We start from the raw sequence: 42,967 nt of genomic DNA on the forward strand, positions 1-42,967 counted from the left end.
GGGCTGCCGGCACCCGGTGCCGGCAGCCCGCCGCCGGCCGCCCCCGGGGCCGCGGCCCCGCCGCCCGAGCCGCCGCCCGCTCCGTCGCCCGCGCCACCGGCCGGCCCGGCGGGCGACGGCGGCGTGTCCGGCCCGATGGACGCCGACGCCTTCGCCGCGGCGGCCGGACTCGACCCGGGCCAGCTCGCCGACTGCGTCCAGTACGGGCTGCTCGTGCCCGACGCCGACGGCCGCCACCCGGCGGCCGACCTGCCGGTCGCGCGCGCCGCCGCGGGCCTCGCCCGGCACGGCATCGAGGCCCGTCACCTGCGCTTCTTCCGCACCGCCGCGGAGCGCGAGGCGGACCTCGTCGAGCAGCTGCTCGCCCCCGTCCTGCGCTCCCGCGCGGAGGACGCCCGCGACCGCGCGGCGGCCAAGCTGGCCGAGCTCTCGGCGCTGTCCGTGCAGCTGCACCGGGGGCTGCTGGAGGCGCGCCTCCGGGGTCTCCTGCCCTCCTGAGTCCGGCGTACGGTGGACAGGCCCGGGAGGCCCGCCCGTCCGCGCCGCACCGGTGACCACCCGTACCGCCGCAGCTGAGGGAGCCCCACCGTGCAGGAACTCAGAGTCGTCGGGGTCCGGGTCGAGCTGCCCGGCAACCAGCCGATCCTGCTGCTCAAGGAGACGCAGGGCGAGCGCTACCTGCCCATCTGGATCGGCGCCGTCGAGGCCGCGGCCATCGCGTTCGAGCAGCAGGGTGTCCGGCCGGCGCGGCCGATGACGCACGACCTGCTCCGCGAGGTCGTCCGCACGCTGGGCGCCACCCTCGAGGCGGTCAACATCACCGAGATGCGTGACGGCATCTACATCGCCGAGCTCGTCTTCGGTGACGACCGCGTCGTCAGCGCCCGCCCGTCGGACGCCGTCGCCCTCGCCGTCCGCACCGGCGCGCCCATCTACGGGGCCGAGGACCTGCTCGACGAGGTGGGGATCGAGATCCCCGACGAGCAGGAGGACGAGGTCGAGAAGTTCCGCGAGTTCCTCGACCAGATCTCGCCCGAGGACTTCGGCGCCGGCTCCGGGTCGGCCTGAGCGCACGGGACGGGTGGGACCCCGGGCGCCTCGCCCGTCACACGGGTCCCACCCGCACCGCGCCGGCTACAGCAGCCGCACGCACCTGCCGATACCCCCCGACCGGGGTGGTTGCGGCGACACGCCGCCCGCGTCAGTTGACCGCCCTGGTGGCCCGGCTTACGGTCGCGGACGACACCGGTGTGATCCGAGGGGAAGCGGATCGGACCGGAGTGGCCGTCGCGCCCGCGACGGCACGCGAAGGAGGACCGCTGTCGTGAGCGACCAGAGCGAGGGCTCCCAGGGTCAGCTCTTCAGCGACGCCGCCGTGGGGGTGACGGACTACGACGAGGTCGACACCGACCTCGTCGGGTACCGCGGCCCGACGGCGTGTGCCGCCGCCGGGATCACCTACCGCCAGCTGGACTACTGGGCCCGTACCGGCCTGGTCGCCCCATCGGTCCGCAGTGCGACCGGCTCGGGGACGCAGCGGCTGTACTCGTTCCGGGACATCCTGGTGCTGAAGGTGGTCAAGCGGCTGCTCGACACCGGGGTGTCGCTGCAGAACATCCGCAAGGCCGTCGACCACCTGCGCAACCGCGGCATCAAGGACCTCGCCAACGTCACGCTGTTCAGCGACGGGGCCACGGTCTACGAGTGCACCTCCGCCGAGGAGGTCGTCGACCTGCTCGCCGGCGGGCAGGGCGTCTTCGGCATCGCCGTCTCCGGTGCGCTGCGCGAGCTGTCGGGGGAGCTCGCCGAGCTCCCGGCCGAGCGGCTCGACGGCGCCCCGCTGGTGGCCGCCGACGACGAGCTGGCGATGCGTCGCCGGCGCCGCGCCCAGCCCGCCTGACACATCGCGGTCCTCCGGACCGCACCGCGGCCCGGTGCCGTGCCCCACAGGCGCGGAGCCGTTCCTCGGCGTGCCTCGGGAGGCCTCCGGCCCCCGCTCGGCTCGCCGACCTCGCAGGGCGGCTCGCGTCCCGCGGTCCTCGTCCTGCGTCCCGTCCCGACTCGGGGGACCCTCCGGGCCCCCGCTCGTCCGGACCACCGCCGGAGGACGCCCCGGGGGCCTGGGCGGGAGACCCCGCCATGCGACAAGCGTCGCGGCCACGGCGGGACGGGTGTCCGAGAGCCGCTGGTAGCGTCGTGACAATGGCGGACGCAGTCGCTGGCCCTCTCCCGTCACTCCGGTCGCTGAGCCCCGCGGGCTCGTTCGCGGCCCGTCACATCGGCCCACGCGCCGACGAGACCGCCGCGATGCTCGAGGCGGTCGGGTACGACTCGCTGCAGTCGCTGGTCGACGCGACCGTCCCCGAGACCGTCCGCGACCGCGACGCGCTGAGCCTCCCCGCCGCCGCCGACGAGGCCGCCGTCCTCGCGGAGCTGCGCGAGCGGGCCGCGGCCAACCGGGTGACCGTCCCGATGATCGGCCTCGGCTACTCCGGCACCGTCACCCCGGCGGTCATCCAGCGGAACATCCTCGAGAACCCCGCCTGGTACACCGCCTACACGCCCTACCAGCCCGAGATCAGCCAGGGCCGGCTCGAGGCGCTGCTGAACTTCCAGACGATGGTCGCCGACCTCACCGGCCTGCCCGTCGCCGGCGCCTCGATGCTCGACGAGGCCACCGCCGCGGCCGAGGCGATGACGCTGGTCCGCCGCGCCGGGCGGGCCAAGGCGGGCGCGGTCTTCGTCGTCGACGCCGACACGCTGCCGCAGACCCTCGCCGTCCTCGAGACCCGCGCCGAGCCCCTGGGCATCGGCCTGCACGTCGCCGACCTCAGCCGGGGCTGGCCCACCGACCTGCCCGAGGCCGGCGCGTTCGGCGTCCTCGTGTCCTACCCCGGGGCCAGTGGCGCCGTCCGCGACCACCGCGCCCTCGCCGAGGCCGCGCACGCCGCCGGCGCCTCGGTCGTCGTCGCCGCCGACGTCCTCGCCCTCACCCTGCTGGAGGCGCCGGGCGAGTGGGGCGCCGACGTCGCCTGCGGCAGCACCCAGCGCTTCGGCGTCCCCCTCGGCTACGGCGGCCCGCACGCCGGCTACCTGTCGGTCCGCGAGGGCCTGGCCCGCCAGCTGCCCGGCCGGCTGGTCGGCGTCTCGGTCGACGCCGACGGCGACGTCGCCTACCGGCTGGCGCTGCAGACCCGCGAGCAGCACATCCGCCGCGAGAAGGCGACGAGCAACATCTGCACCGCGCAGGTGCTGCTGGCCGTGATGGCCGGCGCCTACGCCGTCTACCACGGGCCCGAGGGGCTCACCGCGATCGCCGCCCGCGTGCACCGCAGCGCCCTGGCGCTGGCCGCGTGGCTGCGCGCCGGCGGCGTCGAGGTCGTGCACGGGTCGTTCTTCGACACCGTGCAGGCCCGCGTCCCCGGCCGCGCCGCCGAGGTGGTCGCCGCGGCCGCCGAGCGCGACGTGGACCTGCGCCTGGTCGACGCCGACACCGTGGCCGTCGCCTGCGACGAGACGACGACGCCGGACGTGCTGCGCCTGGTCGCCGAGGCCTTCGGGGTGGCGGCGGACCTCGTGGACGTGGACGTGGCCCTGGACGACGACGGCCCCGACGCGCTGCCCGACGAGCTGCGCCGGCGCACCCCGTTCCTCACGCACCCGGTCTTCTCCGCGCACCGCTCGGAGACGGCGATGATGCGCTACCTGCGCTCGCTGTCGGACAAGGACCTCGCGCTGGACCGCACGATGATCCCGCTGGGCTCCTGCACGATGAAGCTCAACTCCGCCGTCGAGATGGCCGCGATCACGTGGCCGGAGTTCGCCGGGCTGCACCCCTTCGCCCCGGCCGACCGGGCCCGCGGCTACCGGCAGCTGATCGACGAGCTGTGCACCTGGCTCGCGGAGATCACCGGCTACGCCGCGGTCAGCGTGCAGCCCAACGCCGGCTCGCAGGGCGAGTTCGCCGGCCTGCTGGCGATCCGCGGCTACCACGCCTCCCGCGGCGAGTCCCACCGCGACGTCTGCCTCATCCCGAGCTCCGCGCACGGCACGAACGCCGCCAGCGCCGTCATGGCCGGGATGCGGGTGGTCGTGGTGGCCTGCGACGAGGCCGGCAACGTCGACGTCGCCGACCTGCGCGCGAAGATCGACCAGCACGCCGACCGGCTCGCGGCGATCATGATCACCTACCCGTCGACGCACGGGGTGTTCGAGACCGAGATCCGGGAGATCTGCGCCGCGGTGCACGACGCCGGCGGCCAGGTCTACGTCGACGGCGCCAACCTCAACGCGATGGTGGGGCTGGCGCGGCCGGGCCGGTTCGGCTCCGACGTCAGCCACCTCAACCTCCACAAGACGTTCTGCATCCCGCACGGCGGCGGCGGGCCCGGCGTCGGCCCGATCGGCGTCCGGGAGCACCTGGTGCCCTTCCTCCCCGGGCACCCGCTGGTGGAGACCGGCGGGCAGGGCCCGGCGGTCTCGGGGGCACCGTTCGGGTCGGCCGGGATCCTGCCGATCTCCTGGGCCTACCTGCGGCTGATGGGCCCCGACGGGCTCCAGCGCGCCACCGAGCACGCGGTGCTGGGCGCCAACTACCTCGCCGCCCGGCTGCGCGAGCACTTCCCCGTGCTCTACGCCGGGGAGAACGGGCTGGTCGCCCACGAGTGCATCCTCGACATCCGGCCGCTCACCCGGGCCACCGGGATCACCAACGACGACGTCGCCAAGCGGCTGGTCGACTTCGGCTTCCACGCCCCGACGATGAGCTTCCCGGTGGCCGGCACGCTGATGGTCGAGCCCACCGAGAGCGAGGACAAGGACGAGCTCGACCGGTTCGTCGCGGCGATGGTGGCCATCCGCGGCGAGATCGAGCGGGTGGCCAGCGGGGAGTACGACCGCGAGGACAACCCGCTGCGCAACGCCCCCCACACGCTGAAGATGCTCGCCGGGGAGTGGGAGCGGCCCTACCCGCGGTCGACGGCGGTGTTCCCGGTGTCCTCGCTGACCACCCGCGGCTACCTGGCGCCGGTGCGCCGGATCGACCAGGCCTTCGGCGACCGCAACCTGGTCTGTTCCTGCCCGCCGCCGGAGGCGTTCGCCGAGCCGGAGCCCGCCTCCGCGCCGCGGACGCAGGTGCCCGACCGCGGCGAGGGCGCCCCCGACGACCTCGGTACCGCCGCCGACGTGGTGGGAGCCCCGGCCTGACGCCGGCGAGATCCGCGGTGTGGTCGCCACCGGACTCCGGTGGCGACCACATCGCCGATCTGGTCGATCAGGGCGGCGGGGTCAGGGCAGGGCGACCCGTCCGGACGCCGAGGCGATGCCGAGCCAGGTGTGCCGGTTGCCCGCCCAGCACCAGCCGACCTTGGGCGCGTTGCGGCGCTCCCGGCCGTCGCGGCCGGTGCCGTTGCTGATCCACAGCGCCGGGGTGCGCGCGTCGAGCGACCCGTTCGCCCGCCGCAGCCGCGAGCCGACGGTCATCGTGCAGGCGTTGCGCTCGAGCACGTCGGGGCACTGCAGCAGCCAGGTGAGGCCCTCCGCCAGCGTGAGCGGCGAGCGCCCGGCCGCCCGGATCCGCGGCAGCGCCTCGTCCGGTGTCACGTCCAGGTACTCGTCGCCGCGGTCGGGCCCGCACAGCAGGTAGGCGGGGCCCGGCGGTGGCTCGGCGCCCGGGACCGGCGCGAAGTCGTCGAGGTCGGTCATGTCGACCACGACGAACGCCGGCCGGTCCCCCCACCGCACCCCGGGCACCAGCGCCGACGGAGGCACCGACGCGGGGTCGAGCACCAGCAGCGCGTCGTCCCTCGCGGCGGCGGTCAGGGCAGCGGCCTCGGCCGCCGACCGCAGCTCGGCGGCCGTGAGCCCGGCGCGCTCGTGCAGGCCGAGGGCGACCAGCCGGTCGGCCTGGGCGGGAACCGGGGGGAGGGAGAGCGAGGTGGTCGGCACGGGGACCTCCGGGGGAGGGAGCGGCGGCGGACCGTCCGGAAACGACCAGAGGCGCGGTCCGGTTCCGACCTGTGGCCGGTGACGCCGCCGTCGGCCGGGAGGACCATCGGCCCATGGGAGTGTCGCGGTCGAGCAGCAGGCGGCGGGTCCGGACGGCGGGGGCGGCGCTGGCCGCGGGTGCCCTGCTGACGGCGGGCTGCGCCGGCGTCGGCGCCCGGGACCCGGGGCCGCTCGCCCCGGCGGCGGCCACCGAGGAGTCGACGACGTCCGCGACGACGTCCGCGACGCCGTCCCCGACGCCGTCCGAGACCGCGCCCGCCCCCTCACCGACGCCGTCCCCGAGCCCGGCCGAGGAGCCGGCCGGCGGCGGCGAGCTGCGTGACCGGCTGCTCCCGGCGGAGGCGTTCGGCGCGGACGCCACCGTCGTCACCGTCACCACCGACCAGCTCGGCACCGCCGGCGGCGGCTGGGGAGGGTGGGGAGGCGGCTGGTACGGCGGCTGGTACGGCGGCTGGTACGGCCCCTGGCACGACGACACCGACGGCGACGGCGACCGGTGGGACGAGTGGTCCGACGCGGTGACCGTGGAGCCGCCGGAGTGCGCCGCCGCCCTGGACGCGCTGCCCGCGCTCGAGGGCCTCGAGGACTCGCTCAGCGTGGCCGCCCAGGTGGCCCGGACGCCGTCGACGCAGACGGTGGAGGCGATCGGGGAGTCCCCGGCCCTGGCGGACCTGCAGCTCCCGCTCGACCGGCTGCTGGCCGACTGCGCGTCGGTCACCACCAGCGGGCCGTGGGGCTGGAGCGCGACGGCCGAGGTGGCCGCCCTCGACGCGCCCGCGCTGGGGGAGCAGAGCGCCGCCGTCCGGGTGACGGTCGACGCGGAGGGCCGGGACCCGCGCAACGTGCTCGTCGGCGTCGTCCTCGACGGCACGCGGGGGCTGCTGCTGGCCCAGTCGGCGGCGCCGGACGCGGCCGACCCCGACCCGGCGGCGTTCACCGCCCTGCTGACCGACGCGGCCGGCGCGGCGTTCGACTGACCTCCCGCGCCGGCCCCGGGGGAGGGTCAGGCGCTGACGAGGCCCGCCGTCCGCCACTGGTGGTGGTCGGCGACCGCGCGGCCGTCGGGCAGCAGCTCGCCGTCGTCGTCGAAGAGGACGACGCCGTTGCACAGCAGGCTCCAGCCCTGCTCGGGGTGGCCGCTCACGACGGCCGCGAGGTCACGGGCGTCGCTGGTCGCGTCGGGGCAGGGGGTGGGGTGTACGCACATCGGAGGCTCCCGATCTGTCCGCCGCGGACGGCGGCGGTGTGACGGTTCGTGGTCGTCCGGTGACCGGACGTCTCCGAGTGTGCGCCCGCTCCCGCCGCCCGTCAGGTGACGGAACTCACGACGTCACCCGCCCGGGTCGTCACACCTCGCCATGCCTGCACGCCCCGCCGACGGCCCGCTCAGTCCGTTATCCCCAACTCATAGCCACAGCCGCCACGAGAACGGGACGGGCAACGAGGGAGAGGGGTCAGAGCTTGCGGAGCAGGATGCGCCGCACCGAGTGGTCGGCGGACTTCTGCAGCACCAGCCGGGCCCGCGAGCGCGTCGGCGCGATGTTCTGCCGCAGGTTCGGCCCGTTCACCGCCGCCCAGATCGACAGCGCGGTGGCGCGGGCGTCGTCGTCGCTGAGGTCGGCGTAGCGGTGGAAGTAGGCCGAGGTGTCGGCGAAGGCGGTGCGCCGCAGGGCGAGGAACCGCTCGACGTACCACTGCTGGATATCGGACTCGCCGGCGTCGACGTAGACGGAGAAGTCGAAGAAGTCCGACAGGAACACCTCCGGCACCCGGCCGTCGTCGCGGCGGCCGGCCTGCAGCACGTTGAGCCCCTCGAGCACGAGGATGTCGGGCCGGTCGACCAGCTGCCGCTGCCCGGGCAGCACGTCGTAGGACTGGTGGCTGTAGACCGGCGCGCTCACCTCGCCGCGGCCGGACTTGAGGTCGGCGAGGAAGCGGATCAGCGCCCGCCGGTCGTAGCTCTCCGGGAAGCCCTTGCGCGACATCAGCCCGCGCTGCTCGAGGACGGCGTTGGGCCAGAGGAACCCGTCGGTGGTCACCAGGTCGACGCGGGGGGAGTCCGGCCCGGCGGCGAGCAGGGTCTGCAGCAGCCGGGCGGTGGTGGACTTGCCGACGGCGACGCTGCCGGCGACGGCGATGACGTAGGGGACCTTGGCTGTGGTGTCGCCGAGGAACCGGCTCTGCGCGGCCCACAGGCGCTGGCTGGCGGTGACGTGCAGGCGCAGGAGCTCGGCCAGCGGCAGGTAGACGGTGGCGACCTCGTCGAGGTCGATGCGGTCGCCGAGGCTGCGCAGCGCGCGCAGCTCGGCCTCGTCGAGCGGGAGGGTGCCGGAGCCGGCGAGGGCGCGCCACGCCTCGCGGTCGAACGCCGCGTAGGGCGAGATCTGGGGCCGGGTCCCTGCCGTCACGCGGCCCATCGTGCCGCCCGTGGGCCGGTACCCCGACCGGCGGGTCACCCGCCCGGGCGCACCGGGGTGTGATCCCGGGTCCGCCGGGGGCCGGGACGGGCCGCCGCGTCTAGGGTTCCGGTGTGCCGACCCGCCGAGGGCTGCTCGACTGCGTCGAGCGGTACGCCGCCGCCGCGCCGCTGCCCGACACGCGCGTCGTCCCGGTCGGCGGGCTCGACGTGCCGGTGGGCTCGGCGGCCTGGCCCCACCCGGCCCGCCCGCGCCGCGGCGTCGGCCGGGTGACCGCCGCCGACGTCCGCGCCGCCGTCGAGCTGCAGGAGGAGGCCGGGCTGCCGGCCGCCGTCGAGTGGGTGACCCAGCGGACGCCGTCGCTCGGGGCTGCCGCCCGCGAGGCGGGCCTCGTGGTGTCGGAGTTCCCGCTGCTGGTGGTCGACGACCCGGTGGAGCTGCTGCTGCCCCCCGGGGTGCGGCTCTACCTCGTGGGCTCCGAGGACCCGGCCCTGCCGCACTACCAGCACCTGCTGGAGACCGGCTTCGCCCCGCACGCCGACGACGCCCACCCCGACGACCTCGAGGGCCCCTCGGCCGCGCGGGCCGAGGTGCTGCGCGAGCGGGTGGCCACCGGCCGCACCGTCGTGATGGTGGCCCTGGAGGACGGGCAGCCGGTGGGGGTGGGCTCGCACTCGCCGGTCGACGTCGACGGCACCGAGATCACCGAGATCGTCGGGGTGGCGAGCTCCCCGCGCCGCCGCGGCCGGGGCGTGGGCGCGGCGCTGGCCTCCGCGCTGGTCGCGCAGGCCCGGGAGACCGCCGAGCTGGTCTTCCTCACCGCCGGGGACGACGACGTCGCGCGGGTGTACGAGCGGGTCGGCTTCGCCTGGCTCGGCGCCACCGGCGTCGCGGCCCGCCCGCCGGGTCCCTGAGCCGCCGGGAGCTCAGGCGCGGGGCGGCGGCAGCGCGGCCGCGGCGGCCGACAGCGCCGCGCGGGCCTGGTCGTAGGACACCGACCGCGGCACCTCGCTGAGCAGCACCACCACCCGGTCGCCGCTCACCGCGACCGAGTGCAGGTGCCGGTTGCCGTCCACGCAGCACATCCAGCCCTGCTTGACCGCGGGCATCCCGGGCAGCGTGCCGAAGGCGCCGAAGCGCTGGTCGAAGCCGTCGGCGGCCAGCGGCGTGGCGGTGCGCATCCAGGCGAGCAGGGTGGCGGCGTCGGCGGGAGCGGCCACCCGGGGCAGCTCGGCGAGGAAGCGGGCGAGGTCCCGGGCGGTGGTCGTCGTCTCGCCCCACTGCGACGGGTCGGCCGGCGGAGCGGTGCCGGTCAGGCCGTAGCGGGCGGCGACGTCGCGCACCATCCGCGGGCCGTCGAAGCGCACCCACAGCTCCGAGGCGGCGGGGTCGTCGGAGCTGCGGATCATCTCCTGCAGCAGCCGCCAGTCGCGGCCGTCGAGGGCCACGGAGCCGGCCCGGGCGCGGTGCAGCAGGTCCTCGGCGAGGAACAGCTTGACCATCGAGGCGGTGGGGAACGGGCGGTCGGCGGCCGCGCCGTTGTCGGCGGTGCGCCGGCCCGTCCGGGCGTCCCCGGCGTCCAGGGCGCGCCGGGTCAGGCCCGCCGAGGGCTCGGCCTGGACGGTCAGCGCGACCGCCAGCGTGCCGGGCACCGTCCACGCTCCGGCGACCGCGGGGACGACCTCGGCCGCCGGCGGCCCGGCCGCCGCCCGCCCCGGGGCGCCCAGCAGGGACCCCAGGAGCAGCAGGACGGCGGCCGGGACCAGCAGCGCGCGCGCCGGCCGGCCGGCACGGGGTGGCGCCACTGCTTGAGCGCTCATGGACCCGGGGTACCCGGCACCGGGCCGCGCGCACCCGTCCGGGGCGGACGGTGTCGTTCCGGCTGGGCCGGGGCTACTCCTGCGTGTAGGTGACCACCAGCGTCGCCCGGGCCAGCGTGTGCCCGAAGAGGTTGAAGCCGTGGAAGGCCGGGGTGGCGTCGGCCGGCACGCCCATGTCCTCGGTGTCGAGCGCGTGCACCACGACGAGGTAGCGGTGCGGGCCGTGCCCGGCCGGGGGAGCGGCACCGACGTAGCCGGGGAAGCCGCCGTCGTTGCGCAGCTGGCGGGCGCCCCCGGGCAGGCCCGCCCCCTCCTGGTCGCCGGCACCCGAGGGCAGCTCGGTGACCGACCCGGGGATGCCGGTGACGACCCAGTGCCAGAAGCCGCTGGCGGTGGGGGCGTCGGGGTCGTAGACGGTGACGGCGTAGCCCCGCGTCCCCTCGGGCGCGCCCGACCACGACAGCTGGGGCGAGCGGTCCTCGCCGCCGGCGCCCATCACGCCGCTGACGTGCGGCATCGGCATGACCTCGCCGTCGGTCAGGTCGGCGCTCGTCACCGTGAACGACGGCACGGGCGGCAGGAAGTCGTACGGGTTCGGCGGGACGGGCCGGTCGGCCATGGCGGTCCTCTCCTCGGGCGCTCGGGCGGGCGGGGCGCACGGACGCGCCACCCCGCGCCGACCCTAGGCAGCCGCCGTCCCCGGCGCCCTGCGACCACCGCCTAGGTGATCGCGCGGGTGATCTCGACGCGCCGGTCCGCCGCCGCCGTGGGTAGCGTCGTCGCGTGCTCGGACTCCCGGACCGCATCCGCGCCTGCCTCTTCGACATGGACGGCGTCCTCACCCGGACGGCGACGGTCCACATGGCCGCCTGGAAGCGCACCTTCGACGAGTACCTGCGCTCCACCGACCCGCGGGCCGTCGAGTTCACCCAGCTCGACTACAACCGCTACGTCGACGGCAAGCCCCGCGCCGACGGCGTGCGCGACTTCCTCGCCAGCCGCGGCATCACCCTGCCCGAGGGCACGCCGGAGGACCCGCCCGACGCCGCCACGGTGCACGGCATCGGCAGCCGCAAGAACGAGCTGCTGCTCGCCGAGCTGGCGGAGAACGGCGTCGAGGTCTACCCGGCGTCGATGACCTACCTGCGCGCGGTGAAGGAGGCGGGCCTGGCCACCGCCGTCGTCACCGCCTCGGCCAACGGGGAGCAGGTGATCGCCGCCGGCGGGTTCGCCGACCTCATCGACGCCCGCGTCGACGGCGTGGTCACCGCCGTGCAGGGCCTGCGCGGCAAGCCCGCGCCCGACACCTTCCTCGCCGGCGCCCGCGCGCTCGGCGTGGAGCCCGGCGAGGCCGCCGTCTTCGAGGACGCGCTGGCCGGTGTGGCCGCCGGTCGGGCGGGCGACTTCGGCCTCGTCGTCGGCGTCGACCGGGTGGGCCAGGCCGACGCGCTGCGCGAGAACGGCGCCGACGTCGTCGTCACCGACCTCGACCAGCTGCTGGGGGACCGGGCATGACCGAGGGCCGCCCCAGCTTCCCGGTCGAGCCGTGGGCGCTCACCGAGATCGGCCTGGACCACGCCTCCCTCGGCGTGCACGAGTCGGTGTTCGCCCTCGCCAACGGGCACATCGGCATGCGCGGCTCGTTCGAGGAGGGCGAGCCGATCGTCGTCCCCGGCACCTACCTCAACGGCTTCTTCGAGGAGCGGCCGCTGCCCTACGCCGAGGCCGGCTACGGCTTCCCCGAGCAGGGGCAGACGGTCGTCAACGTCACCGACGGCAAGCTGGTGCGGCTGCTGGTCGGCGACACCCCGCTCGACCTCGACTACGGCGAGATCGTCGAGCACCGGCGCACCCTCGACCTGCGCCGCGGCGTGCTGCGCCGGGTCACCGAGTGGCGCTCGCCCAACGGGCGCACGGTCAAGGTCACCAGCACCCGGCTGGTGTCGCTGCGGCGCCGCTCGATCGCCGCCATCGAGTACTCCGTCGAGTGCACCGACAACCGCGGCGACCTGTACGTGGCGCTGCAGTCGGACCTGCTGGCCAACGAGCCGGTCGACAGCGGTAGCGAGAGCGACGACCCGCGCGCCGCCGCCGCGCTGCGCCGCCCGCTGGTCAACGAGCTCGCCGTCGGCCGCGGCCAGCGGGCGGTGCTGGTGCACCGCACCCGCCGCAGCAGGCTGCTCATGGCCGCCGGCATGGACCACGTCGTCGACGTGCCCGACAGCGCCACCGAGGACATGGAGGCCGGCGAGGACCTCGCCCGCTTCACCCTCGCCGCCCGCCTGCCCCAGGGCTCGTCGCTGAAGCTGGTCAAGTACCTCGCCTACGGCTGGAGCTCCCGCCGCTCGGCCGCCGCGCTGCGCGACCAGGTGGAGGGCGCCCTGGCGACGGCGAAGCTCGCCGGCTTCGAGCGGCTGCTGCGCGAGCAGAAGGAGGTCCTCGACTCGCACTGGGCGCTGGCCGACGTCGAGATCGAGGGCGACGACGAGCTGCAGCAGGCGGTCCGCGTCGGCGTCTTCCACGTGCTGCAGGCCTCGCTGCGCGCCGAGCGCCAGCCCGTCCCGGCCAAGGGGCTCACCGGCCCGGGCTACGACGGGCACACCTTCTGGGACACCGAGACCTACGTGCTCCCCGTGCTCACCTACATCGCCCCCGACGCGGTCCGCGACGCGCTGCGCTGGCGGCACTCCACCCTCGACCTGGCCCGGGCGCGGGCCAGCGAGCTCGGCCGGCAGGGCGCGGCGTTCCCGTGGCGGACCATCCGCGGCGAGGAGACCAGCGGCTACTGGCCCGCGGGGACGGCGGCCTTCCACATCAACGCCGACATCGCCGACGCCGTCGTCCGCTACTGGCACGCCACCGGCGACGACGAGTTCGACCGCGACTTCGGCACCGAGCTGCTCATCGAGACCGCCCGGCTGTGGGCCTCGCTCGGGCACTTCGACGCCGAGGACGGCTTCCGCATCGACGGGGTGACCGGCCCCGACGAGTACACCGCGGTGGTCGACAACAACGTCTACACGAACCTCATGGCGCAGCGGAACCTGCGCGAGGCGGCGCGGGCGGTCGAGCGGCAGCCCGACGTCGCCGGGCGGCTGCAGGTCACCGAGGAGGAGGTCGCCTACTGGCACCGGGCCGCGCGGCTCATGCGGGTGCCGTGGGACTCCCGGCTCGGGGTGCACATGCAGTCCGAGGCGTTCACCCACCACGAGGAGTGGGACTTCGCCGGGACGCCGGCCTCGCACTACCCGCTGCTGCTGCACTACCCCTACTTCGAGATCTACCGCAAGCAGGTGGTCAAGCAGGCCGACCTGGTGATGGCGCTGCACCTGCGCGGGGACGCCTTCACCCACGAGGAGAAGGTCGCCGACTTCGCCTACTACGAGGCCCGCACGGTGCGCGACTCGTCGCTGTCGGCGGCGCAGCAGGCCGTCGTCGCCGCCGAGACCGGGCACCTCGAGCTCGCCTACGACTACTGGGGCGAGGCCGCGCTCACCGACCTGCAGAACCTGCACGGCAACGCCGGCCACGGCCTGCACATCGCCTCGCTGGCCGGCGGCTGGACGGTCGCCGTCGCCGGGTTCGGCGGCATGCGCGACCACGACGGCCGGCTGCTGTTCGCGCCGCGGCTGCCCTCCCGGATCAGCCGGCTGCGGTTCCGGCTGGCCTACCAGGGGCGCACCGTGGAGGTGGCGATCGAGAAGGAGCGGACCACCTACCGGCTGCTCGACGGCGAGCCGCTCGACGTGCACCACCACGGCCGCCGGGTCACCGTCGACGAGGCCGAGCTGACGCTGGACAACCCGCCCGCGCCGGAGGTGGAGCCGGTGCGCCAGCCGCCGGGCGCGTCCCCCCGCCGCCGCGGCAACGGCCGGCGTGACTAGCGGTCAGCCGAGCACCCGGCCCAGGCGGGCGACCGCCTCCTGGAGCCGGCCGGGCGGGGACGCGGCGTAGCCGAGCACCAGCCCGGCCGGGCCGGGGCGCACCCGGTGCCAGGACAGCGGGTGCACCAGCACCCCGGCCTCCCGCGCCCGGCGGGCCAGCACGGTGTCGTCGAGCCCCGGCCGCCCGGTGAAGGTGAGCAGCAGGTGCAGGCCCGCCGCCACCCCCTCGACCCGCGCCCCGGGCAGGTGCGCCCGCACGGCGGCGACGACGGCGTCGCGGCGGGCCCGCTGGCGGGTGCGCACGCGGCGCAGGTGCCGGTCGTGCGCGCCGGAGGCCAGCAGCTCGGCCAGCACCAGCTGGGGCAGCACCGGGCCGCCGAGGTCGGCGGCGTGCCGGGCGGCGACCAGCTCGGCGTGCAGGTGCGGCGGCGGCACCGCCCAGCCCAGCCGCAGCCCCGGCGCCAGGCTCTTGGAGACGCTCCCGGTGTGCAGCACCGATCCCGGCGCGGCGGCCTGGAGCGCGGCCACCGGCGGCCGGTCGTAGCGGTGCTCGGCGTCGTAGTCGTCCTCCACCACCAGCCCGCCGGTGTCCCGCGCCCAGGCCAGGACGGCGCGGCGCCGCGCGGGGGACAGGACGACGCCGGTGGGGAACTGGTGCGCCGGGGTGAGCAGCACCGCGCCCGCGCCGCTGCCGGACAGCGCGGCGGCGACCAGGCCCTCGCCGTCGACCGGCACCGGGACGGTGGGCACGCCCCGGTGGGCCAGCGCCTCGCGGGCGCCGCGCGAGCCGGGGTCCTCGACGGCGACCGCCGTGCCGGCGCCGGACGCCGCGTCGAGCAGCGGGCCGAGCAGCGCCAGCGTCTGGGCCACCCCGGCCACCACCACGAGGGCGTCGGCGTCGGCGCGCAGCCCGCGGGTGCGGGCCAGCCACGCGGCGAGCACCGTCCGCAGCCGCGGGTGGCCGCGCGGGTCGCCGTAGCCGAGGTCGGCGTCGCTCGCGCCGGCCAGCACCGCCCGCTCGGCCCGCAGCCAGGCGGCCCGCGGGAACGCGGCGAGGTCGGGGACGCCGGGGGAGAGGTCGAGGTCGACGCCCTCCGGCACCGGCGCCGGCAGCCGGGGGACGTCGGCCGGCGGCAGCGGGCTCACCGCCACCATGGGCGCCGGGCGCGGCGCGGTAGGGAAGGCCGGCACCGTCCCGGCGACCACCGTGCCCGCACCGGTGCGGGCGACCACCAGCCCCTCGTCGGCCAGCCGCCGCCACGCCTCGACGACGACGCCCCGGGAGGCGCCGAGGTCGCGGGCGAGCACCCGGGTCGGGGGCAGCGCCGCGCCGGGCGCCAGGCGGCCCTCGGCGACCGCCGCGCGCACCCGCTCGACCAGCCACGCGGTCAGGCCGTGGGGCGGTGCCTCGTCGCGGCGCAGCTGCAGGAAGTCGGCCCCGGCGGATCGGTCCACTGGATCTGCTCCTCATCGGACCTGTCCACCGGTCCGCTCGGCCGTCAGGGTCGCACCGTGCCCGCCGGACCCGCCACCCCCGTCCCCCCGCCCGCCGTCCCCGGCGCTCCGCCCGCCGTCGTCCCCGCCGTCGCCCCCGGCGCGCTCCGGACCGCCCTGCCCGGCGCCCTGGCGATGGTGTTCGTCGGCGGCAGCGTCGCCGTCTCCGGCCTGCTCCCCGGCGGCGCGGACGCCACCGCGCAGGCCCTGCGCTACACCGCCGCCTGCGCCGTCCTGGTGCTGCTGGCGCGGGCCGGCGGGCGGCCGCTGCTGCGGCCCCGCGGCGCCGAGTGGGCGTGGCTCGCGGGCGTCGCCGGCGCCGGGCTGGTGCTGTTCAACGTGGCCCTCGTCGAGGGCGCCGCGCACGCCGAGCCCGCGGTGCTGGGGGTCGCCGTCGCGAGCGTCCCCCTGCTGCTGGCCACCGCCGGCCCGCTGCTGCAGGGGCAGCGCCCGGCGCCGCGGGTGCTGCTGGCCGCGGTCGTGGTCACCGCGGGCGCCGCGGCGGTGCAGGGGCTGGGGCGCACCGACGGCACCGGGCTGCTGTGGGCGCTCGTGGTGCTGCTCTGCGAGGCGGCCTTCACGCTGCTCGCCGTCCCCGTGCTCGCCCGGCACGGGGCGTGGGGCGTCTCGGTGCACACCACCTGGCTGGCCGCCGCCGGGTTCGCCGTCCTCGGCCTGACCACCGAGGGACCCGGCACCCTCCTGCGGCTGGACGCCGGCGACCTGCTCGCCGTCGCCTACCTCGCGCTGGCGGTCACCGCCGCCGCCTTCGTCCTCTGGTACGCCACCGTCGGCCGGATGGGGCCCGGGCGCGCGGGGCTGCTCACCGGCCTCGCCCCCGTGGCGGCGGCCGCGGCCGGCGTCGCGCTGGGCGGCCCGCCGCCGGCGCCGGGGGTCTGGGCGGGCATCGCCCTGGTGGCCGCCGGGCTGGCGTGCGGCATGACGGGCGGGACCGCCGGCGGGACGGGGGGTCCCGGGCTCAGGGGAGCAGCAGCCAGGACCCGGCGAGGGCCAGCGCGCCGGCGTCCAGCAGCAGGAACAGCCCGACCCAGCCGAGTGCCGGCAGGCCGGTGAGCCGGGCCAGCTGGTCGGCGTCGGAGTCCGGTGCCGACCGCCGCCGGCGGGCCCGCTGCAGCTCGAGCACCGTCCGCGGGGCGGCGAGCAGCAGGAACCAGGTGACGGCCGCGGCGAAGGCGGCCTGCCCGGCCGGGGGCAGCCAGGCGGTGACGCCCGCGACCACCGCGCCGGTGACCAGCACCGCCCAGAGTCCGTAGAAGTTGCGGATCTGCAGGAGCAGCAGCGCCAGCAGCGCGAGCACCGCCCACAGCACCCCGGCGGCGTGCCCGGTCGCCAGCAGCGCCGCGGCTCCGAGCCCGAACAGGGCCGGGCCGGGATAACCCGCCGCGCAGGTGAGGACCATGCCCGGCCCGGTGGGGCGGCCCCGGGAGACGGTCAGGCCGGAGGTGTCCGAGTGCAGCCGGATGCCCGACAACCGGCGTCCCGCGGCCAGCGCCGCGAGCCCGTGGGCGCCCTCGTGGGCGATCGTCACCACCGTGCGGGCCGGTCGCCACAGCGCGGGGGTGGCCACCACGAGCAGGGCGACGACGGCAGCTCCGGCGAGTACGCCCGGCGGCAGCGGGGCCTCGGCGGTGGCCCGGGTCCAGAGGCGCTCCACGACGTCCATGGCCGCGAGTCAACCGCACGCGTCTGGGAGCGGCCCGGATGCGGGAGGACCCCGTGTCGTCCGTTATCCCCAACTAATGTGCGTGATCACCGGGGGACGCGTCCCGGGGAAGGGGAGCAGCGAGAGCGGGGAGGATCACGCCGCCCGCGGCTGCGGAGGCCCGGGCCGCCCGCTCATCCTGGACGGCGTGACGACGACGCCAGCTGTCGACGCCCGGGAGCTGCCGGTCACGGTCTCCTTCACCCGGCGCGCCGACCCCGCGCATACCCGCGAGATGACCGCCTGGATCCGCGCCGGCCTGACGATGGCCGAGTCGTTCCCCGGCTTCCTCGGCGCGGGGTGGGTGCGCCCGCGCGGCGGTTCCGACGAGTGGCACATGCTCTGCCGGTTCACCGACCAGGCGGCGCTCGAGGCGTGGGAGGCGTCGGCGGAGCGGGCCTGGTGGCTGCGCTCGGCCGAGGGCCTGGCCGAGGTGACCCGCACCGAGCGGCGCACCGGTATCGAGGGCTGGTTCGACGAGCCGGCCGTGACCGAGGTGGTCACCCCGGCGGGGCCGGCGGCGCCGCCGCGGTGGAAGCAGGCGACGACGATCTGGCTGGTCTTCTACCCGCTCAACCTGCTGGCCACGGTGACGCTCGGGGTGTGGCTGGACGGCCTGCCCGTCGCCCTGCGGGTGGCGGTCGTGACGCTCACCCTCACGCCCCTCATGACGTACCTGCTGCTCCCGTGGATCACCCGGCGCCTGCAGTGGTGGCTCGCCGGCCGCTCCTGGCGGGACCGCTGACCTCCGCATCTCCGTTATCCCGAACGATCTTTCAATGTTGAAAGCGGACAGGTAAACAGCACCAGCAGGGGAGGGTGGGGCACGCGGGCACCCCGCCCCGCGTGCCCGGAGGAGGGGTGGTCGGACGTGGTGGCGGTGCGCTCGGCCGCCACGGCGACGGCGAGGGACCCGTCCGGCCGAGCCGCCGCGGGCGGAGCCGACCGGGAGCCCGGTGAGCAACTCGGGCGCCGTCTCGACGACCGACGTGAGCGCCCGCCCCGGCCGCCGGGCGCGCGCTCGTCGCGGTGATCGACCCGGTCCGCCGCCGGCTCGTGGCCGATGGGGGTGTCGGATGCCCCGGCGCGGCCGGCCCGACTCCGTCCGCGCACCGGGCTGCCACCTGGACGGCGTGGCGGCACTCGCCAGGTACGGCGGGCACGGTACGAACTGACGCCGGACGGCACGTCGTCGTCGTCGCTCCGGATCTCCTGTGTCCGTTATCCCCAACAAAAAAACAACAAGACGGTGGTCACCTCTCAAGGTGGAAAAGCAACAGCTACCGGGTGAAGATCAGGTTCACCGGGTTGCCGTCGGGGTCCTGGACGTGGGCCACCCGCTGCCCCCAGGGCATGTCGGTCGCCGGGCCGGTCACCGTGCCGCCCAGCTCCTCGACCCGGGGGAGGGCGGCGTCGACGTCGTCGACCTCGATGCTCACCAGGACCCGGCCGGGGGAGCCGGGCGCGATGCCGTCGTCGGCGACGATCCCGAGGTCGGAGTCGCCGATCCGCAGGCCCTGGAAGAAGACGGGACCGTCGTCGGGCACGCGCAGGGTGGGGACGGCGCCGGCGACGTCCGTGTAGAAGCGCACCAGGCGCGTGACGTCGCGGGTGGCCAGGATCGGCTGGACGGTGCTCGGCACGGGGGACCTCCGGGGTTCGGCGGCGACGTCCTCCTGACCGGCCGGGCGGCCGGGACTCATCGGGACCCGTCGTCGCGGCCGGCGGCGCGCAGGCCCTCGCCGAGGAGAACGAAGGCGGCCACCGCCACGACCAGCACGACGCTCGGCGCCACGAGCGCGTGCGGCGCCCGCGAGGCCGCGTCGCCGCCCTGCTCGAGCAGGATCCCCCAGGAGTCGGTGGGGCGCTGCAGGCCGACGCCGGCGAAGGTCAGGATGGCCTCGGCGGAGACCAGGAAGCCCGCGTAGGCGCTGGTGAACACGAGCAGTGGCCGCACCGCCGACGGCAGGACGTGGCGCCCGAGCAGCCGCACGGGGCCGGCGCCGAGCGCCCGGGCCGCCGTCACGTGGTCGAGGGCCAGCACCTGGCGGGTGCTCGCGCGCACGATCCGTACCATGGGCGGCCAGCTGAAGGCGGCCAGGACGACCACCACCTGCGCGACGCCGCGGCGGTCGGTGGCGCTGAGCAGGATGACGCCGCCCAGGACCAGCGGGATGCCCGACCAGACGTCGGTGACCCGGGTGACCAGCGCGTCCACCCAGCCGCCGGCGTAGGCCGCGAGGGTGCCGAGCAGCAGTGCGGCGGGCCCGGCGATCGCGACGACGGCCACGACGAGCAGCAGGGACGTCCGGGCGCCGTACACGACCTTGGCGGCCAGGTCGCAGCCGAAGAGGTCGAAACCCAGCGGGTGCGCCCACGACGGCGGCACGAGCGAGTCGGCCAGGTCGCAGGCGCGGGGGTCGGCCGGGGCGAGCGCGGCCGGCACCAGCGCCATCGCCGCGAACAGGGCGAGCAGCAGCGTGGCCACGATCAGCGGGGCGTTCCACCGGCGCCGCCCGGTCGGGGTGTCCGCGGACGGCAGGGGTGGCGGCACGGGCGGAGTGTGCCCGAGGCCGGCCGGCGCGGTCGACCGGGTGATCACCGTCCTGCCACGATGGGCCGCGTGCTCGCCTTCGCCGTCCGCCGGTCCGGGCAGGCACTGGTCAGCATCTGGGCGGCGGTGACCCTGGTCTTCGTCGCCGTGACGCAACTGCCGGGCGACCCGGTGCGGGCGCTGTTCGGCTTCCGCCCGCCGCCCCCCGAGCTCTACGCCCGCATCCGCAGCGACTACTCCCTCGACGAGCCGGTGGCCGTCCAGTACGGGCGGTACCTGCGCGACCTGCTCACCGGCGACTGGGGCCGCGGCCTGCCGAGCCTGCGCGGGGACGCGGTGGTGCCCGGGCCGGCCGTCCTGGACGTCGTCGCGGTCGCCGCCCCGGTGAGCGCGGTCCTGCTCGGCGGTGCGGTGCTGGTGCAGCTGGTCGTCGGCGTGGTGGCCGGCGCGCTCGCCACGGGCGGGCGGTGGACCGGGACGGGGGTCTACGCCGTCGCGACGCTGCTGGTGGGCACGCCGGTGGTGGTGGCGGCCTACCTGCTGCGGTTCGTCTTCGTCTCCGAGCTCGGGTGGGCGCCGGTCAACGGGCGCACCGGGGAGCCCGCGGCCTACCTGCTGCCGGTGCTGGCCCTGGCCGCCCTGTCGACCGGCTACGTCGCGCTGATCGCGCGGGTGGAGGTGGGGGAGACGCTGCGCTCGCCGTTCGTGCTGGCCGCCCGGGGCCGCGGCCTGCCGCCGTGGCGGGTGGTCGGGGTGCACGCGCTGCGGCCGGCGCTGACGCCGGTGGTGACCTACGTGGCGGCGAACCTGGGGCAGCTGTTCGTGGGGCTGATCGTCGTCGAGGGCGTCTTCGGCATGCCGGGCGTCGGCGGTGCGATCCTCGGGGCGATCCAGGGGCGGGACCGGGCGATGCTGGTCGGCCTGACGACGGTCGTCATCGCGGCGGTCATCGTGGCCAACGCGCTCGCCGACGTCGCGGCCGCGGCGGTGGACCCGAGGGTGCGGGTGCGGTCCTGAGGACGCGCTCACACGGGGTCCGTCGGTGGCGCGGGGAGCGGGTCCTCTCCGGACTAGTTGACATAATGTGCATTATCGGCGCACTGGATCCGGGCGCGAGAAGGGGTCGATCCGGCTCGCCACCGGGTCCCGCAGCTCGTTGCCTGACAGGCCTGGACCGCTCGACGCCGACGTCCGCTCCGACGTCACCTCGACGACGATGCATGTGCCGGACGCCGGCGACCCTCGGCGGGTCGTCGCCGGCGCTCGTCGAGGCCGTCCGCCGACCCAGGTTCGTGCACCGCGACGTTCCCGCGCGCCCGAGCCGTTCCGACGCCTCCTCGGTCCACTGGCGATCTCCCCGGCGGCCCGGCACCCGGTCGCCGGCCTCCGGCCACCCGGTTCCGGCCGCATCGCCGCCCGGCCCGTCCCGCCCGGCTGTCCCCCGAGTCCCGATGATCATCGACGGCGGCGACGAGCCGCTCCTGCCGCCGACCACCCGCCCCTCCCCGGTGCCCGCGACACCACCGTCTTTTCGTCACTGTGACGTTAGAACGGTGATGTCCGTGCTTCGACGGGCGGCCCGCCCGGTGCCTGCCTAGGGTCGACGCATGGAACTCCGACGTCCGATCGCAGCACTCATGACCGCGCTGGCGCTGTTCGGAGGCGGCGCCACGCTCACGGCCTGCAACGCGGCCGGCGACACCCAGAACGACGGCACGACCGACGACAGCGAGAACTCCAGCGGCAACGACCCGTCGGAGGAGTCGCAGGACAACCTGCCGGACAACAGCAACCCGGACCCGGGCGCGCCCGAGGACCAGGACGACGACACGCAGGACCCGGACTGACCTGCCGCCCGGGACCGGACAGCGCGAGCCGGACGCCGGGACCCGGGGACGGTGACCGGGCCCGGCGCACGCGTCAGCCGGCGCGCTCGGTGACCCAGAGCCGGTCGAGCCGCCCCGTCGAGCGCACCACGTCGGCCAGCATCTGCTCGAGCTCGGCCTTGGTGTGTCGTTCGCCGAGCAGCGTCTGCACGTCCTCGAGGGCACAACGCAGCTGGAACAGCCGGTCCTGCAGCCCGTCGAGCTCGGCGCGCTTGACGAGGACGACGTCGTCGGACAGGCCGGCCTTGGCCGTCGCCGAGCGTTGCTCGTAGGCGCGCTGCCGGCACGCCTGACCGCAGTACAGGCGCGGACGGCCGACGGACCCGGCCTGCGGGAGCACCCGCCGGCACCAGCCGCACCGGCGCTCGGTGCCGCTCCCCTGCTCGCCGGTGTCGCGCTTCCCCGACGTCCTGACCGCCCTCTCGACCGTTCCCGCGGCGGCGCCGCGGACCTGCTGCTCTGCCACGGCCGCGACGCTAGACGCCCCCACCGACAGTCCGGCGAGACACGCCCGGGAGGCGCCTCGTGACGGGGCCGGTCGGCGTGTCGGGGGCCCGCACTAGCGTGTCGCCCGTGCCCCCCGCCCGGTTCGCCTTCCTCGAGGGGCCGACCCCTCTCGCGATGGCCCACCGGGGCGGCGCGATCGAGCACCTGGAGAACACCATGCCGGCCTTCGCGGCCTGCGTGGCGATGGGTTACCGCTACCTGGAGACCGACGTGCGGGTGACCGCCGACGGCGTGCCGGTCGTCTTCCACGACCCCACCCTCGACCGGGTCACCGACCGCACCGGGCGGATCGAGCAGCTGCCGTGGGCGGAGGTCGCCGAGGCGTGCATCGGCGGGCGGGAGCCGGTCCTGCGGCTCGAGGAGCTGCTCGGCGCCTGGCCCGACGTCCGGTTCAACCTCGACATCAAGGCCGCCGGTGTCCTCGCGCCGCTGGTGCGGGTGCTGCGCCGCATGGACGTCCTGGACCGCGTCTGCCTCGGCTCGTTCTCCGACGCCCGGGTCGCCGCCGCCCGCCGGCTGCTCGGCCCCACGGTGTGCACCTCGCTCGGCCCGCGCGGGGTGGCGGCGCTGCGGTTGTCGTCGTACTCGCCGCGGGCGGCCGGGCTGGTGCGGATGCAGGCCGGCTGCGCGCAGGTGCCGCTGCAGCTGGGTGGCCGCGCGCTGGTCGACGAGCGGTTCGTCACCGCCGCGCACGCCCGCGGGCTGCAGGTGCACGTGTGGACCGTCGACACGGCCGAGGAGGCGACGGCGATGCTCGACCTCGGCGTGGACGGCATCATGACCGACCGCCCGGCGATGCTGAAGGAGATCCTCGAGGCCCGGGGCCAGTGGGCCGGCCGCTGAGCGACCGGGTGCGGCGGCTGCGCGAGTGGCGGCCGGCTCCCCCGCCGCTGCCCGACCACCTCGAGCCGGTGCTGCGCGACACCGACCCCGAGTGGTTCGCCCGCGAGCTGGCGATCGCCGCGGCGCCGCCGTGGGACGGCTGGCTGCTCGCGCTGCGGCGGCTGTCCTGGCTGGTCGACCTGTTCGGCCGGGTGGAGATCACCGGCGGGATCCCCGACGAGCTGCGCCGCGGCCCGCTGCTGCTGGCGGCCAACCACGTCGGCGACTTCGACCCGTTCCTGATCGCCGTCGCCCTGCACCGCCTCGGCGTCGTCCCGCGGATCATGGCGACCGGCGGGATCATGTCCGCGCCGGTCGTCGGGCCGGTGCTCGAGCGCGCCGGCGGCATCCGGGTGGAGCGGGGCACCGAGGTCGCCCGGCACGCGGTACGAGTGACCGAGGTGGCGCTGGTGCACGGCGGCCACGTCGTCGCCTATCCCGAGGGGCGGGTCGGGCTGTCACCGGACTGGTGGCCCGAGCGCGGCCGCACCGGGCTGGCCCGGCTGGCGCTCGGTGTCGGCGTGCCGGTGATCCCGGTCAGCCAGTGGGGCGCCCAGGACGTGCTGCAGTACGGCAACGACTGGGGCAAGCTGCGCACCCTCGCCCGCTCCCTGGTGCGGCGGCCGGTGCTGCGGGTGCACGTCGGCCCGCCGGTGTACCTGGAGGACCTGCGGCCGGGCCGGGTCGGCGACGCCAACCGGGCGCGGATGCGGATCGCCGCGGCGATCACCCGCGGGCTGGTGCCGCTGCGCGCGGCCGCCGCCCCGCTGCGTCCCGACCCCACCCGGCCGACGACGGGCGCCGCGGCGTTCCCCGGCGGCGTGGTGCCCGAGGACATCCCGTGACGGGCCGGTGCTGGAAGTGCCGACCCGCGGCTGGCACCCTGCGGCCGTGACTGCGCCCGACCTCCAGGCCGCTCCCGGCCCCGCCGACCGCGCGCTGCGCCGCGAGCGCTTCGGCTGGTACTCCTACGACTGGGCGATGTCGGTGTTCAACACCAGCGTCACCACGGTCTTCCTCGGGCCCTACCTGACCAGCGTCGCCCAGGACGCCGCCGGCGCCGACGGCCGGCTGCCGTTCCTCGGCCTGTCCATCCCGCCGGGCAGCTGGTTCTCCTACGTCCTGTCGTTCTCGGTGGTCGTGCAGGTCGTCGTGCTGCCGCTCACCGGCGCCGTGGCCGACCGCAGCGGGCGCAAGAAGCAGCTGCTCGGGGCGCTGGCGCTGCTCGGCGCGCTGGCCGCCACCTGCCTGTTCTTCGTCGCCGACGGCCGGTACCTGCTCGGCGCGGCGCTGTTCGTCGTCGCGAACGTGGCCTTCGGCGCGGCGACCGTCGTCTACTACTCGTGGCTGCCCGACCTCGCCGGCCCCGACGAGCGCGACGCCGTCTCCAGCCGCGGGTGGGCGTTCGGCTACGTCGGCGGCGCGCTGCTGCTCGCCGTCCACCTGGGGCTGTTCCTCGGGGCGGAGTCCCTGGGGCTCACCGAGGGCGAGGCGGTGCGCATCTGCCTGGCGACGGCGGGCCTGTGGTGGGGCCTGTTCACCCTGGTCACGGTCACGCTGCTGCGCGACCGGCCGCCGGTGGCCGCGCACGGCGCCGGCACGAGCGGGTTCCGGCAGCTGTGGTCGACGCTCAAGGGGATGCGGGCGTTCCCGCTGACGCTGTGGTTCCTCGGCGCCTACCTGCTGTTCAACGACGGCGTGCAGACCGTCATCTCGCTGTCGGCCACCTACGCCAGCGAGGAGCTGGGCCTGTCGCAGTCGGTGCTCACCGGCGCGATCCTCATGGTCCAGGTGGTCGCCGTCTTCGGCGCCCTGGGGCTGGGCCGGGTGGCCGCCCGCTACGGCGCCAAGCGCACCGTGCTCGGCTGCCTGGTGGCCTGGACGGCGGTGCTCGTGGCCGCCTACACGCTGCAGGAGGGCGCCGTCGCGCAGTTCTACGCGCTGGCCGCCGTCATCGGCCTGGTGCAGGGCGGCACCCAGGCGCTGTCGCGGTCGCTGTTCAGCCACCTCATCCCGGCCGGCCGGGAGGCGGAGTACTACAGCTTCTACGAGATCAGCGACCGCGGGACCAGCTGGCTCGGGCCGCTGGCCTTCGGCCTGACCTACCAGCTCACCGGGTCCTACCGGTACGCGATCATCAGCCTGGTCGTGTTCTTCGTCGCCGGGTTCCTGCTGCTGCTGCGCCTGCCCATGCGGCGGGCGGTGGTCGCGGCCGGCAACACCCCGCCGGAGCGGCTGTGAGCGACGCGGAGGGGCTGCCGGCGTCGGTGCCCGCGGCCGGCGACCGGCGCCGCGCCCCGGCACCGGCGCACCTGCGCTTCTTCCACGGCCCGATGGACTGCGGCAAGTCGACGCTGGCGCTGCAGGTCGACCACAACCAGAGCCGGCAGGGCCGCTCGGGGCTGCTGCTCACCCAGGGCGACCGGTCGGCCCGGCCGCGGATCACCTCCCGCGTCGGGCTGGCCCGCGAGGCGGTCGAGGTCGACGCCGGCACCGACCTGCTGCTGCTGGTGCGCACCCGGTGGGCCGACGGCACCCGGGTGGACTACCTGATCGTCGACGAGGCGCAGTTCCTCACCCCGGGCCAGGTCGACCAGCTCGCCGAGCTCGTCGACGCGTCGCACGTCGACGTCTACGCCTTCGGGCTGACCACCGACTTCCGCGCCCGCCTGTTCCCGGGCACCCAGCGGCTGCTGGAGGTCGCCGACGACGTGCAGCGCATCCAGGTGGAGGTGCTGTGCTGGTGCGGGGCGCCCGGGCTGCTCAACGCCCGCGTCGTCGACGGGCAGATGGTGCGCGAGGGCGCCACCGTCGTCGTCGCCGACACCGCCCCCACCCCCGCGCCGGACAGCGTCGCCCCCGACGCGTCGACGACGGTGCCGGAGACGCACTACCAGGTGCTGTGCCGGCGGCACCACGTCCTGGGCCTGCTCGGTCCCGGGGCGGCCGGTCCCGGGCAGCTCGCCCTGCCCTGACCTCCCCCGCCGGGGTGGCGTCGCTCACCCCTGGGAGGGGCGGCGGGCGCCCCGATACCACTCCATGCGATGATGGGGAACCGACTCAGCGGAATCTCTCCGCGAAATCCGCCGTTGGTCTCCTTGACTCCCTCCTGCAGTGGGTACCCCCTGCAGCGAGGAGTCCTGACCGACACCACCAGCACGAGAGGACGGTGTGCCATGGGCGAGCGTTCCCTGCGCGGCAGCCGACTGGGCAGCGTGAGCTACGAGACCGAGCGGAACACCGCGCCGATCGAGCGGCAGTACGTCGAGTACAAGTGCCCCTCGGGTCACCAGTTCACCGTGCCGTTCGCGGACGACGCCGAGGTGCCCGACACCTGGGAGTGCAAGTTCGACGGCGCGGCGGCGAAGCTGGTCGGCGGCGCCGAGCCGGCTCCCAAGAAGGTGAAGCCCCCGCGGACGCACTGGGACATGCTCCTGGAGCGCCGCTCCGTCGAGGACCTCGAGGAGGTCCTGGCCGAGCGCCTCGAGGTGCTCCGCGGCCGGCGCACCCGCGCCAGCTGACCCCAGCACGCAGCAGGACGGCCCCGGTGGGACTCCCCCACCGGGGCCGTTCCGCGTCCGGGGCCGGGGACGCCGGCCCCCGGGGTGCTCAGGACGGGCGCGGGCCGCTGTCGACCACGTCGCCGGCCACCTCGCCCTCGATGACCCGCACCGGGGCGCCGAAGGCTCCGGACGCGGAGGCACGGGACGCGGTGGCACCGGACGGGGCGCCGGGCACCCGGGTGCTGTGCACCCGCACCGGGCCGGCGGCCGAGAGCCCCAGCCGGGCGGCCAGCCCGCGGCCCACGGCGGCGCGCACCAGTGGCCGGGTGGGCGGCAGCAGGCACAGCAGCCCGACGGCGTCGGACACGAAGCCCGGCAGCACCATCAGCGCCCCGCCGACCGCGCCCAGGCCCGCGTCGGACGCGGCGCGCCCCGGCGGCCGGTGCGCCACGGCCCGCTCCCGCAGCGCCTCCAGCGCGCGCGTGCCCTGGCGCGCCATCAGCGCCCAGCCCAGCACGGTGGTGGCCAGCGCCGCCAGCACGGTGGCACCCACGCCGATCCAGCTCGCCACCAGCACGAACACGGCGATCTCGGCGAGGGCCCACAGCCCCGCCAGCACCCGGATGCGTCGACCCACAGCTCTCCCCGGTCCGGCCTCGCGGGCGGCCCGGGTCCGCCTACCGGACCTCGCTGGACCGCCCGCCGTCGCGGACCCGTCCTGGTACGGCGCGGGGGACCCGGCCCGGCAGGCGGTCGGCCAGCCGGTCCTGCAGGCCCCACCACGTGACCCGCACCAACGCCTCTTCAACGATCGAGGCGGTCATCTTGCTCCTGCCGAACTCGCGTTCGCTGAAGGTGATCGGCACCTCGGCCACCCGGGCGCCGGCGCGGACCGCCCGCCACGCCCAGTCGACCTGGAAGCAGTAGCCCTGGCTGGCCACCTCGTCGAAGGGCAGCCGGTCGACCAGCTCCCCGCGGACGGCCCGGAACCCGCCGGTGGCGTCGGCCAGGGGCAGCCGCAGCGCCCAGCGGGTGTACCGGTTGCCCAGGCGGGACAGCAGCAGCCGGCGCCGCGGCCAGTCCTCCACCCGGCCGCCGGGCACCCACCGCGACCCGAGCACCAGGTCGGCGTCCTCGAGCCCGGCCAGCAGCAGCGGCAGCTGCTCGGGGTGGTGCGAGCCGTCGGCGTCCATCTCGACCAGCACGTCGTAGCCGTGCGCGCGGCCCCAGCGGAACCCGGCGACGTACGCGGGGCCCAGACCGGACTTCTCCGTGCGCCGCAGCACGTGCACCCGCGGGTCCTGGGCGGCGATCTTCTCGGCCAGCTCGCCGGTGCCGTCCGGGGAGCCGTCGTCGACCACCAGGGCGTGCGCGTCGGGGACGGCGGCGTGCAGCCGGTCGAGGATCGGCTCGAGGTTCTCCACCTCGTCGTAGGTGGGGATGACGACGAGGACCCGCTGCCCCGCGCTCACCGCCGGCTCCGGCGGGCGCGCAGGGCGGGAACGGCGACGGCGAGCACGGCACCGGCGCCCAGGGCGGACAGCGCCCACTCGGGGCCGGCGCCCAGCCGCTGGGCGAGGGTGGCGCCGTCGCGCCGGGCGATGTCCTCGACGAACACCGCGGAGGTGAACAGCCCCGAGGAGCGCACCAGGGAGCCGTCGGGCGCGATGACGGCGGAGATGCCGCTGGTGGAGGCCAGCGCCACCGACCGGCCGAACTCGACCGCGCGCACCTGGGCGGCGGCCACCTGCTGGGCGCTCTCGTCGGTGTAACCGAAGGTGGCGTTGTTGGTCTGCACCACGAGCAGCTCCGCGCCGGCGTCGACGGTGTCGGCCACCAGGGAGTCGTAGACCACCTCGAAGCAGATGACGTCGCCGACCCGGGCGCCGCCCATGTCGAGCACGCCGACCTCGGTGCCGTGGGTGAAGTCGCGGCGGACGAGGTCGACCTTGTCGCTGAAGAACCGGAAGAAGGCGCGCGCCGGCACGTACTCGGCCAGCGGCACGGGGTGGCGCTTGACGTAGGTGTCGCCGGGGCCGCTGTCGGGGTCCCAGACGATGCCGGTGTTGCTCAGGTACTCCCCGGGCCCCTCGACCACGGCGCCCACCAGGATCGGCGCGCCGATCGCCCCGGCGGCCCGGCTGATCGCCCGGGCGGCGTCGTCATTGGTGTAGGGGTCGATGTCGGAGCTGTTCTCCGGCCACACCACCAGGTCCGGCTGCGCCTCGTCGCCGGCCGCCACCCGGGCGGCCAGGTCGAGGGTCTGCTGCACGTGGTTGTCCAGGACCGCGCGGCGGCGGGCGTTGAACTCCAGGCCCGCCTCGGGGACGTCGCCCTGCACGACGGCGACGGTGACGGCCGGCCCGCCGTCGGTGAGCGAGGACCCCGGCAGGGGCAGCCACGCGGCGGCGCCGGCCAGCGGGACGGCGAGCGCGCCGGCGACCAGCGCGGCCGCCGCCCTCGGGGACGGTCCCCCGGGGGACGCCGACCGTCGGGCCCGCACGAGCGCGAGGACGGCGGCCGCCAGCAGCGCGCCGGTGAGGGCGACGGCGAAGCCGACCAGCGGCACCCCGCCGTAGGCGGCCAGCGACAGGAACGGCCCGTCGGTCTGGCTGAACCCCAGCCGGCCCCACGGGAACCCGCCCAGCGGCAGCCGGCCGCGCAGCGCCTCGTCGAGCACCCACAGCGCCGCGGTCCACAGCGGCCACAGGCGCAGCCGGGAGACCGCCGCGGTGGCCGCGCCGAGGGCGGCGAGGAACAGCGCCTGGGAGACCGCCAGCGCCAGCCACGGGAACGCGCCGACGTAGGTGCCGCTCCACGACAGCAGCGGCACGAAGAACGCCAGGCCGAGCACCAGCCCCAGCCACGCCCCGGAGCGGGCGCGCTGCCCGTGGACGGCGAGGGCGAGGGCAGCGGGGCCGAGGACGGCCAGCCCGGTCAGCGACCACCCGGGGAAGGCGGACAACAGCGCGACCCCGCCCGCGGCGGCCAGCGCCGTCCGCCAGGGCAGCCGCCGGGACCACTGCCGGGACCGGCTCCCGGACGGCCGCCCGGCGGCGTCGGGGACCGCGTCGAGCGTGTCCGTCGCGGCTGCTGGTGGCACCGCCGGCCTCCCCGCGACGTCGCGCCGCGGACCGGGTCCGGGCTGCAGTGGGCGCCCGCGGCTGTGCGTGCGCGGACCACGACGTGGCCCGCCGGACAGTCTCCCACCCCCGGCGGCGGGACCGGCCGCCCCGCCCGCGGTGTCCCCCGCCGGTGCGGCGACCGCACCCGCGCGGGCGCCGGCCGGTTACAGCGGCAGCACCCGGCCGGCCACGACCAGGCCGGAGCAGCCGGGACGGACCCGGCCGGCCAGCACGGCCGAGAGCGTGTCCGCGGTGGCCCAGAGCGCGAGATCCGCGGGCGCGCCCGGCGCCAGCGGGCCGGCGGGGTGCTCGGCCCGCACGGCGTGCCAGCCGCCGTGGGTGGCCGCGTCGAAGGCGTCGAACGGGCGCAGCCCCGAGGCGCGCTCGTGGTGGTCGACGGCGGCGTGCACCCCGCCCCACGGGTCCATCGGCGTCACCGGGGCGTCGCTGCCCAACGCCAGGGCCACCCCGGCGTCGGCGAGGTCGGCGAACGGGTTGGCGCCCAGCGCCCGCTCCACGCCGAGGCGCTCGGCGTACATCCCGGCGTCCCCGCCCCAGGCGGCGTCGAAGGCCGGCTGCACGCTGGCCACCATCCCCCACGCGCGCATCCGCTCGACCGCCTCCGGCCCGGTCATCTCCACGTGCTCCAGGCGGTGCCGGCACGCCCGCACGGCGGCGACGCCGAGCTCGTCGACGACCGCGCCGACGGCGTCGAGCACCTGGTCGACGGCGGCGTCGCCGATGACGTGGAACCCGGCCTGGATCCCGGCGGCGGTGCAGGCGCGCACGTGCTCCACCAGCTGCGCGGTCTCGAAGCGCAGCGCCCCGGAGGTGTCGGGCCGGTCGCGGTAGGGCGCCGACAGCGCGGCGGTGTGCGAGCCGAGAGCGCCGTCGCAGAACAGGTCGCCGCCGGCCCCGGCCAGCCCGAGCTCCCGCACCAGGTCCAGCCCGCCGCGCTCGGCCAGCTCCCCCCAGTAGCCCAGCACGCGCGGGCCGGGCCGCCCGGCGGCCAGTGCGAGCAGGGCGCGCAGGTCCTCGGCACCGGACACCTCCGGCCCGGCCATCTCGTGCACCGTGCCGATGCCGAGGCGGGCGGCCGCGTCCAGGGTGGCGGCCTGCGCCGCCGCCCGCTGCGGGGCGCTCACCGCGCCGTAGGCGGCCTGCCGGGCGGCGTGGTGGGCGTCGAGGCGCAGCTGCCCGTCCGCGGCGAAGCCGGGCAGGTCCCGGACGCCGGGCACCCGGTCCAGCAGCGCGGTCGACACGGTGGCCGAGTGCACGTCGACCCGCGCCAGGTACACCGGGCGGTCCCCGACGACGGCGTCCAGGTCGGCGCGGGTCAGCCCCCGGCCCTCCGGCCAGCCGGTCTCGTCCCACCCGGTGCCGAGCAGCACCCCGGACGGGGCGGCGCGGTGCGCGGCCGCGACGGCCGCGACCGCCGCCGCGAGGCTCGACCTCGAGTGGAGGTCGAGACCGGTGAGCGCCAGGCCGGTCGCCGTCGCGTGCACGTGCGCGTCGACGAACGCCGGGGTCAGCAGGGCGCCGTCCCCGGCGAGCACCCGGTCGGCCCGCGGCGCGTCGCCGGTGTCGCCGAGCCAGGCGATCGCGCCGTCGGCGACGGCCACCGCGCGGCCGGGGCGGTCGCCGACGGTCACGTCGGTGATCAGCAGGTCCACGGCAGCAGCATGACGGCGCCCCCCGGCCCGCCCGTTCCCGGGTGGCCGCGCACCGGCCGCGGCGGTAGGCAGGACCGATGGCGGACGGGGAGCTGCTCACCCCCCGGCTGCGGCTGCGCGCCTGGACCACCCGCCGCGACGACCTGGCCCGGCTCACCGACATCTACGGCCGCCCCGAGGTGACCCGCTGGCTCGGCGGCAGCCCGTCGGTGGGGCCGGTGGAGCTGGTCGCCCGGTGGGCGGAGGTCAACCGCGCCGACCCGCGCTTCGGGTGCTGGGCGGTGGAGGTGCGCGCCGACCCGCCCGTCGTCGCCGGCACCGTGCTGCTCAAGCCGCTGCCCGACGGCGTGGGCGAGGTGGAGGTCGGCTGGCACCTGCACCCCGAGTGCTGGGGCCACGGGTACGCCACCGAGGCCGCGCGCGCCGTCGTCGAGCGGGCCTTCGGCGCCGGGCTGCCCGAGGTCTACGCCGTCGTCCGGCCCGGCAACGAGCCGTCCCTGGCGGTGTGCCGCCGGCTGGGCATGGCGCCGCTGGGCCGGATGCGCCGCTGGTACGACGTCGAGCTCGAGGCCTTCCGGCTCATGGCCCCGCCGGTGGTCGACTAGCCGCTCAGGCGGCCCGGTCCGGCCGCTCCGGCGACGGGCGCCCGGGTGCCGGAGACCCCGCGGCGCGCGGCCGGCGGCGCCCGGGCAGGCGGGCCAGCAGCCGGGCGCGGCGCGACGTGCGCGCCCGCACCCGGGCCCCGGCGGCGTCGGCGCTGTCGCGCTCGGCGGCCTCCTGCGGCGTGGGCGCGGTGCCGCCCAGGTGGGCCGGCACCCACCACGTGTCGTCGGGGCCGTCGGGCTGCTGCGGATAGGTGCGCTGCGCCTCGTCCAGCAGCGCCTCCATGGCCACCTTGGTGCGGGCCAGCAGCGCCGGGGGCGTCTCCCCGGGCTCGGGCACGACCGGCTCGCCGAACAGCACGGTGACCGCGCGGCCGCGGGTGAGGTCGACGGGGCGCTTCTTGGTGGCCACCCGGTGCCCGCCCCACACTGCGGCCGGGAGGATCGGCACCTGCGCGTCGAGGGCCATGCGGGCGGCGCCGGCCTTGAGCTCCTTCACGGTGAAGCTCTGGCTGATCGTGGCCTCCGGGAAGACGCCGACCACCTGTCCGTCCCGGAGCGACCGGACGGCGGCGTCGAAGGCCGCGGCGCCGGCCTTGCGGTCGACCGGGATGTGCCGCATGGCGCGCATGAACGGCCCGGCGAACCAGTGGCCGAACACCGACGCCTTGGCCATGAAGCGCACCAGCCGGTGCCGCGGCAGCGCGCCGAGGCCGAGGAAGGTGAAGTCGAGGTAGCTGACGTGGTTGCTGCAGATCACCGCGCCGCCGGAGGTGGGCACGTGCTCGGAGCCCCGGACGTCGAACCGCAGCCGCAGCAGCCGGAAGATGACCAGGGTGACGCGGACGACCAGGCGGTAGGGCCCGTCGCCGCGCTCCGGCCGGGGGCCGAACAGGTCGCGCCGGACGACGTCACGCCAGCTCGCGGTGTACATGGCGGGACGATAACCGGCGCCCCTGGGCGGTACCTGGGCGGTCAGCGGACGACGGTCAGGTCCGCCGCCGCCCGCACCACCGCGGCGAGGTCCCCGGTCTCGCGGTGGACGCGGCGCTGCAGGTCGGCGCCGGTCCCGCGCTCCAGCACCGCGTGCACGCCCTCCTCGACCCGCCGCCGGTCCCCGGAGGCATCGAGGGCCTCCCCGACGTGCGCCAGCAGCGCGGCGACGACGTCCGCGGCGGGCGCGGGCCGCCCGGTGAGCGGGGAGACCAGCTCGCCGGTGGTGCCCGAGCGGCCGGCGCGCCAGGCTGCCACCCGCAGCACCTCGCCGCGCACCGCCGGGGCCGGCCGCCCGGCCCGCCACTCGGCCGCGGCGGTGTCCACCAGCGCCCGCACCAGCCCGGCGTGCGTGACGGCGTCCTCCACCCGCAGCGCCACGTCGGCGACCCGGACCTCCACCGTGGGCCAGCTGCGGGACAGGCGGGCGGCGAAGTAGACCTGGCCGGCGTCGACGATCGTGCGGGTGGCCACCAGGTCGTCGACGACGCGGGCGTAGGTCGCGGCGTCGCCGAACAGCTCCGTGGGACCCGAGGAGGGCCACCGGTCCCAGGCCTGCGAGCGGTAGCTGGCGTAGCCGCTGTCACGCCCCAGCCAGAACGGGGAGTTGGCGGTGAGCGCCGTGAGCACCGGCAGCCACACGCGGATCCGGTCGAGGACGGCGACGCCCTCCTCGTCGCCGTCGACCGACACGTGCACGTGGCAGCCGCAGGTGAGCTGGTCGGTGGCGATGAGCCCGAAGCGCTCCTCCATCTCGGCGTAGCGCTCGCCCGGCGTCGGCTCGGGGTCGACGGCGACCGGGGAGCTCGCCAGCGCCGCGACCCGGGCGCCCACCGCGCGCGCCGCAGCGTCGGCCCGGCCGCGCCAGAAGCGCAGCTCCCGCGTCACCTCGTCGAGGCCGGTGCACACCCGGGTGCCGAGCTCCACCTGCTCCTGCTTGAGCTCGGGCACCAGGTGGCCGGGCCGCTCTCCCGGGCCGTCGTCGCGGTCGTGCTCCTCGGGCGTCTGCCCCTCCCCCCGGCGGGAGGCCACCGCGAGTGCCTCGGGTCCCCGCGGCACCGGCCTCCCCGACGGGTCGACGACCAGCAGCTCCTCCTCGACCCCGACCGTGCGCACCGGGACATCCTCACCGCGCCCGGTCGCCCTCGCTCCCCGGTGTCGTCGGTGTTCCCGGCGCCGGAGGCGCCGCTGCGGGTCCGACCACCAAAGTGGGCACGCATTTTGTTAGGGATAACGGGGTAGGATGGTCGCCGTGAGCCGCACCTGGCAGGGCCCGCTCCCCGAGATGCCGTCGGTCCCGGCGGCCCGTGCGTGGCAGCGGCTGGTGCCGCCCGAGGGCTACGCCGTCCAGTGGCGCCGCCTGGTGGACGCCGCGCTGGAGCTGGGACTGGGCCCGGAGGAGCTTGCCACCGGCGGCATGGACGACGTGGCCGCGGCGCGCGGGTGGAAGCCCGCGACCGTGACGCTGTACAGCAAGGTGGCCCGCTACGGCGGCGTCCCGCTGCCCACCCCGCCGACGCCGGAGCCCGATCCCCGCACGCTCGACCTGAGGCCCCTGTGCGAGGTGCGCAGCGAGCAGCCCGAGCACCTGCGCACGGTCGTCTGGTGCGCGATCGCCCTGCACTGGCCGGCTCCGGTGGGCACGTTCCGCGACCTGCGCCGCGAGCAGGTGCACCCGACCGCCCGCCGGCTGGTGGTGCGCACCGAGGACGGCGAGTGGTCGGTGCCCGGGGCGCTGCGGGCCTGGCACGCCTGGGAGGACGTCCGCAACCGGTTCCCGGCCCTGGAGCGCAGCCCGTGGGTGCTGCCGGCCCTGCGCCGCGGCCCCGGGTTCTCCTCCGAGGTGGGCGGCCGGCTGTCCAGCCAGGCGCTGCAGGTGACCTTCGCCAAGCACGCCGTCCGTACCGCGCTGCACCTGCGCGGGACGACGACGGGCGGCGGGCGAGCCCGGGCGGACGCGCTGGCCGCCGTCTACGAGACGCTGTCCTACGACTCCTTCCGCCGCCTGGCGCTCGCCGGGGGCGCCGAGCCCGTGGCCGCCCGCGGCGCGGTGCGCGCCGAGCGGGCCGCGCGGGCGAACAAGGCCGCCGCGGCCTCGCCGGCGCCCGGGCGCTGAGCCGCGCCGGGCGTCAGATCAGGGCGAGCTGCCCCGGGACGGCGTCGTCGCGCGCGGGCGCCCGTCCCCTCCCCCGCCGGGCGGGCGCGGGTGCCGCGGGGCGGGCGGCGGGCAGGCTGCCGGCCGGGAAGCTCGCCTCGTCGTCGCCGGGGACCCCGGACGGCGCCTCCCCCGGCACGCCGCGCGCCCGGCCGCCCGAGTGCCCGTCGAGGCCGTGGCGGCGCAGCAGCGGCGCCACCCGCTCGGCCAGCCACGTCCGGTACTCCGCGGGCACGTAGGCGCCGCCGCGGTAGAGCTGCCGGTAGCGCGGGACGAGCGCTGGGTGCTCGCGGGCCAGCCAGGCCGAGAACCACTCCCGGGCGCCGGGGCGCAGGTGCAGCGGCACGACGGTCACCCCGGTGGCGCCGGCGGCGGCCACGGCCTCCAGGGCGGCGTCGAGGTCGGCCAGCCGGTCGGTGAGGCCGGGCAGCACGGGCGCGAGGAACACCCCGCACGGCAGGCCGGCGTCGGTGACGGCGCGGACCAGGTCGAGCCGGGCGCGCGGCGAGGGGACGCCCGGCTCGAGGCTCGCGTGCAGGTCGTCGTCCCAGATGGCCAGCGAGACGCCGAAGCCCACGGGCACGTCGCGCGCGGCGGAGGCCAGCAGCGGGACGTCACGGCGGGCCAGCGTGCCCTTGGTGAGGACCGAGAACGGTGTCCCGGAGTCGGCCAGGGCCCGCATGACCCCGGGCATGAGCCGGTAGCGGCCCTCGGCCCGCTGGTAGGGGTCGGTGTTGGTCCCCAGCGCCACGTGCTCGCGCCGCCACGAGGGCTTCGCCAGCTCCCGGCGCAGCACCTCGACGAGGTTGGTCTTGACGACGATCTGGGTGTCGAAGTCGCGGCCGCTGTCCAGGTCCAGCCACTCGTGCGTCTTGCGAGCGAAGCAATAAACACATTGATGGAGGCAGCCCCGGTACGGGTTGATCGTGTAGCCGAAGGGCATCCGCGAACCGTCGGGCACCTTGTTCAGCGCCGACCGGGACAGCACCTCGTGCAGCGTCACACCCGGGAACTCCGGCACCTGGACGCTGCGCAGCAGGCCCCGCGCGCTCGGCATACCCGGGAGCAGCCCGCCGTCGTCGGCGTCGAGCCGCTGCCCCTCCCACCGCACGGGACCCATGCGAACACACGTTCGACGCAGGTGTCCAGTCGGCGCGCCCCTCCCCCGGCAAACGCGTTTTCCCCCGCATCGACGAAGTCGGCGCAATGTTGGGGATAACGGTCGTACGGAGAGCAACGGCGTCGGCGACCACCACCGGGAGCTCAGACGGGCGGGCGGTCCTCGTAGAAGGTGGACAGCACGACGGTGGTGCGGGTGCTGACGTTCGCCGTCGTGCGGATGTCGCGCAGCAGCTGCTCCAGCGCCTCCGGTGAGGCCACCCGCACCTTGAGCAGGTAGCTCTCCACCCCCGCCACCGAGTAGCAGGCCTCGATCGCGTCGAGGTGCACCAGCTTCCCCGGGGCGTCGTCGGCCTGCGCCTGGTCCAGCGGGGTGATGGCCACGAACGCCGTCAGCCCCCGCCCGAGCAGCCGCGCGTCGACGGTGGCGCGGTAGCCGGTGATCAGCCCGCGCTGCTCCAGGCGGCGCACGCGCTGGTGCACCGCGGACACCGACAGGCCCACCCGCTCGGCCAGCTCGGTGTAGCTGGCGCGCCCGTCGCGGGCGAGGGCGGCCAGCAGCCGGCGGTCGACGTCGGGGGCCGGCTCCCCGCCCGCCTCAGCCGGGGAGGACGACGAGCCCACGGGGACCGTTGTTCAGGACGCGGACGCCCTCGTCGGTGCAGACCACGATGTCCTCGATGCGCGCGCCCGCGCGCCCGGCGAGGTAGATGCCGGGCTCCACGGAGAACGCCATGCCGGCCTCCAGCGGCAGGTCGTTGCCGGCGACGATGTAGGGCGCCTCGTGGGTGTCCAGGCCGATGCCGTGCCCGGTGCGGTGGATGAAGTGCCCGCCCCAGCCGGCCGCGGCGATCCGGTCGCGGGCGACGGCGTCGACCTGCTCGGCGGTCACGCCGGGGCGGACGGCGGCCACGGCGGCCTCCTGCGCGTCCTGCAGCACGGCGTACCACCCGGCGGTCTCCGCGTCGGGCTCGCCGCCGACGACGTAGGTGCGGGTGCAGTCCGACCGGTAGCCGGTGGGCGTCTCCCCGCCGATGTCGACGACGACGACGTCGCCGGCCTGCACCACCCGGTCGGAGAGCTCGTGGTGCGGGCTGGCGCCGTTGGGGCCCGAGCCGACGATGGTGAAGTCGACGGCCACGTGCCCGTCGGCGAGGATCGCCGCGGCGACGTCGGCGCCCACGGCGGCCTCGGTGCGGCCCACGCGCAGCCACTCCCCCATCCGCGCGTGCACCCGGTCGATGGCGGCGCCGGCGAGGGCGAGCTCCTCCACCTCGGCCGGCGTCTTGACCATGCGCAGCCGGTCGAGCACCGGCGTCGCGAGCTCCAGCACCGACCCGGGCAGCGCCCGGTGCACCCCGAGGGCGTGCTCGGCCCACGTGCGGGCGCCGACGGCGACCCGGCGGGGCGCCGTCCCCAGCCGGGCGGTGACCTCCCGGGCGACGACGGCGAACGGGTCGTCGGTCTCGTCCCAGGCGTGCACCTCGAGGCCCAGCGCGCCGGCCGGGGACGCGTCGACCATCGGTGCCTCGAGGCGCGGCACGACCAGCAGCGGCTCCCCGGCGCGGGGCACGACCAGCGCGGTCAGCCGCTCCATGGCGTGCGCGGCGTAGCCGCACAGGTAGCGCAGGTCCGACCCCGGGGTGAGCACCACGGCGTCGATGCCGAGCTCCTCCGCGACGGCGCGCGCGGCGTGCACGCGGTCGATGCTGACGAGGGCCCCCGCGCTGTCTCCCACGTCCGGACACTAACCCCGGGCACCGGCAGGACCGGACGGGGTTTCCCGGACCGTTACCGTCCCGGCCGTGACGACGATGCTGCTCGACGCCGCGAGCCTCTACTTCCGCGCGTTCTACGGCGTCCCGACCAGCGTGACCGCACCCGACGGGCGGCCGGTCAACGCCGTCCGCGGGTTCCTCGACATGACCGCCCGGCTGCTGACCGCGCACTCCCCCACCCGGCTGGTGGCCTGCTGGGACGACGACTGGCGGCCGGCGTTCCGCGTCGAGGCCCTGCCGTCGTACAAGGCGCACCGGCTGTCGCCCGAGGGCGGGGAGGAGACACCCGACGAGCTCGGCCCGCAGGTGCCGGTGCTGGTCGACGTGCTGGCCGCGGCCGGCATCGCCCGGGTCGGGGCGCCGGGCTACGAGGCCGACGACGTGATCGGCACGCTGGCCACCCGCGCCCGCGGGCCGGTCGACGTCGTCACCGGCGACCGCGACCTGTTCCAGCTCGTCGACGACGCCCGCGGCGTGCGGGTCCTCTACACCGCCCGGGGCATCGCCGACATCGAGGTGGTCGACGAGGCGGCGGTGACGGCGAGATATGGCATCCCGGGGCGGGCCTATGCCGACTTCGCGGTGCTGCGCGGCGACCCGAGCGACGGGCTGCCCGGGGTGGCCGGGGTCGGGGCGAAGACGGCGGCGGCGCTGGTGACGGAGTTCGGCGACCTGGCCGGCATCCGCGCGGCCGCGGCCCGCACGGTCGTGCCGAAGGCGCCGCTGACGGCGGCGGTGCTCAAGCGGCTGGCCGCGGGCGCGGACTACCTCGACGCGGCGCCCGTGGTGGTGGCGGTGGCCCGCGACATCGACATGCCCGCCGTCGAGGGGGCGCTGCCCTCCCGGCCCGCCGACCCGGCGGCGCTGGCGTCGCTGGCCGACGCGCACGGCCTGCGCTCGTCGCTGGGCCGGCTGGGCGCGGCCCTGGGCTGGCCGGCCGACGTCCTCGACTGAGTCCGCCGGCCGGTCCTCAGCCGGTCAGGACGTGACGTCCCAGGTGTAGGCGGCGGAGTCGGCGTCGGTGATCGCGACCTGCAGCGTCACGTCCTCGTCGTCCTCGGTGACGCCGCTGCACTCGTAGGTGGCGCCGTTCTCCACGACCATCTCCTGGTCGCAGGTGACCTCGATGCCCACGCCGAAGGTCTCGGTGAACTGCTCGGCGATGTCCCGCTCGGCGCGGCCGGCGTCGAGGACGTCCTTGCCGAGCACCAGCGGCAGGATGATCGCCGCGGCGATGACGACGACGGCGAGGGCCACCAGGCCGATGACCAGCCCGGTGCGGGACTTCTTCGCCGGCGGCTGGCCGAAGCCGCCGGGCTGCCCGTAGGGGCCCTGCTGCCCGTACTGGCCCGGCTGCCCGTACTGCTGGCCGTAGGGCTGCTGCCCGTACTGCTGACCGCCGTACTGCCCCGGCTGCCCGTACTGGCCGGGCTGCCCCTGCGGCTGGCCGTACTGCCCAGCCGGCTGGCCGTACTGCCCACCCGGCTGGCCGTACTGGCCCGGCTGGCCGTACTGCCCACCCGGCTGGCCGTACTGGCCGGGCTGCCCGTACTGGCCCGGCTGCCCGGGCTGCTGGCCGCCGTACTGCCCCGGCTGCCCGTACTGGCCCGGCTGGCCACCCTGCGGTGGGTTGGTCATCGTCGCTCCTGGTCGATCGCGCGCCGCTCCCCTGACCGTGCGTCACGGGAGCGGGGCGATTGTGCACCACCCCGGCCCGGTCGCGGCCCGTGCGCGCCGTGCGCGCGCCCCGCCCGGGTCACCCGCTGACCGCGACGGCCACCACGCCGCGGCGGATGCGGCCCACCGCCGCCCGGGCCACCCCGGCCACCGCCTCGTCGGCGACCTTGGCCAGCTGGTCCAGGACGTCGAGGAGCTGCCGCGCCCAGCGGACGAAGTCGCCGCCGGAGAGCTCCGTGCCGGCCTGCTCGGCGCCGGCGAGGACCCGGTCGAGGGTCTGCCCGTCGGCCCACCGGTAGGCCGCCCACGCGAAGCCGAGGTCCAGGTCGCGGGTGGCGGGGATGCCGCGGTCGAGCTCGACGTCCTGCAGGCGGGCGCGGATCCGGCGCATCTCGCCGATCGCCGCGGCCACCTGCCCGGCGGGGACCGCCGGCTGTCCGGGGGTCTCCCGCCGCGCCTCGAACACCAGCGTGGACACCACCGCGGCGAGCTCGGGCGGGGTGAGCCCGCGCCAGGCGCCGGCGCGCAGGCACTCGGCGATGAGCAGGTCGCCCTCCGACCAGATCCGCGCCAGCCGGCGTCCCTCGTCGGTGACCCGCGGGACGTCGTCGACGGGCGTGGGCTCCTCGGTGTCGGCCGGCACCAGCGGCACGACCTCCGGCACCAGGTAGCCCAGCTCCTCGAGGACGTCGCAGGTGCGGTCGAACTGGCGGGTGAGCGAGCCGGTGCGCTCGGCCATCTTGCGGTGGGTGGCCTCGGCGTCGGCGACCGCGCGCAGGTACCGCTCGGCGAAGCGCACCCGCTCCTCCCGGTCGGGCAGGCCGTGCACCGGGTGGTTGCGCACCGCGCGGCGCAGGTCGTGCAGCACCGGGTCGTCGGCGGCGGCGGAGCGCTGCTTGGTGCGCCGGGCGCCCAGGTCGTTCTCCAGCCGCGCGGTGCGCAGCGTGGCGGCGAGGTCGCGGCGGGCGTGCGGGCTGCGGTGGTTGAAGTTCTTGGGCACCCGCACCCGCGCGAGCGCGGTGACCGGCGTCGGGAAGTCGATGCTGGCCAGCCGGCCGGCCCACTTGTCCTCGGTGAGCACCAGCGGCCGCGGGTCGGCGAGGTCGGTGACGCCGGGGTCGAGGACGACGGCGAGGCCCTGGCGCCGCCCGGAGGGCACCCGGATGACGTCGCCGGGCCGCAGTGCACCGAGCGCGTCGGCGGCCTCGATGCGGCGCTTGGCCGCCGAGTCGCGGGAGAGCTCCTTCTCCCGGTCGGCGATCTCGCGGCGCAGGCGGGCGTAGGCGAGCACGTCGCCGCCCTCGGTGCTCATCTCCGCGGCGAACTGCTCGGCGTCCCGCTCCGAGCGGGCCGCCTGCCGGGCCAGCCCCACGACCGACCGGTCGGCCTGGAACTGGGCGAAGGAGGAGGCGAGCAGCTCGCGGGCGCGGGCCCGGCCGAAGGAGCCGACGAGGTTGACGGCCATGTTGTAGCTGGGCCGGAAGCTCGAGCGCAGCGGGTAGGTGCGGGTGCTGGCCAGCCCGGCCACCACGGCCGGGTCCACCCCGGGGGCCCAGACGACGACGGCGTGCCCCTCGACGTCGATCCCGCGGCGGCCGGCGCGGCCGGTGAGCTGGGTGTACTCCCCCGGCGTCACGTCGACGTGCGCCTCGCCGTTCCACTTGACCAGCCGCTCGAGCACCACGGTGCGGGCGGGCATGTTGATGCCCAGGGCCAGGGTCTCGGTGGCGAACACCGCCTTGACCAGGCCGCGGACGAAGCACTCCTCGACGGTTTCCTTGAACGCCGGCACGAGCCCGGCGTGGTGGGCGGCGATGCCGGCGAGCAGGCCCTCGCGCCACTCCCAGAAGCCGAGGACGTGCAGGTCCTCGTCCGGCAGGCTGCCGGTGCGCTCGTCGACGATGCGGGCGATCTCGGCGCGCTCGGCCTCGTCGGTGAGCCGCAGGCCCGACTGCAGGCACTGGGCGACGGCGGCGTCGCAGCCGTTCCGGCTGAAGATGAACGTGATCGCCGGCAGCAGCCCGGCGCGGTCGAGCCGCTCGACCACCTCGGGCCGGGCCGGCGGGCGGTACCGCGGCTTGTGCCAGTCCCGCTCGCGGCGGGAGCCGCCGTTGCCGCCGCCCCAGCTGTCCAGGCGCCGCTCGTGCTCGCGGACGTAGCGCACCAGCTCGGGGTCGACGACGCTGGCGCCGCGGTCGCGGGTGGACAGCGTGCGGGGCGTCTCGCCCTGCTCGGCGGCGTGCGCGGCCGGGCGCAGGCTGAACAGGTCGAACACCCGGCTGCCCACGAGCATGTGCTGCCACAGCGGGATGGGGCGCACCTCGCTGACGACGACCCTCGTGTGCCCGCGGACGGTGACCAGCCAGTCGCCGAACTCCTCGGCGTTGCTCACCGTCGCCGACAGCGACACCAGGGTCACCGACGGCGGGAGGTGGATGATCACCTCCTCCCAGACCGCGCCGCGGAACCGGTCGGCCAGGTAGTGCACCTCGTCCATGACGACGTAGCCGAGGCCGGCGATGGCCGGGGACTCCGCGTACAGCATGTTGCGCAGCACCTCGGTGGTCATCACGACCACCGGGGCGTCGCCGTTGATGGCGTTGTCGCCGGTGAGCAGGCCGACCCGGTCCTCGCCGTAGCGGTCGACGAGGTCGTTGTACTTCTGGTTCGACAGCGCCTTGATCGGCGTCGTGTAGAAGGCCTTGCGGCCCTCGGCCAGCGCCTTGTGCACCGCGAACTCGCCGACGACGGTCTTGCCGGCGCCGGTGGGCGCGCACACCAGCACGCCGGAGCCCTCGTCGAGCGCCTCGCAGGCCTCGACCTGGAAGGGGTCGAGGGAGAAGCCGAGGTCGGCGGTGAAGTCGGCGAGGGTCGGGTGCGCGCTGCGCCGCCGGGCAGCCGCGTACCGCTCGGCGGGACTGGACATGCGATCCACGTTAGGCGCTCGCGCGGCGGGGCTCAGATCGGAGCGTCGGCGCTCCTCCCCCGCGGCGGGTGACCACCATGTGCGTGGGCTGGGCAGTTAGGGATAACGGTTCGACGTGCGTGAACGCCGTCCTGGCTCACCGGAGCGGGGGGGGGGGGGGGGGGGGGGGGGGGGGGGGGGGGGGGGGGGGGGGGGGGGGGGGGGGGGGGGGGGGGGGGGGGGGGGGGGGGGGGGGGGGGGGGG

General features: G+C 76.6%; 40 protein-coding genes and 1 pseudogene. 20 read left to right on the forward strand and 21 right to left on the reverse strand.

All coding sequences use genetic code 11. The annotated features are described in order from the left end of the window. The 4 genes and pseudogenes from ACI78R_RS21435 to gcvP all read left to right on the forward strand — a co-directional run. Positions 1 to 498 (forward strand): annotated as a pseudogene (locus ACI78R_RS21435) (hypothetical protein); the annotation flags it as partial. Positions 499 to 588: 90 nt separating this feature from the next. Beyond that, entirely contained in the window at positions 589 to 1,068 is a 480-nt protein-coding gene (locus tag ACI78R_RS21440; protein ID WP_073419798.1) for a bifunctional nuclease family protein, read from the forward strand. A 256-nt stretch (positions 1,069 to 1,324) separates the two neighbouring features. After that, entirely contained in the window at positions 1,325 to 1,900 is a 576-nt protein-coding gene (locus ACI78R_RS21445; RefSeq protein WP_073419799.1) for a MerR family transcriptional regulator, read from the forward strand. A gap of 302 nt (positions 1,901 to 2,202) precedes the next feature. Beyond that, the gene (gene gcvP / locus ACI78R_RS21450; protein WP_457042207.1) at positions 2,203 to 5,205 is read left to right on the forward strand and encodes an aminomethyl-transferring glycine dehydrogenase; all 3,003 of its coding nucleotides are present in this window, start codon (positions 2,203 to 2,205) and stop codon (positions 5,203 to 5,205) included. Between the two features lie 81 nt (positions 5,206 to 5,286). On the opposite strand, the gene ACI78R_RS21455 is transcribed toward gcvP, so the two are convergent. After that, the gene (locus ACI78R_RS21455; protein WP_457042208.1) at positions 5,287 to 5,946 is read right to left on the reverse strand and encodes a DUF5701 family protein; all 660 of its coding nucleotides are present in this window, start codon (positions 5,944 to 5,946) and stop codon (positions 5,287 to 5,289) included. Between the two features lie 113 nt (positions 5,947 to 6,059). Here ACI78R_RS21455 and ACI78R_RS21460 point away from each other — a divergent pair, with 113 nt between their 5' ends. Next, complete coding sequence (locus ACI78R_RS21460; RefSeq protein WP_457042209.1) at positions 6,060 to 6,983, forward strand: hypothetical protein; 924 nt, start codon at positions 6,060 to 6,062, stop codon at positions 6,981 to 6,983. A gap of 26 nt (positions 6,984 to 7,009) precedes the next feature. On the opposite strand, the gene ACI78R_RS21465 is transcribed toward ACI78R_RS21460, so the two are convergent. Together ACI78R_RS21465 and coaA are read right to left on the reverse strand one after the other, a co-directional pair. Next, positions 7,010 to 7,213, reverse strand: a complete 204-nt coding sequence (locus ACI78R_RS21465) for a DUF5999 family protein (RefSeq protein ID WP_073419803.1) — start codon at positions 7,211 to 7,213, stop codon at positions 7,010 to 7,012. Positions 7,214 to 7,460: 247 nt separating this feature from the next. Further along, positions 7,461 to 8,423 carry a type I pantothenate kinase gene (gene coaA, locus ACI78R_RS21470; protein ID WP_073420659.1) on the reverse strand — a complete coding sequence of 321 codons (963 nt, stop codon included), beginning with the start codon at positions 8,421 to 8,423 and terminating at the stop codon, positions 7,461 to 7,463. A 113-nt stretch (positions 8,424 to 8,536) separates the two neighbouring features. Between coaA and ACI78R_RS21475 the strand changes: the two genes are divergently transcribed. Further along, positions 8,537 to 9,337: a GNAT family N-acetyltransferase gene (locus ACI78R_RS21475; protein ID WP_073419804.1), complete on the forward strand. Its 801-nt coding sequence runs from the start codon at positions 8,537 to 8,539 to the stop codon at positions 9,335 to 9,337. 12 nt (positions 9,338 to 9,349) lie between these two features. Here ACI78R_RS21475 and ACI78R_RS21480 read toward each other — a convergent pair whose 3' ends face one another. Both ACI78R_RS21480 and ACI78R_RS21485 read right to left on the reverse strand, forming a co-directional pair. Beyond that, complete coding sequence (locus ACI78R_RS21480) at positions 9,350 to 10,243, reverse strand: serine hydrolase (RefSeq protein WP_457042210.1); 894 nt, start codon at positions 10,241 to 10,243, stop codon at positions 9,350 to 9,352. 73 nt (positions 10,244 to 10,316) lie between these two features. Beyond that, positions 10,317 to 10,862: a YbhB/YbcL family Raf kinase inhibitor-like protein gene (locus ACI78R_RS21485; protein ID WP_457042211.1), complete on the reverse strand. Its 546-nt coding sequence runs from the start codon at positions 10,860 to 10,862 to the stop codon at positions 10,317 to 10,319. 164 nt (positions 10,863 to 11,026) lie between these two features. Between ACI78R_RS21485 and ACI78R_RS21490 the strand changes: the two genes are divergently transcribed. Together ACI78R_RS21490 and ACI78R_RS21495 are read left to right on the forward strand one after the other, a co-directional pair. Continuing rightward, positions 11,027 to 11,758, forward strand: coding sequence for an HAD family hydrolase (locus ACI78R_RS21490; protein WP_457042212.1), 732 nt, complete (start codon positions 11,027 to 11,029; stop codon positions 11,756 to 11,758). Continuing rightward, positions 11,755 to 14,127 carry a glycoside hydrolase family 65 protein gene (locus ACI78R_RS21495; RefSeq protein WP_457042213.1) on the forward strand — a complete coding sequence of 791 codons (2,373 nt, stop codon included), beginning with the start codon at positions 11,755 to 11,757 and terminating at the stop codon, positions 14,125 to 14,127. Before ACI78R_RS21490 ends, ACI78R_RS21495 begins: the two co-directional genes overlap by 4 nt. Positions 14,128 to 14,130: 3 nt before the next feature. Here ACI78R_RS21495 and pdxR read toward each other — a convergent pair whose 3' ends face one another. Then, on the reverse strand, positions 14,131 to 15,582 hold the full coding sequence (gene pdxR, locus ACI78R_RS21500) for a MocR-like pyridoxine biosynthesis transcription factor PdxR (protein ID WP_457042214.1): 1,452 nt from the start codon (positions 15,580 to 15,582) through the stop codon (positions 14,131 to 14,133). A gap of 57 nt (positions 15,583 to 15,639) precedes the next feature. Between pdxR and ACI78R_RS21505 the strand changes: the two genes are divergently transcribed. Continuing rightward, positions 15,640 to 16,695 (forward strand): EamA family transporter, encoded by a 1,056-nt coding sequence (locus ACI78R_RS21505; protein WP_457042215.1) that lies wholly within the window; start codon positions 15,640 to 15,642, stop codon positions 16,693 to 16,695. Here ACI78R_RS21505 and ACI78R_RS21510 read toward each other — a convergent pair. After that, positions 16,601 to 17,305 (reverse strand): M50 family metallopeptidase, encoded by a 705-nt coding sequence (locus ACI78R_RS21510; RefSeq protein WP_457042216.1) that lies wholly within the window; start codon positions 17,303 to 17,305, stop codon positions 16,601 to 16,603. The genes ACI78R_RS21505 and ACI78R_RS21510 overlap by 95 nt on opposite strands. Positions 17,306 to 17,492: 187 nt before the next feature. On the opposite strand from ACI78R_RS21510, the gene ACI78R_RS21515 reads away from it, so the two are divergent. Further along, positions 17,493 to 18,089 (forward strand): antibiotic biosynthesis monooxygenase, encoded by a 597-nt coding sequence (locus ACI78R_RS21515; protein ID WP_457042217.1) that lies wholly within the window; start codon positions 17,493 to 17,495, stop codon positions 18,087 to 18,089. Positions 18,090 to 18,624: 535 nt separating this feature from the next. On the opposite strand, the gene ACI78R_RS21520 is transcribed toward ACI78R_RS21515, so the two are convergent. Together ACI78R_RS21520 and ACI78R_RS21525 are read right to left on the reverse strand one after the other, a co-directional pair. Then, positions 18,625 to 18,987, reverse strand: a complete 363-nt coding sequence (locus ACI78R_RS21520; protein ID WP_457042218.1) for a VOC family protein — start codon at positions 18,985 to 18,987, stop codon at positions 18,625 to 18,627. Between the two features lie 56 nt (positions 18,988 to 19,043). Continuing rightward, positions 19,044 to 19,898 carry an ABC transporter permease gene (locus tag ACI78R_RS21525; protein WP_457042219.1) on the reverse strand — a complete coding sequence of 285 codons (855 nt, stop codon included), beginning with the start codon at positions 19,896 to 19,898 and terminating at the stop codon, positions 19,044 to 19,046. A gap of 69 nt (positions 19,899 to 19,967) precedes the next feature. Between ACI78R_RS21525 and ACI78R_RS21530 the strand changes: the two genes are divergently transcribed. Both ACI78R_RS21530 and ACI78R_RS21535 read left to right on the forward strand, forming a co-directional pair. Next, positions 19,968 to 20,915, forward strand: a complete 948-nt coding sequence (locus ACI78R_RS21530; protein WP_457042220.1) for an ABC transporter permease — start codon at positions 19,968 to 19,970, stop codon at positions 20,913 to 20,915. Positions 20,916 to 21,505: 590 nt separating this feature from the next. Continuing rightward, the gene (locus tag ACI78R_RS21535) at positions 21,506 to 21,745 is read left to right on the forward strand and encodes a hypothetical protein (RefSeq protein ID WP_336026430.1); all 240 of its coding nucleotides are present in this window, start codon (positions 21,506 to 21,508) and stop codon (positions 21,743 to 21,745) included. A gap of 73 nt (positions 21,746 to 21,818) precedes the next feature. On the opposite strand, the gene ACI78R_RS21540 is transcribed toward ACI78R_RS21535, so the two are convergent. Then, entirely contained in the window at positions 21,819 to 22,250 is a 432-nt protein-coding gene (locus tag ACI78R_RS21540) for a hypothetical protein (RefSeq protein WP_457042221.1), read from the reverse strand. 107 nt (positions 22,251 to 22,357) lie between these two features. Here ACI78R_RS21540 and ACI78R_RS21545 point away from each other — a divergent pair, with 107 nt between their 5' ends. The 5 genes from ACI78R_RS21545 to ACI78R_RS21565 all read left to right on the forward strand — a co-directional run bounded on the left by ACI78R_RS21545 (position 22,358) and on the right by ACI78R_RS21565 (position 26,694). After that, positions 22,358 to 23,134, forward strand: a complete 777-nt coding sequence (locus tag ACI78R_RS21545; protein ID WP_457042222.1) for a glycerophosphodiester phosphodiesterase — start codon at positions 22,358 to 22,360, stop codon at positions 23,132 to 23,134. Beyond that, entirely contained in the window at positions 23,119 to 24,018 is a 900-nt protein-coding gene (locus ACI78R_RS21550) for a lysophospholipid acyltransferase family protein (protein ID WP_457042223.1), read from the forward strand. The genes ACI78R_RS21545 and ACI78R_RS21550 overlap by 16 nt, the downstream gene beginning before the upstream one ends. Positions 24,019 to 24,064: 46 nt before the next feature. Further along, complete coding sequence (locus ACI78R_RS21555) at positions 24,065 to 25,414, forward strand: MFS transporter (RefSeq protein ID WP_457042224.1); 1,350 nt, start codon at positions 24,065 to 24,067, stop codon at positions 25,412 to 25,414. Then, positions 25,411 to 26,148: a thymidine kinase gene (locus ACI78R_RS21560; RefSeq protein WP_073419819.1), complete on the forward strand. Its 738-nt coding sequence runs from the start codon at positions 25,411 to 25,413 to the stop codon at positions 26,146 to 26,148. The genes ACI78R_RS21555 and ACI78R_RS21560 overlap by 4 nt, the downstream gene beginning before the upstream one ends. A 201-nt stretch (positions 26,149 to 26,349) precedes the next feature. Beyond that, on the forward strand, positions 26,350 to 26,694 hold the full coding sequence (locus tag ACI78R_RS21565; protein ID WP_073419820.1) for an RNA polymerase-binding protein RbpA: 345 nt from the start codon (positions 26,350 to 26,352) through the stop codon (positions 26,692 to 26,694). Positions 26,695 to 26,782: 88 nt separating this feature from the next. On the opposite strand, the gene ACI78R_RS21570 is transcribed toward ACI78R_RS21565, so the two are convergent. The 4 genes from ACI78R_RS21570 to ACI78R_RS21585 all read right to left on the reverse strand — a co-directional run bounded on the left by ACI78R_RS21570 (position 26,783) and on the right by ACI78R_RS21585 (position 31,474). Further along, positions 26,783 to 27,313 carry an FxsA family protein gene (locus ACI78R_RS21570; RefSeq protein WP_457042225.1) on the reverse strand — a complete coding sequence of 177 codons (531 nt, stop codon included), beginning with the start codon at positions 27,311 to 27,313 and terminating at the stop codon, positions 26,783 to 26,785. Between the two features lie 40 nt (positions 27,314 to 27,353). Further along, a complete protein-coding gene (locus tag ACI78R_RS21575; protein ID WP_073419822.1) occupies positions 27,354 to 28,148 on the reverse strand; it encodes a polyprenol monophosphomannose synthase in 795 nt (264 codons plus the stop codon). Continuing rightward, positions 28,145 to 29,779 carry an apolipoprotein N-acyltransferase gene (gene lnt, locus ACI78R_RS21580; protein ID WP_457042226.1) on the reverse strand — a complete coding sequence of 545 codons (1,635 nt, stop codon included), beginning with the start codon at positions 29,777 to 29,779 and terminating at the stop codon, positions 28,145 to 28,147. The genes ACI78R_RS21575 and lnt overlap by 4 nt, the downstream gene beginning before the upstream one ends. A gap of 186 nt (positions 29,780 to 29,965) precedes the next feature. Beyond that, positions 29,966 to 31,474, reverse strand: coding sequence for an amidohydrolase (locus ACI78R_RS21585; protein ID WP_457042227.1), 1,509 nt, complete (start codon positions 31,472 to 31,474; stop codon positions 29,966 to 29,968). A 77-nt stretch (positions 31,475 to 31,551) separates the two neighbouring features. Here ACI78R_RS21585 and ACI78R_RS21590 point away from each other — a divergent pair, with 77 nt between their 5' ends. Then, positions 31,552 to 32,079 carry a GNAT family N-acetyltransferase gene (locus tag ACI78R_RS21590; RefSeq protein WP_457042228.1) on the forward strand — a complete coding sequence of 176 codons (528 nt, stop codon included), beginning with the start codon at positions 31,552 to 31,554 and terminating at the stop codon, positions 32,077 to 32,079. A 4-nt stretch (positions 32,080 to 32,083) separates the two neighbouring features. On the opposite strand, the gene ACI78R_RS21595 is transcribed toward ACI78R_RS21590, so the two are convergent. Next, positions 32,084 to 33,010 (reverse strand): lysophospholipid acyltransferase family protein, encoded by a 927-nt coding sequence (locus tag ACI78R_RS21595; RefSeq protein ID WP_457042229.1) that lies wholly within the window; start codon positions 33,008 to 33,010, stop codon positions 32,084 to 32,086. Between the two features lie 41 nt (positions 33,011 to 33,051). Next, positions 33,052 to 34,185, reverse strand: coding sequence for a carboxylate-amine ligase (locus tag ACI78R_RS21600; protein ID WP_073419826.1), 1,134 nt, complete (start codon positions 34,183 to 34,185; stop codon positions 33,052 to 33,054). A gap of 136 nt (positions 34,186 to 34,321) precedes the next feature. On the opposite strand from ACI78R_RS21600, the gene ACI78R_RS21605 reads away from it, so the two are divergent. Further along, positions 34,322 to 35,185, forward strand: coding sequence for a hypothetical protein (locus ACI78R_RS21605; RefSeq protein ID WP_457042230.1), 864 nt, complete (start codon positions 34,322 to 34,324; stop codon positions 35,183 to 35,185). Positions 35,186 to 35,198: 13 nt separating this feature from the next. Here the strand turns inward: ACI78R_RS21605 and ACI78R_RS21610 are convergent, their stop codons facing one another. From ACI78R_RS21610 to ACI78R_RS21620, 3 genes are all read right to left on the reverse strand, one after another. After that, positions 35,199 to 36,344 carry an Rv2578c family radical SAM protein gene (locus ACI78R_RS21610; protein ID WP_457042231.1) on the reverse strand — a complete coding sequence of 382 codons (1,146 nt, stop codon included), beginning with the start codon at positions 36,342 to 36,344 and terminating at the stop codon, positions 35,199 to 35,201. A 143-nt stretch (positions 36,345 to 36,487) separates the two neighbouring features. Further along, complete coding sequence (locus ACI78R_RS21615; RefSeq protein WP_073419827.1) at positions 36,488 to 36,967, reverse strand: Lrp/AsnC family transcriptional regulator; 480 nt, start codon at positions 36,965 to 36,967, stop codon at positions 36,488 to 36,490. Continuing rightward, positions 36,942 to 38,081: a M24 family metallopeptidase gene (locus ACI78R_RS21620; protein ID WP_457042232.1), complete on the reverse strand. Its 1,140-nt coding sequence runs from the start codon at positions 38,079 to 38,081 to the stop codon at positions 36,942 to 36,944. The genes ACI78R_RS21615 and ACI78R_RS21620 overlap by 26 nt, the downstream gene beginning before the upstream one ends. A gap of 76 nt (positions 38,082 to 38,157) precedes the next feature. Between ACI78R_RS21620 and ACI78R_RS21625 the strand changes: the two genes are divergently transcribed. Continuing rightward, on the forward strand, positions 38,158 to 39,075 hold the full coding sequence (locus ACI78R_RS21625; protein WP_454555105.1) for a 5'-3' exonuclease: 918 nt from the start codon (positions 38,158 to 38,160) through the stop codon (positions 39,073 to 39,075). A gap of 24 nt (positions 39,076 to 39,099) precedes the next feature. Here the strand turns inward: ACI78R_RS21625 and ACI78R_RS21630 are convergent, their stop codons facing one another. Next, entirely contained in the window at positions 39,100 to 39,759 is a 660-nt protein-coding gene (locus ACI78R_RS21630) for a DUF4333 domain-containing protein (RefSeq protein WP_457042233.1), read from the reverse strand. A gap of 118 nt (positions 39,760 to 39,877) precedes the next feature. After that, entirely contained in the window at positions 39,878 to 42,724 is a 2,847-nt protein-coding gene (locus ACI78R_RS21635; protein WP_073419830.1) for a DEAD/DEAH box helicase, read from the reverse strand. Between the last annotated feature and the right edge of the window lie 243 nt (positions 42,725 to 42,967).

The organism is Geodermatophilus sp. SYSU D01106, from assembly GCF_054049995.1.

Coding starts and splice junctions, on each gene's coding strand:
- gcvP (WP_457042207.1), top strand. CDS start 2,203: ATGGCGGACGCAGTCGCTGGCCCTCTCCCGTCACTCCGGTCGCTGAGC.
- ACI78R_RS21460 (WP_457042209.1), top strand. CDS start 6,060: ATGGGAGTGTCGCGGTCGAGCAGCAGGCGGCGGGTCCGGACGGCGGGG.
- ACI78R_RS21465 (WP_073419803.1), bottom strand. CDS start 7,213: ATGTGCGTACACCCCACCCCCTGCCCCGACGCGACCAGCGACGCCCGT.
- coaA (WP_073420659.1), bottom strand. CDS start 8,423: ATGGGCCGCGTGACGGCAGGGACCCGGCCCCAGATCTCGCCCTACGCG.
- ACI78R_RS21480 (WP_457042210.1), bottom strand. CDS start 10,243: ATGAGCGCTCAAGCAGTGGCGCCACCCCGTGCCGGCCGGCCGGCGCGC.
- ACI78R_RS21485 (WP_457042211.1), bottom strand. CDS start 10,862: ATGGCCGACCGGCCCGTCCCGCCGAACCCGTACGACTTCCTGCCGCCC.
- ACI78R_RS21495 (WP_457042213.1), top strand. CDS start 11,755: ATGACCGAGGGCCGCCCCAGCTTCCCGGTCGAGCCGTGGGCGCTCACC.
- ACI78R_RS21510 (WP_457042216.1), bottom strand. CDS start 17,305: ATGGACGTCGTGGAGCGCCTCTGGACCCGGGCCACCGCCGAGGCCCCG.
- ACI78R_RS21535 (WP_336026430.1), top strand. CDS start 21,506: ATGGAACTCCGACGTCCGATCGCAGCACTCATGACCGCGCTGGCGCTG.
- ACI78R_RS21565 (WP_073419820.1), top strand. CDS start 26,350: ATGGGCGAGCGTTCCCTGCGCGGCAGCCGACTGGGCAGCGTGAGCTAC.
- ACI78R_RS21590 (WP_457042228.1), top strand. CDS start 31,552: ATGGCGGACGGGGAGCTGCTCACCCCCCGGCTGCGGCTGCGCGCCTGG.
- ACI78R_RS21595 (WP_457042229.1), bottom strand. CDS start 33,010: ATGTACACCGCGAGCTGGCGTGACGTCGTCCGGCGCGACCTGTTCGGC.
- ACI78R_RS21610 (WP_457042231.1), bottom strand. CDS start 36,344: ATGGGTCCCGTGCGGTGGGAGGGGCAGCGGCTCGACGCCGACGACGGC.
- ACI78R_RS21625 (WP_454555105.1), top strand. CDS start 38,158: ATGCTGCTCGACGCCGCGAGCCTCTACTTCCGCGCGTTCTACGGCGTC.
- ACI78R_RS21630 (WP_457042233.1), bottom strand. CDS start 39,759: ATGACCAACCCACCGCAGGGTGGCCAGCCGGGCCAGTACGGGCAGCCG.
- ACI78R_RS21635 (WP_073419830.1), bottom strand. CDS start 42,724: ATGTCCAGTCCCGCCGAGCGGTACGCGGCTGCCCGGCGGCGCAGCGCG.